General features: G+C 50.5%; 57 protein-coding genes, 2 tRNA genes and 4 pseudogenes (1 of these 63 cut by a window edge). 37 read left to right on the forward strand and 26 right to left on the reverse strand.

All coding sequences use genetic code 11. The features are described from left to right. Positions 1 to 108: 108 nt before the first annotated feature. Positions 109 to 196, forward strand: a tRNA-Ser gene (locus tag OGV75_RS13710). A 133-nt stretch (positions 197 to 329) separates the two neighbouring features. Here OGV75_RS13710 and OGV75_RS13715 read toward each other — a convergent pair. Continuing rightward, positions 330 to 791, reverse strand: a pseudogene (locus OGV75_RS13715) (DUF4942 domain-containing protein); the annotation flags it as partial. Here OGV75_RS13715 and OGV75_RS13720 point away from each other — a divergent pair. Both OGV75_RS13720 and OGV75_RS13725 read left to right on the forward strand, forming a co-directional pair. Next, positions 780 to 920 (forward strand): annotated as a pseudogene (locus OGV75_RS13720) (glycosyltransferase); the annotation flags it as partial. The pseudogenes OGV75_RS13715 and OGV75_RS13720 overlap by 12 nt on opposite strands. Further along, a pseudogene (locus OGV75_RS13725) lies at positions 919 to 1,926 on the forward strand (GIY-YIG nuclease family protein); the annotation flags it as partial. The pseudogenes OGV75_RS13720 and OGV75_RS13725, both read left to right, overlap by 2 nt. Before the next feature lie 81 nt (positions 1,927 to 2,007). Here the strand turns inward: OGV75_RS13725 and OGV75_RS13730 are convergent. The 4 genes and pseudogenes from OGV75_RS13730 to OGV75_RS13745 form a co-directional block, all read right to left on the reverse strand. Then, a pseudogene (locus OGV75_RS13730) lies at positions 2,008 to 2,443 on the reverse strand (tyrosine-type recombinase/integrase); the annotation flags it as partial. A 220-nt stretch (positions 2,444 to 2,663) separates the two neighbouring features. Then, positions 2,664 to 4,106 carry a glucosyltransferase domain-containing protein gene (locus tag OGV75_RS13735; RefSeq protein ID WP_080858575.1) on the reverse strand — a complete coding sequence of 481 codons (1,443 nt, stop codon included), beginning with the start codon at positions 4,104 to 4,106 and terminating at the stop codon, positions 2,664 to 2,666. Between the two features lies 1 nt (position 4,107). Then, positions 4,108 to 5,031 carry a glycosyltransferase family 2 protein gene (locus OGV75_RS13740; protein WP_046274452.1) on the reverse strand — a complete coding sequence of 308 codons (924 nt, stop codon included), beginning with the start codon at positions 5,029 to 5,031 and terminating at the stop codon, positions 4,108 to 4,110. Continuing rightward, positions 5,028 to 5,390, reverse strand: coding sequence for a GtrA family protein (locus tag OGV75_RS13745; protein ID WP_046274453.1), 363 nt, complete (start codon positions 5,388 to 5,390; stop codon positions 5,028 to 5,030). Before OGV75_RS13745 ends, OGV75_RS13740 begins: the two co-directional genes overlap by 4 nt. Positions 5,391 to 5,661: 271 nt before the next feature. On the opposite strand from OGV75_RS13745, the gene deoD reads away from it, so the two are divergent. The 3 genes from deoD (at position 5,662) to OGV75_RS13760 (ending at position 8,494) form a co-directional block, all read left to right on the forward strand. After that, the gene (gene deoD / locus OGV75_RS13750; protein ID WP_016156154.1) at positions 5,662 to 6,369 is read left to right on the forward strand and encodes a purine-nucleoside phosphorylase; all 708 of its coding nucleotides are present in this window, start codon (positions 5,662 to 5,664) and stop codon (positions 6,367 to 6,369) included. 38 nt (positions 6,370 to 6,407) lie between these two features. Then, on the forward strand, positions 6,408 to 7,562 hold the full coding sequence (gene tsgA, locus OGV75_RS13755; RefSeq protein ID WP_016156155.1) for an MFS transporter TsgA: 1,155 nt from the start codon (positions 6,408 to 6,410) through the stop codon (positions 7,560 to 7,562). 95 nt (positions 7,563 to 7,657) lie between these two features. Then, entirely contained in the window at positions 7,658 to 8,494 is an 837-nt protein-coding gene (locus OGV75_RS13760) for an outer membrane protein OmpK (protein ID WP_016152568.1), read from the forward strand. 47 nt (positions 8,495 to 8,541) lie between these two features. Here the strand turns inward: OGV75_RS13760 and OGV75_RS13765 are convergent, their stop codons facing one another. The 4 genes from OGV75_RS13765 to dsbA all read right to left on the reverse strand — a co-directional run bounded on the left by OGV75_RS13765 (position 8,542) and on the right by dsbA (position 11,393). Next, positions 8,542 to 9,228 carry a Crp/Fnr family transcriptional regulator gene (locus OGV75_RS13765; RefSeq protein ID WP_016152569.1) on the reverse strand — a complete coding sequence of 229 codons (687 nt, stop codon included), beginning with the start codon at positions 9,226 to 9,228 and terminating at the stop codon, positions 8,542 to 8,544. Between the two features lie 121 nt (positions 9,229 to 9,349). Continuing rightward, positions 9,350 to 9,643: a chaperone modulator CbpM gene (cbpM, locus tag OGV75_RS13770; protein WP_200048886.1), complete on the reverse strand. Its 294-nt coding sequence runs from the start codon at positions 9,641 to 9,643 to the stop codon at positions 9,350 to 9,352. Continuing rightward, complete coding sequence (gene cbpA, locus OGV75_RS13775; protein ID WP_016152571.1) at positions 9,643 to 10,563, reverse strand: curved DNA-binding protein; 921 nt, start codon at positions 10,561 to 10,563, stop codon at positions 9,643 to 9,645. Before cbpA ends, cbpM begins: the two co-directional genes overlap by 1 nt. A gap of 206 nt (positions 10,564 to 10,769) precedes the next feature. Then, positions 10,770 to 11,393, reverse strand: coding sequence for a thiol:disulfide interchange protein DsbA (dsbA, locus tag OGV75_RS13780; RefSeq protein ID WP_016156157.1), 624 nt, complete (start codon positions 11,391 to 11,393; stop codon positions 10,770 to 10,772). A 397-nt stretch (positions 11,394 to 11,790) separates the two neighbouring features. Here dsbA and OGV75_RS13785 point away from each other — a divergent pair, with 397 nt between their 5' ends. The 8 genes from OGV75_RS13785 to agp all read left to right on the forward strand — a co-directional run bounded on the left by OGV75_RS13785 (position 11,791) and on the right by agp (position 18,669). Further along, positions 11,791 to 12,195, forward strand: coding sequence for a VOC family protein (locus OGV75_RS13785; protein WP_016156158.1), 405 nt, complete (start codon positions 11,791 to 11,793; stop codon positions 12,193 to 12,195). Positions 12,196 to 12,265: 70 nt separating this feature from the next. Next, positions 12,266 to 12,628 carry a hypothetical protein gene (locus tag OGV75_RS13790; protein ID WP_016152574.1) on the forward strand — a complete coding sequence of 121 codons (363 nt, stop codon included), beginning with the start codon at positions 12,266 to 12,268 and terminating at the stop codon, positions 12,626 to 12,628. A 48-nt stretch (positions 12,629 to 12,676) separates the two neighbouring features. Next, positions 12,677 to 14,557, forward strand: a complete 1,881-nt coding sequence (locus tag OGV75_RS13795) for a protein-disulfide reductase DsbD family protein (RefSeq protein WP_286480805.1) — start codon at positions 12,677 to 12,679, stop codon at positions 14,555 to 14,557. Then, the gene (locus tag OGV75_RS13800) at positions 14,554 to 15,177 is read left to right on the forward strand and encodes a DsbA family protein (protein ID WP_104652247.1); all 624 of its coding nucleotides are present in this window, start codon (positions 14,554 to 14,556) and stop codon (positions 15,175 to 15,177) included. Before OGV75_RS13795 ends, OGV75_RS13800 begins: the two co-directional genes overlap by 4 nt. Continuing rightward, the gene (locus OGV75_RS13805) at positions 15,167 to 15,673 is read left to right on the forward strand and encodes a protein disulfide oxidoreductase (RefSeq protein WP_094169062.1); all 507 of its coding nucleotides are present in this window, start codon (positions 15,167 to 15,169) and stop codon (positions 15,671 to 15,673) included. Before OGV75_RS13800 ends, OGV75_RS13805 begins: the two co-directional genes overlap by 11 nt. Before the next feature lie 134 nt (positions 15,674 to 15,807). Then, positions 15,808 to 16,563: a sulfite exporter TauE/SafE family protein gene (locus tag OGV75_RS13810; protein ID WP_016156161.1), complete on the forward strand. Its 756-nt coding sequence runs from the start codon at positions 15,808 to 15,810 to the stop codon at positions 16,561 to 16,563. 69 nt (positions 16,564 to 16,632) lie between these two features. Beyond that, positions 16,633 to 17,340, forward strand: a complete 708-nt coding sequence (locus tag OGV75_RS13815) for an ArsR/SmtB family transcription factor (RefSeq protein WP_016152579.1) — start codon at positions 16,633 to 16,635, stop codon at positions 17,338 to 17,340. Between the two features lie 87 nt (positions 17,341 to 17,427). Next, entirely contained in the window at positions 17,428 to 18,669 is a 1,242-nt protein-coding gene (agp, locus tag OGV75_RS13820; protein WP_016156163.1) for a bifunctional glucose-1-phosphatase/inositol phosphatase, read from the forward strand. Positions 18,670 to 18,707: 38 nt separating this feature from the next. On the opposite strand, the gene OGV75_RS13825 is transcribed toward agp, so the two are convergent. Continuing rightward, positions 18,708 to 18,935, reverse strand: a complete 228-nt coding sequence (locus OGV75_RS13825; RefSeq protein WP_016152581.1) for a YccJ family protein — start codon at positions 18,933 to 18,935, stop codon at positions 18,708 to 18,710. 20 nt (positions 18,936 to 18,955) lie between these two features. Next, positions 18,956 to 19,552 carry an NAD(P)H:quinone oxidoreductase gene (wrbA, locus tag OGV75_RS13830; protein WP_003832057.1) on the reverse strand — a complete coding sequence of 199 codons (597 nt, stop codon included), beginning with the start codon at positions 19,550 to 19,552 and terminating at the stop codon, positions 18,956 to 18,958. A 386-nt stretch (positions 19,553 to 19,938) separates the two neighbouring features. Here wrbA and OGV75_RS13835 point away from each other — a divergent pair, with 386 nt between their 5' ends. The 3 genes from OGV75_RS13835 to rutR all read left to right on the forward strand — a co-directional run bounded on the left by OGV75_RS13835 (position 19,939) and on the right by rutR (position 21,889). After that, positions 19,939 to 20,112: a con-10 family general stress protein gene (locus OGV75_RS13835; protein WP_003036022.1), complete on the forward strand. Its 174-nt coding sequence runs from the start codon at positions 19,939 to 19,941 to the stop codon at positions 20,110 to 20,112. Positions 20,113 to 20,277: 165 nt separating this feature from the next. Continuing rightward, positions 20,278 to 21,192: a DMT family transporter gene (locus OGV75_RS13840; protein WP_046274460.1), complete on the forward strand. Its 915-nt coding sequence runs from the start codon at positions 20,278 to 20,280 to the stop codon at positions 21,190 to 21,192. 58 nt (positions 21,193 to 21,250) lie between these two features. Further along, positions 21,251 to 21,889 (forward strand): HTH-type transcriptional regulator RutR, encoded by a 639-nt coding sequence (gene rutR, locus OGV75_RS13845; RefSeq protein WP_016156165.1) that lies wholly within the window; start codon positions 21,251 to 21,253, stop codon positions 21,887 to 21,889. Here rutR and OGV75_RS13850 read toward each other — a convergent pair. Together OGV75_RS13850 and putA are read right to left on the reverse strand one after the other, a co-directional pair. Continuing rightward, the gene (locus OGV75_RS13850; RefSeq protein WP_016152584.1) at positions 21,886 to 22,281 is read right to left on the reverse strand and encodes a lysozyme inhibitor LprI family protein; all 396 of its coding nucleotides are present in this window, start codon (positions 22,279 to 22,281) and stop codon (positions 21,886 to 21,888) included. The genes rutR and OGV75_RS13850 overlap by 4 nt on opposite strands. Positions 22,282 to 22,340: 59 nt before the next feature. Then, positions 22,341 to 26,303: a trifunctional transcriptional regulator/proline dehydrogenase/L-glutamate gamma-semialdehyde dehydrogenase gene (gene putA, locus OGV75_RS13855; RefSeq protein WP_286480807.1), complete on the reverse strand. Its 3,963-nt coding sequence runs from the start codon at positions 26,301 to 26,303 to the stop codon at positions 22,341 to 22,343. A 422-nt stretch (positions 26,304 to 26,725) separates the two neighbouring features. Between putA and putP the strand changes: the two genes are divergently transcribed. The 6 genes from putP to phoH all read left to right on the forward strand — a co-directional run bounded on the left by putP (position 26,726) and on the right by phoH (position 33,067). Next, the gene (gene putP / locus OGV75_RS13860; RefSeq protein ID WP_016152586.1) at positions 26,726 to 28,234 is read left to right on the forward strand and encodes a sodium/proline symporter PutP; all 1,509 of its coding nucleotides are present in this window, start codon (positions 26,726 to 26,728) and stop codon (positions 28,232 to 28,234) included. Between the two features lie 214 nt (positions 28,235 to 28,448). Next, complete coding sequence (gene efeU, locus OGV75_RS13865) at positions 28,449 to 29,282, forward strand: iron uptake transporter permease EfeU (protein ID WP_019076441.1); 834 nt, start codon at positions 28,449 to 28,451, stop codon at positions 29,280 to 29,282. A 58-nt stretch (positions 29,283 to 29,340) separates the two neighbouring features. Further along, entirely contained in the window at positions 29,341 to 30,468 is a 1,128-nt protein-coding gene (efeO, locus tag OGV75_RS13870; protein WP_016152589.1) for an iron uptake system protein EfeO, read from the forward strand. A 5-nt stretch (positions 30,469 to 30,473) separates the two neighbouring features. Continuing rightward, positions 30,474 to 31,757 carry an iron uptake transporter deferrochelatase/peroxidase subunit gene (efeB, locus tag OGV75_RS13875; RefSeq protein WP_286480808.1) on the forward strand — a complete coding sequence of 428 codons (1,284 nt, stop codon included), beginning with the start codon at positions 30,474 to 30,476 and terminating at the stop codon, positions 31,755 to 31,757. A gap of 246 nt (positions 31,758 to 32,003) precedes the next feature. Next, positions 32,004 to 32,300, forward strand: coding sequence for a hypothetical protein (locus tag OGV75_RS13880; RefSeq protein WP_016152591.1), 297 nt, complete (start codon positions 32,004 to 32,006; stop codon positions 32,298 to 32,300). After that, positions 32,279 to 33,067, forward strand: coding sequence for a phosphate starvation-inducible protein PhoH (gene phoH, locus OGV75_RS13885; RefSeq protein ID WP_016152592.1), 789 nt, complete (start codon positions 32,279 to 32,281; stop codon positions 33,065 to 33,067). Before OGV75_RS13880 ends, phoH begins: the two co-directional genes overlap by 22 nt. A 57-nt stretch (positions 33,068 to 33,124) precedes the next feature. On the opposite strand, the gene OGV75_RS13890 is transcribed toward phoH, so the two are convergent. After that, positions 33,125 to 33,493 carry a hypothetical protein gene (locus tag OGV75_RS13890; RefSeq protein WP_016152593.1) on the reverse strand — a complete coding sequence of 123 codons (369 nt, stop codon included), beginning with the start codon at positions 33,491 to 33,493 and terminating at the stop codon, positions 33,125 to 33,127. 441 nt (positions 33,494 to 33,934) lie between these two features. Further along, positions 33,935 to 34,022 (reverse strand) — tRNA-Ser (locus OGV75_RS13895). 235 nt (positions 34,023 to 34,257) lie between these two features. On the opposite strand from OGV75_RS13895, the gene ghrA reads away from it, so the two are divergent. The 4 genes from ghrA to OGV75_RS13915 all read left to right on the forward strand — a co-directional run bounded on the left by ghrA (position 34,258) and on the right by OGV75_RS13915 (position 37,182). Beyond that, entirely contained in the window at positions 34,258 to 35,196 is a 939-nt protein-coding gene (gene ghrA, locus OGV75_RS13900) for a glyoxylate/hydroxypyruvate reductase GhrA (protein WP_286480809.1), read from the forward strand. A gap of 86 nt (positions 35,197 to 35,282) precedes the next feature. Continuing rightward, positions 35,283 to 36,020: a phosphatase gene (locus tag OGV75_RS13905; protein ID WP_016156173.1), complete on the forward strand. Its 738-nt coding sequence runs from the start codon at positions 35,283 to 35,285 to the stop codon at positions 36,018 to 36,020. A gap of 23 nt (positions 36,021 to 36,043) precedes the next feature. Further along, complete coding sequence (locus tag OGV75_RS13910) at positions 36,044 to 36,598, forward strand: TorD/DmsD family molecular chaperone (RefSeq protein ID WP_016152596.1); 555 nt, start codon at positions 36,044 to 36,046, stop codon at positions 36,596 to 36,598. Positions 36,599 to 36,699: 101 nt separating this feature from the next. After that, a complete protein-coding gene (locus OGV75_RS13915; protein WP_080858585.1) occupies positions 36,700 to 37,182 on the forward strand; it encodes a DUF1097 domain-containing protein in 483 nt (160 codons plus the stop codon). 47 nt (positions 37,183 to 37,229) lie between these two features. Here OGV75_RS13915 and csgG read toward each other — a convergent pair whose 3' ends face one another. From csgG to csgD, 4 genes are read right to left on the reverse strand one after another with little or no spacing between them, the layout of a single operon-like run. Then, positions 37,230 to 38,063: a curli production assembly/transport protein CsgG gene (gene csgG / locus OGV75_RS13920; RefSeq protein ID WP_016152598.1), complete on the reverse strand. Its 834-nt coding sequence runs from the start codon at positions 38,061 to 38,063 to the stop codon at positions 37,230 to 37,232. Positions 38,064 to 38,088: 25 nt separating this feature from the next. Beyond that, on the reverse strand, positions 38,089 to 38,502 hold the full coding sequence (csgF, locus tag OGV75_RS13925) for a curli production assembly/transport protein CsgF (protein WP_016152599.1): 414 nt from the start codon (positions 38,500 to 38,502) through the stop codon (positions 38,089 to 38,091). Positions 38,503 to 38,527: 25 nt separating this feature from the next. Continuing rightward, entirely contained in the window at positions 38,528 to 38,920 is a 393-nt protein-coding gene (gene csgE, locus OGV75_RS13930; RefSeq protein ID WP_016152600.1) for a curli production assembly/transport protein CsgE, read from the reverse strand. 4 nt (positions 38,921 to 38,924) lie between these two features. Further along, on the reverse strand, positions 38,925 to 39,575 hold the full coding sequence (csgD, locus tag OGV75_RS13935; protein WP_003036091.1) for a biofilm master transcriptional regulator CsgD: 651 nt from the start codon (positions 39,573 to 39,575) through the stop codon (positions 38,925 to 38,927). 759 nt (positions 39,576 to 40,334) lie between these two features. Between csgD and csgB the strand changes: the two genes are divergently transcribed. From csgB to OGV75_RS13965, 6 genes are all read left to right on the forward strand, one after another. Next, positions 40,335 to 40,790 (forward strand): curli minor subunit CsgB, encoded by a 456-nt coding sequence (csgB, locus tag OGV75_RS13940; protein WP_019076446.1) that lies wholly within the window; start codon positions 40,335 to 40,337, stop codon positions 40,788 to 40,790. A gap of 40 nt (positions 40,791 to 40,830) precedes the next feature. Beyond that, on the forward strand, positions 40,831 to 41,280 hold the full coding sequence (gene csgA / locus OGV75_RS13945) for a curli major subunit CsgA (protein ID WP_006685125.1): 450 nt from the start codon (positions 40,831 to 40,833) through the stop codon (positions 41,278 to 41,280). A gap of 61 nt (positions 41,281 to 41,341) precedes the next feature. Then, complete coding sequence (gene csgC / locus OGV75_RS13950; RefSeq protein ID WP_046274771.1) at positions 41,342 to 41,674, forward strand: curli assembly chaperone CsgC; 333 nt, start codon at positions 41,342 to 41,344, stop codon at positions 41,672 to 41,674. A gap of 151 nt (positions 41,675 to 41,825) precedes the next feature. Next, positions 41,826 to 42,146, forward strand: a complete 321-nt coding sequence (locus OGV75_RS13955; RefSeq protein WP_016152603.1) for a YmdA family protein — start codon at positions 41,826 to 41,828, stop codon at positions 42,144 to 42,146. A 100-nt stretch (positions 42,147 to 42,246) separates the two neighbouring features. After that, positions 42,247 to 42,789, forward strand: a complete 543-nt coding sequence (gene ymdB / locus OGV75_RS13960) for an O-acetyl-ADP-ribose deacetylase (RefSeq protein WP_016156177.1) — start codon at positions 42,247 to 42,249, stop codon at positions 42,787 to 42,789. After that, the gene (locus OGV75_RS13965; RefSeq protein ID WP_152903216.1) at positions 42,773 to 44,212 is read left to right on the forward strand and encodes a phospholipase D family protein; all 1,440 of its coding nucleotides are present in this window, start codon (positions 42,773 to 42,775) and stop codon (positions 44,210 to 44,212) included. Before ymdB ends, OGV75_RS13965 begins: the two co-directional genes overlap by 17 nt. Positions 44,213 to 44,236: 24 nt before the next feature. Here OGV75_RS13965 and mdoC read toward each other — a convergent pair whose 3' ends face one another. Further along, positions 44,237 to 45,397, reverse strand: coding sequence for a glucans biosynthesis protein MdoC (gene mdoC, locus OGV75_RS13970; RefSeq protein ID WP_220221514.1), 1,161 nt, complete (start codon positions 45,395 to 45,397; stop codon positions 44,237 to 44,239). Positions 45,398 to 45,668: 271 nt separating this feature from the next. Between mdoC and mdoG the strand changes: the two genes are divergently transcribed. From mdoG to OGV75_RS13985, 3 genes are all read left to right on the forward strand, one after another. After that, positions 45,669 to 47,204 (forward strand): glucans biosynthesis protein MdoG, encoded by a 1,536-nt coding sequence (gene mdoG, locus OGV75_RS13975; protein WP_085951042.1) that lies wholly within the window; start codon positions 45,669 to 45,671, stop codon positions 47,202 to 47,204. Beyond that, a complete protein-coding gene (gene mdoH, locus OGV75_RS13980; protein ID WP_019076449.1) occupies positions 47,197 to 49,725 on the forward strand; it encodes a glucans biosynthesis glucosyltransferase MdoH in 2,529 nt (842 codons plus the stop codon). The genes mdoG and mdoH overlap by 8 nt, the downstream gene beginning before the upstream one ends. Positions 49,726 to 49,800: 75 nt before the next feature. Next, complete coding sequence (locus OGV75_RS13985; RefSeq protein WP_016152609.1) at positions 49,801 to 50,028, forward strand: YceK/YidQ family lipoprotein; 228 nt, start codon at positions 49,801 to 49,803, stop codon at positions 50,026 to 50,028. Position 50,029: 1 nt separating this feature from the next. Here OGV75_RS13985 and OGV75_RS13990 read toward each other — a convergent pair whose 3' ends face one another. From OGV75_RS13990 to OGV75_RS14000, 3 genes are all read right to left on the reverse strand, one after another. After that, on the reverse strand, positions 50,030 to 50,407 hold the full coding sequence (locus tag OGV75_RS13990) for a MysB family protein (RefSeq protein ID WP_016152610.1): 378 nt from the start codon (positions 50,405 to 50,407) through the stop codon (positions 50,030 to 50,032). Between the two features lie 81 nt (positions 50,408 to 50,488). Next, positions 50,489 to 51,709: a multidrug efflux MFS transporter MdtG gene (gene mdtG, locus OGV75_RS13995; RefSeq protein WP_286480811.1), complete on the reverse strand. Its 1,221-nt coding sequence runs from the start codon at positions 51,707 to 51,709 to the stop codon at positions 50,489 to 50,491. Positions 51,710 to 51,864: 155 nt separating this feature from the next. Continuing rightward, on the reverse strand, positions 51,865 to 52,785 hold the full coding sequence (locus tag OGV75_RS14000; protein WP_286480812.1) for a Kdo(2)-lipid IV(A) acyltransferase: 921 nt from the start codon (positions 52,783 to 52,785) through the stop codon (positions 51,865 to 51,867). Between the two features lie 219 nt (positions 52,786 to 53,004). Between OGV75_RS14000 and trhO the strand changes: the two genes are divergently transcribed. After that, entirely contained in the window at positions 53,005 to 54,057 is a 1,053-nt protein-coding gene (gene trhO, locus OGV75_RS14005; protein WP_016152613.1) for an oxygen-dependent tRNA uridine(34) hydroxylase TrhO, read from the forward strand. A gap of 46 nt (positions 54,058 to 54,103) precedes the next feature. Here trhO and OGV75_RS14010 read toward each other — a convergent pair whose 3' ends face one another. The 3 genes from OGV75_RS14010 to OGV75_RS14020 form a co-directional block, all read right to left on the reverse strand. Beyond that, on the reverse strand, positions 54,104 to 54,679 hold the full coding sequence (locus OGV75_RS14010; protein ID WP_047359340.1) for a YceI family protein: 576 nt from the start codon (positions 54,677 to 54,679) through the stop codon (positions 54,104 to 54,106). Position 54,680: 1 nt separating this feature from the next. After that, the gene (locus tag OGV75_RS14015; protein ID WP_286480813.1) at positions 54,681 to 55,247 is read right to left on the reverse strand and encodes a cytochrome b; all 567 of its coding nucleotides are present in this window, start codon (positions 55,245 to 55,247) and stop codon (positions 54,681 to 54,683) included. Positions 55,248 to 55,509: 262 nt separating this feature from the next. Further along, positions 55,510 to 55,572: the 3' portion of a YceO family protein gene (locus OGV75_RS14020; protein WP_003036148.1), read on the reverse strand. The gene runs 51 nt beyond the window's last position; 63 of the gene's 114 nt are visible here — the last part of the coding sequence; its start codon lies off the right edge, out of view; the stop codon is at positions 55,510 to 55,512.

Genomic DNA, 55,572 nt, shown 5'->3' on the forward strand with positions numbered 1-55,572 from the left:
CAATCTGTTGTTATTTCAGTCGATTAACAATATTTTGGCTGTTTTTCAGGCAAACGAACGCATTGATGCTTTACAGGTCCGTTCGGGATGTTTATAGTGCGCCTCATTGGAAGCGTGGCCGAGCGGTTGAAGGCACCGGTCTTGAAAACCGGCGACCCGAAAGGGTTCTAGAGTTCGAATCTCTACGCTTCCGCCAAATACGAAACCCAAGTCGTTATGCGACTTGGGTTTTTTCTTTTCTGCCAGTTTCCAGTATGCCATCCAGTATGCCATTACCGTCTGGCTTGCGCTGGCTCAGTTGAGCAGGCATTGGACAGGTCACACCCCTTTCATCTTGCCGCCAGAGCTCCCGGATAGTGCCGGGCGATAATGTCGTTCAGCTTATCAACCAGTTCTGCTCGTCTGAACGTAATATGAGCCGTCCCCTTCTGAAAGTATTTGATTGAAAACATCTCGTCTTCGTAACGGTTGCTGTGCTGGTTTTCATGGATATGGTCGCTCAGCCGACGGGTAACGTCAGCGCGATTGTCGGGGACAGGCTGACCATCCATAAGCATCAGCATCCGCTCAAGATCAGCTAACCGAGCGCACTGCCGGCCCCAGTTAAGCCCAAATCCTCACCGGTCAAATTTGACCAGCCCCGTCACGATGATCTTCTTCCCAAATTTACATGGGCTATTGGTCTTAAAATCCCACGATAAGCCTTTGAACACATTTATCACACCGCGCTCAAACACCTCGCCTTTATTCAGATGTAGTTGCTCAAACGTGCTCAGGATATTCTCAGCGCTATCACCGATGAGCGACTGGTCCTTATCCATCAGGAAAATCAGGGGTTGTATGCCGCGCGTAACGCCGCACTGGCGATTCACAGTGGCGAATGGGTGGTGTTCCTGGATGCCGATGATCGGATAGCCGAAACAGGCCGCGTCGGACCTGGCCCAGAAAGAGAAAGCCTTTGACGAAACCGTCAGTACTGAAGTGGCTCGCGGCCTGTATCAGGAAAAGAAACAGCTTTCCGGTCAGTGGGATGACTTTCACAATGCCAGAAATAAAGCCTCCCGGGCACTGCAGCGTATTGTGGACTCCGCGTATAAATTCAAAGTCAAAACACTGCTTTCCGGCACTACGGTGAATAACTGGCAAAGCAAGTACGACCAGCTCAGAAAAGAGAGAGACGCTTATGCTGCTATAAGCGAGAAAATCACCTTTCTGGAACTTGAAGATAATGCCGGCTGGGAAAGCGTAAAACAGCAGTTTCTGGATAAGGTGGCCCTGCTGGAAAAAGCGCAGGAAGAAAAAGAATATCAGGCAGATCTCAAGCGTCAGATGCGGGAAGAAAAACAGCGTCAGGACGAACTGGAGAAGCAGCAGCGCGAAGCGGAAGAGGAGGAGCAACGCCTTGCTGAGCAGCAGCGCTTACTGGGGGAGGCTCTGCTCGCTGCTGAAGGTGCTCACCGGGAAGAGCTGGAACGACAGCGTCTGGAGCTGGAGCAAAAAATCCAGGACGTGCATCAGCAGTATGAGCGCGCCAAATCCATGGCCCAGCTCACGAAGCAGGGCCATGTGTATGTGATTTCTAATATCGGCTCCTTCGGTGAAAACGTTTTTAAAATTGGTATGACCCGACGGCTGGAGCCTATGGAGCGCGTGAAAGAGTTAAGTGGCGCAGCCGTGCCGTTTGATTTTGACGTCCACGCCATGATTTCCTGCGATGACGCTCCTACGCTTGAAAAGACACTGCATGACCATCTGGAAAGCTACCGGATTAACCGCATCAACCTGCGTAAGGAGTTCTTCCGGGTCGAGCTCAGCAGAATTATCGATGAGGTGGAGCGTCACCACGGGCTGGTTGAATATATTGCTGACCCTGTGGCGCTACAGTATCTGCAGAGTCTCGAATATGCAGAAAGCGAAGCCGCATAAACAATGACTTTCAATAGCTCCTTATACGTCAAATGGACAACGGGTCATGAATGACATCTCCCCACGGTAAAATAAAAAACGGTATCCGTGCTCACTGCACCAATCACGAAAACTCGAACAAATCCATGTGCTGTTGCAACCCGGCCAGGAACATCGCTTTTAGCTTTGACTCTGCGAAGAAAAGCTGTCAGTACCATATCTGATAAAACGATCTGTTTACGTGGAGAAGGGAAAACGAGCTCTTTATGCAGGCCCCACATATTTTCAATTATCGCCATTGCCTGTTTTGACAGTGGTACACGGTGCATCTGACTGGCTTTCATTTTTTCTGCAGAATAGTCCAGACAGCATTTTTAAAGTTAACTTCAGACCATTTCATGGCTAGAGCTTCCCCTGAACGACAAGCCGTGAGTATGACAATACTCAGCAACGCTTTGCTGACATTGTAAGGTTCACCATGCTGGATGTGGGTTGCCAGAAAAAGAGGGTTACTCTTCCATGGCATAGCTGGCTGATGGACCCATTTTTGCTTATAAGGAAAATTTGAAACCTGTTGCTGTGAGAGTTAGTGCTGTTACGTTGCCTGAAATTGGCAAAGGAATGGAATTACCGGGCAACTATCAGACTCACCACTTCAGCCCTAGCGAGCTCTGGGTAACTTCTTTTTCGCTGGATATGATTGGTGCTGACTCTTCGAAAATAAAGCCCTCAGCATTAAGTGCGAGGGCTGGAAATAATTAATTGCTATATTTCCCTAAAAACACGATGGCGTTATTGTCCGAAATGAATAATGTATAATATTCATTTGACGAGACCGGTTTAATACCTTTTTTTATGATATCAGATAGTTTGTTTTTATTTTCTTGCTCATCCCCATAACCATGAAGGGTTTGCGTGAACCCTTTGTTGACCAATTGATATGACGCTAAAAACTCAGTAGCTGGAAAAACGAAATGGCCTATAAGTGGTTTGTTATCTATTAATAACCTTGCTCTTTCATTTTTATTCAATTGGCCTACAGTACCAATGGATACGATGTCTTTATGAGTGGCAATGTCTTGCGCAATCATGCTAAAAACAAAATCTTCATATTCTTGTTGTGACTTCATAGCGTTGCTTAGTTGAGCACTAAAAGCAAGCGAAGCAATGACTGGGATCAGTGCAGCGTATTTAAAACGAGGAGCGAAACGCATAATCGGGATAGCAATTATAACCAATATAACTGAAAATGAGACTAAAGTACGGGGAAGTACTGGTGCGTCCTGAAGTAATAATGTTGGCCCCATAAGTGAAATAATGAATATTAAAAAGGATACAGCTCCGTACAAAATAAATGATGCTATTTGCTTTATATTATTACGGTAAGCAATGAGCATAAACACGCAACTTATAAGTATTGGGATTGCGAAGTAAATGTAAACCGGGTGATATAGATAAGAAAGAACCATTTCTTTTAAGGCAATTAATGTTTTGGCCAGATGCTCTAATCCCTCTTGGTCTAGATGTATTAATTCTGCTCGAGAGTTATTTTTAGGCGAGAAGAAAAGCATATAGATAAGAAAAAATGATACGAATAAAATTGTTTTTTTGAATAAGAAAATTATTGATTCCTTGACCTTTACATCTTTTTTTGTTGCGATGATGATTACATCAATTGCAAGCAAACCAATAAAAATATTGGCACATGGTTGATATAAAGTTAAAGATAATACGCCAGCGATTAATTTTGTCGCAACCTCTATCGTCAGATTTTTATTTTTATAAGTATATGCAACCACCGTAAGGAAAAAGGCAATCGACATTCCGAGACTATCATATCTGTACGCAATATTTTGCAAAATGAATGGGTTGAATATTAAAAGTGCGGCAACCATGTTTGCGTTCGGAATATCTGATTTAATCAGGTGTTTACTGAGCGCAAGCGCAGATGCGCCTAAGAAAATACATGATGCGAGCATGGTATAAGGAAATAGGTCCAGGTTATAGTGCCCACTGGCAGAAAAAAATCTGGTTAAAATATCTGCAAAAGGTCGACCTAAACCACGCCAGCCGTAATATCCAGTTATAGACCTGTCTAAATCATCTCTGTAATATATGCCTGCCTGGATTAACGGGTAAATAAACAACAGGGCTAATCCTGAGTAAATAAACAATGCTTTTTTATCGTATCTGGAGAACATTTTAAATCCCGTCTTGTTTTTTAACTATATAACGTGGCCGTTGTTTGGTTTCGATGTAGATTCTACCTATGTACTCACCAAGCACACCGATACCAATTAACTGAATCCCACCAAGGAAAAGGATTGAAACAATAATAGATGGATATCCCGCGACCGGATTTCCCCAAAAAATCTTGTCTATAATCATCCATGCACCGAACAAAAAGGATACAGCGGCTACAAAAAAACCAATGTAGGTCCATATTCGCAATGGGAACGTTGAAAAACTGGTAATACCCTCCAGAGCAAGATTCCATAATTTCCAGCCATTAAATTTTGATTTACCAGCAATGCGTCCCGCGCGTGTGTACTCAACAACATCAGTATTGCCACCTACCCAGCTAAGCACACCTTTCATAAAGAGATTACGTTCCGGCATGAGTTTGATGTTATCAACTACATCGCGGGACATAAGTCTAAAGTCACCAACATTTTCTTCGATCTTTGGATCGCTTATTTTATTGTGTAATTTATAGAACCATTCAGCGGTTTTGCGCTTCAGTTTTCCATCCGTGGAGCGGTCTGCGCGCTTTGCCAGCACAATATCTGCACCCGCAAGCCACTTATCGACCATCAATGGAATTATTTCGATTGGATCCTGTAGGTCAACATCGATCGGAATAACTGCTTCACCAGAGGAACGCTCAAGGCCGGCAAAGATTGCTGGTTCTTTTCCAAAGTTGCGCGTAAATGATATGGGGACGACGAGCTTATCAGATACGGCGAGAGCATTAATGATTGATTCTGTAGCGTCTTTGCTACCGTCGTTGATAAACACAATTTCAACATCATATTTTTTTAGTTCTTCATGTCCACGCACCGTGTTGTAGAAAATAGGTATTGTATCTTCTTCATTGAACACCGGCACAATCAGAGAAATTTTCATTTCGGATCCCTAAAAACAATGAACCTGGAGTATAAGAAGCCGCATACCAAGCTGATGGAGGAGAACTCTATCAACGTTATGAGAGGGGAAATGTTGTAGTGATCAGATACCTGACCAGAGATAAAGCTTAGTAGCCCCATAAATCCAACAAATAGCACATACCCTCGGCCGGTGGCTTTTGCGCTAAATGTAAATTTTGCGTTTGCAAAAAATGAAAATGTCACAGCTATCAAAAACGCCACCACGTTGCTCACGGCCTGGTCATTTTTCATGATGTATACCATGATGCCGAACACCGCCCAATGTAATGCCGTGTTTACAATCCCTACGGAAATGTAGCGTGAAAGTAGCTTTATCATAATTAAGAAAGGTTTAATAGAAAGTGTGCGAGTTTAACATTGATACAAAACGAGATCGACACTTCGACTTTTACCTTTCGCAGAGACTTGTTTTGCGATACATCCGAGCGACTCTGCCGGGAGCGCAGTTTTCCGCTGGGCCACAAGCCCGCAACACTAACTCTCAGAAATGAGAGGCCGATCCTCTGAGCAGGACTTTTGTCCTCAATCCTCTGCAATCCGCTGGTTACAATCCCTGCATATCTTCAATACCCATAATTCAGGAATTGTTATGACTGCACATATTAATGCCAAAGCGGGTGATTTTGCGCCAACCGTTATTATGCCGGGCGATCCGCTTCGCGCTAAGTTTATTGCCGAAAATTATCTAATGGATTACCGCGAAGTCACCAATGTACGCAATATGCTGGGCTATACCGGTCTTTATTTTGGGCAACCTGTTTCGGTGATGGGACATGGCATGGGTATTCCGTCAATGACGCTTTATGCTCATGAACTGGTACATGACTTCGGTGTACAGCGAATTATTCGTGTCGGCAGTCTGGGGGCAACACAACATCATGTCAAAATGCGAGATATTATTCTTGCCATCGCCGCCGGAACGGATTCCGTCACAAATTTAAAACGTAGCGCGGGCTACACGATGGCGACATCTGCCCATTTCCCATTATTGCAGCAGGCGTGGGCATTGGCGCAGAAGGCCGGTATTGACGTTAAAGTCGGCAATGTCTTCAGTGGCGATCTTTATTACGATCCTGACGAAAATTTAATACCTGCACTGGAAAAGTTTGGTGTGCTGGGTGTGGATATGGAAGTGGCAGGGTTATACGCTTTAGCGCATCAGTTTAATATTGAAGCGTTGGCTATATTAACCGTATCCGATCATTGCCTGACAGGAGAAGAAACAACGGCGGAAGAACGGCAGTTAACCTTTAAAAATATGATAGAGCTGGCGCTAAATACAGCTGTTACGGCTTAGCATCAGCATTTAAATGAACCAATCAGAGATGGCATTATATGAAGAATAAAATAGCACTTACGCTGATTAGTTTTCTGGCAAATTTTATTATGGCAGGATTTGCCAGTCAGTTTGGTATGCTGATTGAACCGATTGCAGTACGCTACAGTGCCGATGTGAATACCGTCGCCTCGATATTTTCGTTGCTTAACGGTGGGGCGTTAGCCGGGACCATCGCCGCCTTTTTCCTGATTGAGAAAATCGGCGTTAAGCGTATGACGCTCATTATCTATTCGATAGTGTTCCTCTGCGCTCTGGCAATGCACTTAAGCCCTGGCTTATGGCCGGTGATGGTCGCCATGACCCTGGTGGGTTTCTGCGGCGGGATTGGTCTGTGCGTGGCGGGAACGATCGTGGTTTCGGTTTGGCAGGATCGCATTCAAAGTACGATGCTGGTGGTGCAGGACGCCACCTTTAACGTCGCGGGCGTAGTTTTCCCGCTGATTACCACCTTCGCCCTGACGCACAATATGTCGTGGAGTTACAGCTATCTGAGCGTAGGCATAGTGGCCTTACTCACGTTGGGCGTTGTGGCTCTCACCCGCTTTACCGCCTGTGAAACGGCTCCTGCAGCGGATAGCGCAGACCCGGTGAAATCCGAGTGGAATCCAGGGATTATCAGCGGAGGCATTGGCCTGTTCTTAGGTATGTTGGCGCTGTATACCTTCCTGACCTGGGCACCATTATTTGTGAAGAACAAATTTGGTATTCCCTTCGAAGAAGCAGGTAATATTATTACGCAATACTGGGGTGCTGCGCTGGTCGGCGCGTTAGTCTCAACCGTTATTGTTTCCCGCGTAAAGATACATTATTTCTTGCTTAGCATTATTTTGTTAGCTTGCGTTATTACCACCATCATTGTCACGAAGGAAAATATCTCCGGGCTTGATTATCTGGCCTATAGTTACGGGTTTGTCTGTGCAGCGCTGTATAACTCCTTTATTGCCTACGGGGTTTCTTTCGTGAAGCGCGCGAGTAGCCAGAACGTTTCTTATATTTTAATTAGCGGTAGTGCTGGCGCCATGTTTAGTCCGGCGATCAGTGCGCTAATGGAAAAAACTATGGGGTTGCAGAAAATTATGTACGCAATACCGGTGTTGTATTTAATTATCTTTATTATGTTGATGGGTACATTAAAACTCAAACGTAATTAAACACAGCAATAACGCTTACCTCTTTAATTAGATAGCCCGCCGTCACGCCATTTATCTGGTGGGGCGACACTCAACCTTGCTCAAAGGAATTGAAAATGCTGAAGAAAAATAAATCAATGATGAAAAAAACAGTTCTGGGTGCGGTAATTGCGATGTGCTGTACGCAAGCGCTTGCGGCTGATTATGCTGATGGCAACATCCGCAAAAATGATTTTAACTGGATGCAGATGAACTTAATGCAAAGTGTGGATGCGAAAGTGCCTTATGGTATTCGTAATGACACCTATCTTGAGCTGGAGTTTGGCGCACGATCCGGGATTATCGATCTGTATGGTTATGTGGATTTCTTTGATATTTTGGATCGCGAGCAGGACGATCGTCACGGGGGGGATAACTTCTTTGCCAAGATATCTCCACGTTTTTCCCTGGACGCCATTTTTAATAAAGATTTATCCGTTGGGCCATTTAACGAATTCTATATTGCAACGGTAAATAACATTGGTGACCGGGAATTATTTGAGCATTACGTTGGTCTTGGCACGGATGTTAAAGTGCCGTGGTTTGGTCTGGTGGGAATGAACATTTATGCGCACTATGTACGTGAAAATTACGGTGCAGATAACGAAGGCAAGTGGGATGGTTACATGTTCTCGACCAACTGGTCGACGCCGTTCTATACATTCGCCAACGGCAGTTATTTGAACTATCAGGGGTACTTTGACTACCAGTTCGCCGCGAACAAGATTGCTAACCAGCCGTTATATAGCAATAACGCGATTGAATGGTATAACGGCATCTACTGGCATTCAGAGCATTATGCAGTAGGTTATGGCTTAAAGTATTTCCGCAACATGGCATTGATGGAAAACCACGGTGGAGCGGGGCGTACCACCGGGCTGGGTCACTATTTCAACCTCACCTATAAGTTCTGATTGCGCTGAAATGACACACCAATGCTCCGTTTGCCAGGGTTGGTGTGTCAGTCAATGATGTCATTGCCGAGAAATTTACGCAGCCCATCCAGATCCTTAATCTCCAGTCCTTGCTTCGTGCGCGTTACCAGCCCGGCATCCGTCAGCGCTTTCACCGCCCGCCGGTAGACCCTGTCGGTGGTGCCGAATCGCTCAGCTTCCTGGTATTTTTTATGAAAACCATCCATTGGCTGCTTGTCCTGATGCTGGCGATACAGGTCATACGCCACGTTATGTACGATAGGGTAGAGCATCCGGTGCAGGAAGATTTCCAGCATATCCTGATAATCAACGGCCATTGCGCTGGCGAAAAATATCGCCAGTCTGGGGTGCTGGTTCAGCGCTTCCTCCAGACGGTCACAGTTGCATACCGCCACGGTCAGCGGCTCTTCGGCTACGATATCAAGCTGGCAACGATACCCGGTAAAAAACTCCATTTCGCCAAACAGTTGCTCATCACATTCCATTGCTCCCAGTTGAAAACGGCGACCATTCTCCGCGCTATAACGCAGAGAAATTCTCCCTGACTGCACCATGATTAGTCGATCGACTACCTGTCCCTGGCGGTAAAGATAGTCATCTTCCTGGATAATCTGTGTTTCAGAGAGCAACTCCTGGAATATCTTCTCAATTAAGGCATCATCTTGCTGCCAGATATTGTGAAAACGACCTTTTGTGAGGGGCTTAAGCTGCATGGCTCAACGTCTTATTGTTTGAGATAATTCTTATCGCTGACTGTATGCCATCTGCTGCGCAATGTCATTAAGAGCGGGTTGCGGATAATAAAAGGGCCAGCACCATGCTGGCCTTGACACATTAAGGATGGCTGATAAAGCGAGATAATCGCTGGCGCAGCAGGCGGTTTTCCTGCCGCAGTTGAGCGTTCTCTTCCAGCAATGTCAGCGCAACGGCAATTCCCGGCCAGTCAAGTTCCAGCTCCTGACGCAGGCGTATCGCGCGACGCATGACGGTCAGCGCATGATCGTCAAATGTTTCGTCTTCATGAGGTTCTATCACCCCTAAGCCGACAATCTCCTGTAGCTCTTCTTCTGACACACCGGTGTACAGACAAAACTCGGTAATGGTAAAGGTGACGGTGACGTTAGCCATTATGCTTTCCCCCACTCTTTGCGCGGATCAAAGGTCTTTTGTGCATCCGCCAACTGCTGCCACAGGGCGGCGCTGGCGTCGTCAGGTTTCGGCGGCATGACGATTTTGATCACCGCATACAAATCGCCGGTATGTTTTTTACTTACCAGACCTTTGCCCTTAATGCGTAACCGCTGCCCGGCCTGGCTGCCCGCAGGAATGGTCAGCAGGATGCTCTCTTTTAACGTCGGAACGGTTACTTTCGCGCCCAGCGCGGCTTCCCACGGCGCCAGGGGAACGACCACTTCCAGATCCTGATTAACGATATCGAACAGCGGATGTGGCGCGATATGAATCACCAGCCACAAATCACCGTTTGGCCCGCCGTTTTCACCGGGGGTGCCCTGGCCTTTCAGACGAATACGCTGACCGTTACCGACGCCAGCCGGAATTTTCACATTCAACGTTTTAGGAATTTCACGTTCGACCATGCCGAACGCATTGTAAACCGGCAGGGTGTAACTGATCGTGCGGCTATGCTCAGTAAGCGTTTCCTCGAGGAATACGGCGACTTCAATTTCAATATCGTGCCCGCGGCTGGCATGACGCTGGCGAGACTGTTGCGCATGCTGACCAAAAATGGAGGAGAAGATATCGTCGAAATCTTCGGCGTTATAGCGTTGATTCTCTCCTTGTTGGAATTGACGGTTGAACTGTGGGTCGTTGCGGTGCTGCCACAACTGGTCGTACTCGGCGCGTCGCTGTTCATCACTCAGGACTTCCCAGGCTTCAGCAACCTCTTTAAACCGGGCCTCCGCGTCAGTCTCTTTGCTGACATCAGGATGATATTTACGGGCGAGTCGACGATAGGCGGTCTTGATTGTCTTGAGATCGTCTGTCGGTTTCACGCCCATAATGGCGTAATAATCCTTTAATTCCATAGCGTTCTCTCGTGTAAATCAACACTTGCAGAAGGTGAACCCTGACAACAGGTATCACCGCTAAGTTTAGGGTAATCCTGATAACGGAGAATGCCAACCGGGAAGGGAGGATATTGCTATAAACGATGCGGGCGTTGCACCACCAACAGCGCTTTTTAACGTTATGGCGACTGTTGTGTGGTGCGAATAGAGAGATTAGCTAAACATCAGGATTTAGTGATCAGGAAGCGGACCGTATCAGCATAGTTTTGTACGAACGCGTTAAGGTCATCAGATTTCAGTCCTTTCGGATTGATCATATATTTACCGTTGATAAAAATGGCGGGCACCCCGGTTAAATCTACGGCTTTAGCCATTTCTTGCTGTTTGGCGGTTAGTGATTTCACGGCAAAACTATTCCATGCGGCATCATAATCACTGGCACTGACGCCCGCGCTGATAAATACGTTACGAATATCGTCCGCCGATTTAATGGTTTGTTTTTTCTGCACGGCATCAAAAAGCAACGGTTTAACTTTATCTTGCACGTTCAACAGCATGGCGACGGACCAGGCGTGCGTCATGTCTTGCCCCAGAGGGCCTAAAAAGTCGACGTGGTATTCGGTGAGTTTGACGTCAGCAGGCAAAACTTTTTTCACGTTATCAGTGATTTCAAAAACTTCATCGTACTGATAGCAGGAAGGACAATAGAATGAGAAAAACTTCAGCGCTGCCGGGGCTGAAGCGACGGGTTTTTCCAGTGAGATAAACTCTTTGCCGTCGGTAAATGGTGCTGCCTGAGCGCTAACGGTAAAAAGTAACCCAATCAGGGGTAATAAATATTTTTTCATTTCCATATACTCTAAATAACATTCAATAAACAAATTTTCTGCGAATGAATACGCTCTTCATTGCGTCGGGCTATAATACGATAATCACCTAAAAATGCGCTGACCCTTACTTTCATTTACGCATCAATACGTAGCGGGACAGTATTTATGTACTGTTCTGCGAATATCCTTTGGTACTCTTCGTAAATAGTGAATGATCACTTCCGTGATATTTTCGTAATTATTTTGGCAATGTTATATTGTAATAAATAAAAACGAAAATATGATTAATTATCATTTAATTTATAAAACGTGAGCAGCAACGCGTTGCGCTATGTTCTGTCAACGCAGCCGTAAGATTTTCTTTTTCTTGTAGCGTTTGAATGAATAGGGTAAGTGTCAGTGATGAGCAACCAAAATGGATATCGCTATGATTGACCACCTGGATCATCTGGTATTGACCTCGAATAATGAAGAAGCATGCGTTCGTTTTTATGTCGAACTTTTAGGGATGAGGCTGGAAACCTTCGCGCAAGGGCGGAAAGCCTTCGTCTTTGGCAATCAGAAAATTAACCTCCACATTCGGGGAAAAGAGTTTGAACCCAAAGCTTATGCGCCAACGCCGGGGGCGCTGGATTTGTGTTTTATCACCACACGTGCGCTGGAAGAGGTGATAGCCACGTTTCAAACGCACGGGGTCGATATTGTTGAGGGGCCGGTTGCACGAACCGGTGCGATGGGACCGATTCGCTCGGTTTATGTCAGAGATCCCGATCTCAATCTGATTGAAATCGCGGTATATCCTGCTGATGACAGGACATAACTTTACAGCGCAAAGGTTGCCAAAACCTGGTGAGTGGTTAAGATAACTCGCATCAATCAGTGAGGGTATAATGGCGAAACGTCAACGGATGGGATGGTGGTTCCTCTGTCTGGCATGTGTTGTGGTGATGGTTTGCACCGCACAACGCATGGCGGGCCTGCACGCGTTGCAGATGGACACCGTTGCCACAAGCGTGGTCGTAAGCGCACAAGCGCAGACCGATGAGGCCTCGTCCGTTACCCCTTGTGAACTGAGCGCGAAGTCATTACTGGCGGCGCCCCCGGTACTGTTCGAAGGCGCTATTCTGGTGCTGTGTCTGCTACTGTCGCTGCTGGCGCCAGTGCGGGCGTTTCGTCTGCCTTTTTTCCCACCGCGAGCCATCTCGCCGCCCACGCTAAGGGTACATCTGCGATTTTGCGTCTTCCGTGAATGACAGAACAGCCGTTGCTGACTGTTAGATAATTATTCACGGAGAAAATATATGATGACTGTTTTCAGGCAGGCGCTGCTCTGTCTGTTATTGCTATGGCTGCCCGTATCCTGGGCGGCTGAACCCGGCTGGCTGCGTTCACCCGATAACGATCACGCCAGCGTGCGGTTACGCGCTGATACGTCCTCAGGCGGCGAAACTCGTCTGTTGCTGGATGTTAAACTGGAGGACGGCTGGAAAACCTACTGGCGTTCGCCGGGCGAGGGAGGCGTCGCGCCATCTATCGCCTGGCAAGGGGAAATGCCTGCGGTCGACTGGTTCTGGCCAACCCCTGCACGCTTTGAGGTCGCTAATATCACGACCCAGGGCTATCACGATAATGTGACGTTCCCGATGGTTGTGCGCGGCAGATCGCCCGCCACGCTTAGCGGTGTTTTGACGCTATCCACCTGTAGCAACGTTTGCCTGTTGACGGATTTTCCCTTTTCCGTGACCTCCACGACCCAGGACCCGACTTTTGCGCATGACTATGCGCAGGCAATGGGGCAGATTCCGCTTGCCAGCGGCCTGACCGATACTTTGCGCGCTGGCGCACGGGCCGGCGAGCTGGTCGTCGAGGCTCACCGCGCGGGAGGCTGGACTGCGCCTGGGCTGTATCTGGACGCCGTTGATGATGCTGATTTTGGCATGCCGCAAATTCACGTCGCAGGTGAGACGTTACGCGCCACGGTACCCGTTCATGACGGTTGGGGGGAAGGCGCGCCGGATTTACGCGGTAAGTCGGTCACGCTGGTGCTGGCAGATAACGGTGTTGCCCAGGAAAGTCGTCTTGCGATTGGCGAAGCCCCGGTTATTGAGAACGCCTCACTCCCATTGTGGCAGGTGGTGCTAATGGCGCTGCTGGGCGGTTTGATCCTCAACCTGATGCCCTGTGTGTTACCGGTTCTCGGCATGAAACTGGGCTCTATTTTGCTGGTTGAGGAAAAAAGCCGTCGCCAGATCCGCCGTCAGTTCCTCGCATCGGTAGCCGGGATCCTGGTCTCCTTTATGGCCCTGGCGCTATTGATGACGGTGCTACGTTTAACCAATCAGGCGCTGGGCTGGGGGATCCAGTTTCAGAACCCGTGGTTCATTGGAGTCATGGTCGTGGTGATGCTGACGTTCAGCGCCAGCCTGTTCGGGTGGTTTGAATTCCGCCTGCCTTCGGCGATGACCACCACGCTGGCGACTCACGGTGGCAACGGCTTGTCGGGACATTTCTGGCAAGGCGCATTTGCGACCCTGCTCGCCACGCCGTGCAGCGCCCCGTTTCTGGGAACAGCGGTAGCGGTGGCATTGACCGCTTCGTTACCAACGTTGTGGGGACTGTTTATCGCACTTGGCCTGGGGATGAGCTTGCCGTGGCTGCTGGTGGCTCTGCGTCCCGGTCTGGCGCTGCGTTTGCCGCGTCTGGGACGCTGGATGAATATTTTGCGGCGTCTTCTCGGTGTCATGATGCTGGGGTCGGCTATCTGGCTTGCGACGTTGCTGCTCCCACATTTAGGGCTGGCCGGACACGCTAGCGCTAAAGAAAGCGTGAACTGGCAACCGCTTAGCGAGCAGGCGATTGAGGATGCGCTGGCGCAAAATAAGCGAGTGTTCATTGACGTCACTGCCGACTGGTGCATCACTTGTAAGGTCAACAAATACAACGTATTGCATAAAGATGACGTACAGGCCGCTTTGCAACAGCCGGATGTAGTGGCGCTGCGCGGCGACTGGACGCTCCCTTCTGAAGCCATCACCGAATTTCTGAAAAAACGCGGCCAGGTTGCTGTGCCGTATAACCAAATTTATGGCCCCGGTCTGCCGGAAGGCCAGGCGTTACCAACGTTGTTGACCCGCGATGCGGTATTGCAAACGTTGACCGACGCCAAAGGAGTAACCCCATGAAAATAATGATTGTTCTGCTGTTAACCCTGTTTTCTGCCGTCAGCGTAGCGAAAGAGCCTGCACCGTTTACACCGGAACAGGAAAAGCAAATTGAAGCGTTAATCCAGGATGCCCTGTTTAACGATCCCAACAGCCCGCGGATTGGCGCTAAGCAGGCGAAACTGACCCTGATAAACTTCACCGATTACAACTGCCCGTACTGCAAGCAACTGGATCCCATGCTGGAAAAAATTGTGCAGAAATATCCTGACGTGGCGGTAGTGATTAAACCGCTGCCGTTTAAAGGGGAAAGTTCGGAACTGGCGGCGCGGACCGTGCTGACTACCTGGCTTGAGCATCCGCAGCAGTTTCTGGCGCTACATGAAAAACTGATGCAGAAAAAGGGTTACCATACCGATGTCAGTATCAAACAGGCGCAGGAAAAATCGGGAGCCAGTCCGGTGACGTTGGATGCCCAAAGTGCTGAAACGCTAAGCACTAACCTGCAATTGGCGCGACTGGTGGGCGTGCAGGGCACCCCCGCAACGATTATTGGTGATGAGCTTATTCCCGGTGCGGTGCCGTGGGAAACCCTTGAGGAAGTGGTCAAAGAAAAGCTGGCGGCGGCCAATGCTCAGTAAACTGCGCCGCTGGCTGCGCGAAGGGCTGATCTTACTGGCGCTGTTGGCAGGGGCGATGCTGCTGATGGATGCCTGGCGCGCGCCGCAGCTCCCTGGCTCTTTTGACAGCACGCCTTTGCAAACGCTGGATGGTGAAACCGTCACGCTGGCGGCGCTCAGCAAAGACGAGCCGGTGCTGCTTTATTTCTGGGCGAGCTGGTGCGGCGTTTGCCGCTTCACGACGCCGGAAGTCGCCAGGCTGCGTTCGGAAGGGGAAAACGTGATGACCATTGCGTTACGCTCCGGCAGTGAAGCTGAGGTGTCTCGTTGGCTGTCGCGTAAAGGCGTGGACTTTCCGGTCATCAATGATGCGAACGGGGCAATTTCCCGCAGTTGGGCGATTAGCGTCACGCCCACGCTGGTGGTAGTGTCACAAGGTCGGGTGGTGTCAACAACCAGCGGCTGGACCAGCTACTGGGGCATGAAGCTTCGGCTGTGGTGGGCCAAAACGTTCTGATAATGTGCCGGGGAAACCCGGCATTTTTTATATTATTACCCGTAAGCGGGAAGACATATTTCGTTGCCTGGCGAAGCGAGCACCGCGATTAACGTCCAGAATGGGTCATCTTCTCTTTTTCAGGAAAGTGCAACATGACGAGTTCGTTAGCGTTTGGGCCCGCTCTGGTGATGATGATTGCCGCCACGTTTGTCCTCGCCGGGATGGTAAAAGGCGTCACTGGTATGGGATTGCCCACCGTGGCTATGGGGATCCTCGGATCGCTTATTTCGCCGGTTGCGGCGGCGGCCATGCTGCTGTTGCCTTCGCTGATTAGCAATCTGTTTCAGTTTGGCGGTGGCGGAAATACGCGTCAATTAGTCAAACGACTGTGGCCGATGTTATTGACGGTGGTGGTGGCGACATTGCTTGCCAGCGCCTGGATTACCGGCGGCGACACCACCCGTACCCAGTTTGCGCTCGGCGTGGCGCTGGTGGCTTACGCTATCTGGACGCTGGCCGGAAAGAAAATCGCAGTGGCTCCGCAGCATGAAAAACCGTACTCCCTCGTCATAGGATTTGTTACTGGCTTATTGACTGGCGGAACCGGTGTATTTGTGATGCCCGCCGTGCCCTGGATCCAGTCATTGGGTTTTGAGAAAGATGAACTGGTTCAGGCGCTCGGGATCTCTTTTACGTTTTCGACATTGGCTTTGGCGCTTGGTCTGTGGTGGCACAACGCGCTGCCCGTACAGTCGTTGAGCTTATCGGCTTTGGCCATTGTTCCTGCGCTGATTGGTCAGTGGTTAGGAACCCGTGTACGACGGGTTATTTCTCCGCTCGTGTTTAAACGTTGTTTTCTGTTTTGTTTGGTCGGGTTGGGTATCGAGATGATGCTGCGTGCGGTATGACCTGTGCGGTGACTTTAGAACGCATTCATGGCATCGTTAATTCAGACATTCAGGGTCAAAGAGGTCGCTATGGCATCAGTGATGTTAAGTGAGGAAGAGGGCGCTCTGGAGTCGCGAATGGCGCTCACCGCGGCGGCGATGGCCGATAAATCGCGCTCGCGAATGTTGTGCGCCCTGATGGATGGCCGCGCCTGGACCGCGACCGAGCTCAGCGCAGTGGCGGATGTGTCAGCGTCGACCGCCAGTGCGCATCTGGCGCGTCTGTGCGAACAACGTTTTGTTGTGGCGCTCGCGCAGGGCAGGCATCGTTATTTTCGCCTTGCAGGCTCTGATATCGCTGAACTGCTGGAGCGCCTGATGGGCGTGGCGTGGGCTACATCTACGCCACGAAAAATCACGACGCCGCCAGGCTTACGACATGCCCGAACCTGCTACGATCATCTCGCTGGCGAGGTGGCGGTGAGGCTGTTCGATACGCTGGTTTCCCGTCAGTGGTTAACGCCGGATGGTGAAACGCTGACGTCTCTTGGGCAGGAAAAACTGGCACAAATGGGGATTGTCCTGGCTGCGAGCGCATCGCGGCGGAAATTAACCTGCGGTTGTCTGGACTGGAGTGAACGACGTTACCATCCCGGCGGCGTGCTTGGCGCATCGCTGCTACGCTGGCTGATTGAAAAACGATGGATAAAAACGGAGCTGAGTGGTCGCCGCGTCACCTTCACCCCGCTTGGCATTCGCAAATTAGAAACCGAGTTCGGTATTAAAACGACACCATAGATGGTGCGTTTTGCGAAAGCGTTCCGGGAAATATGTCATATTTCTGTCACACTCTGTTGTGATTGATAACAACAAGAGGTCGTAGGGATGAATAAATCGTTAATCGCCGCAGCCGTGGCAGGGGCTGTATTAATGTCAACCGCCGCGCAGGCGCAGACCGCGCCGGAAGGCTATCAGCTTCAGCAAGTATTGATGATGAGTCGGCATAACTTACGCGCACCTTTAGCCAATAATGGCAGTGTTCTTGAGCAGTCCACCCCCAAACAATGGCCAGAATGGGATGTCCCCGGCGGACAACTGACCACCAAAGGCGGCGTGCTGGAAATCTATATGGGCCACTATATGCGAGAGTGGCTGGCAGAGCAGGGGATGGTGAAATCGGGCGAATGTCCGGCGCCGGGTACGGTCTATACCTATGCTAACAGCCTGCAGCGTACGGTCGCGACGGCGCAGTTCTTTGTCACCGGTGCTTTCCCGGGTTGCGACGTCCCGGTCCATCATCAGGAAAAAATGGGCACCATGGATCCCACCTTTAACCCGGTGATCACCGATGATTCCGCCGCCTTCAGCCAGCAGGCGGTTCAGGCAATGGAGAAAGAGCGTAGCCAAATGCAGCTCAACGACAGCTATCAGTTGCTTGAGCAAATGACCGACTACAAAGACTCTCCATCCTGCAAAGAAAAACAGCAGTGTTCCCTGACCGATGCCAAAGATACGTTTAGCGCGAAATATCAGCAGGAGCCTGGGGTTTCGGGGCCGCTGAAGGTCGGAAATTCGCTGGTTGATGCCTTCACGCTGCAATATTACGAAGGCTTCCCGATGGACAAGGTCGCCTGGGGCGAGATTAAATCCGATCAACAGTGGAAGGTTCTGTCGAAGCTGAAAAATGGCTATCAGGACAGCCTGTTCACCTCCCCGGAAGTGGCGCAGAACGTCGCCAAACCGCTGGTGAAGTATATTGATAATGCGCTGGTTACTGAACGCGTAAAAGCGCCAAAAATAACCGTGCTGGTGGGGCATGACTCAAACATCGCATCGCTGCTCACCGCGCTGGATTTCAAACCGTACCAGCTTCACGATCAGAACGAGCGTACGCCGATTGGCGGGAAGATTGTCTTCCAGCGCTGGCATGACAGCAACGCGAATCGTGATCTGATGAAAATCGAGTACGTGTATCAGAGCTCGCAGCAGTTGCGTAATGCTGACGTTCTGACCCTGAAATCCCCGGCGCAGCGCGTAACGCTGGAGCTGAAAGGGTGTCCGATAGATGCGGATGGTTTTTGCCCGATAGATAAGTTCGACAGCGTGTTGAATGAGGCGGCTAAGTAAAAGAAAAACTCCCCCGTGTTCGCGGGGGAGTCTGAGCGCTAGACGTTTTTGCGTTCGATAGTCTGTTCACCCCAAAAGAGCGAATCTTTGTCTGTTTTCTTAAAGGCTTTGATGAGCACCTCGTCGCTACCTTCTTCCCAAATTTTTTCCGCCAGTTTCTCGTCATAATGCGCGACTTCAAAAATGGCTTCGGCTATTTCCGGCGATGTATTGCGCAGACTTGCCCATTCGCCGACGCGATGGGCTTTCGCTTCTTGAGTTGGCATTCGAATCCTCCTGTTGAAGATTAGCCGTTGAGTTTTACTGCCAGACCTGCGACATATTCACCCTGATAGCGGGCGATAGATAATTCTTCCTGACTTGGCTGGCGTGAGCCGTCGCCTCCGGCGATGGTGGTTGCGCCGTAAGGGGTACCGCCGCGAACTTGAGAAACATCAAACAGCTCTTGCGCCGCGTAACCGATAGGCACAATCACCATCCCATGGTGAGCAAGCGTAGTCCAGGTTGATGTAATGGTTTGTTCCTGACCGCCGCCGGTTCCTGTCGAGCTGAATACGCTGGCGAGTTTGCCGTACAGGCCGCCTGAAGCCCACAGCCCGCCAGTCTGGTCGAGGAAGGTGCGCATCTGACCGGACATATTGCCAAAGCGTGTGGGGGTACCAAAAATAATGGCATCGTAATCTGCCAGTTCTTGCGGGGTTGCGACTGGTGCGTTTTGTGTTTTGCCACCAGCTTTGAGGAAAATCTCCGGCTGCATGGTCTCTGGTACACGCTTAATAATTACTTCCGCGCCATCTACCTTATTTGCGCCTTCTGCGACTGCATGGGCCATAGTTTCAATGTGTCCGTACATGGAATAATAAAGCACCAGAACTTTTGCCATTTTACACTACTCCTCGAGTTAACCGTGTCCGTAGCGACTCGCTACCTACCTTTAAAGATATGACGTACTGTCAGGAGTGCAAATTTCACAATCACTTCTTTGATTTATAACAATTTTTATAACAACTTCTCTTGTTGCAAAATGATACATATTTAACCGGGTGGAATTTGGTAGTCATAAGAAAGACTTATTGATTTCTCGCTGTGATTATTTCTCTATCACCACCAATCCTGTTGCAGGATATTACAGTTAGCGGCTGCTCAGGCCACGCTTCACTATGCTTAATCCCACGCAGTTATTTTCAGGGTATCGCCCGTAACGCTGCGTGAGGTATCACTCCTCAGTACCTATGCAATATGATGTCTAATCAATGACGGAGGTCAGTAATGGCAAACCATCGAGGCGGTTCCGGCAACTTTGCGGAAGATCGCGAAAGAGCATCAGAAGCAGGTCGAAAAGGTGGCCAGCACAGCGGGGGCAATTTTAAGAATGACCCGCAACGCGCTTCAGAGGCAGGCAAAAAAGGGGGCAAAAATAGCCACGGCAACAACAAATCGTAATTGCCGGGCTAGCTGTCAGATATGCCGTGACGGCTGAGGATCAGAGTCAGACGTTACGTAGCCACCCACCGCCGCCGGTTTCTTCCGGCGGTTTTTTTTGTCTGCAAGGTTGAACTGTAACAAAACGCAACGCAGACTAACGACATTCAGTTAATCGGGTGTCTCATGTCATTACTTTCTCGTTATTCCTTCTCTGTTAAACCTCAGGAAGCGATCCTCATTGTGATCACTATGTTCTGGGGTGGCACGTTTTTGGCAGTGCAATATGCCGTTACCCTGAGCGGACCTTTTTTCTTTGTCGGCGTGCGTTTTGCCACCGCTGCGCTGGCGGTCGCGCTTTTGTCACTATGCACATTGCATAAACTGACGTGGCTGGAAGTCAAAGCAGGCGTTGCGATCGGTATCGCAATTGCGTTGGGCTATAGTCTGCAAACCTGGGGGCTACAGTTTATTCCCAGCAGTAAATCGGCGTTTATTACCGCGATGTATGTGCCGTTGGTCCCGCTTTTACAATGGCTGTGTCTGGGGCGTATGCCCGGCCTGATGCCGTGTGTCGGCATTGTGCTGGCCTTTATCGGGTTGATTTTTCTCGCCGGACCGGGAGGCAATTTGCTGGCTTTAGGCGAAGGAGAGTGGATCACACTCGCCGGCGCGGTGGCGATTGCGGCAGAAATTATCCTGATTAGCGCGTGGGCGGGAAAAGTGGATGTGCGGCGGGTAACGGTGGTACAACTGGCAACCGCTTCGATAGTGGCGTTTATTGCGATGGGACCTGCCGGAGAGACCGTACCCCCGATGTCTACGGGATTGCTGGTGGTGGCGCTGGGGTTGGGGATTTTCAGTGCGATTATTCAGGTTACCATGAACTGGGCACAGCGCAGCGTTTCGCCGACGCGCGCGACGGTCATTTATACCGGTGAGCCGGTGTGGGCGGGGATCTTTGGTCGCCTGGCGGGGGAACGCTTACCGCTACTGGCTTTGCTCGGCGCAGCATTCATTATTGTTGGCGTGCTGGTCAGCGAACTGAAGTTCAAAAAGAAAAAAGGGGTAGTGCAAGAGGCACCGCCGGAGTCGCTTTAATTTAACCATTCACCGCGTGATTTGGTATGCTGACGCCCTCACAAGAAGGAGAGGGCGCATGGTCCAACGCGCAGAGAAAAAAACAGGTAAGCGCTCGCAGGCCGTCAGTGCAAAACGCCAGGCCATATTAACCGCGGCATTAAATATCTTCTCCCAATATGGGATCCACGGCACGCGTCTCGAACAGGTCGCTGAGCAGGCGGGTGTGTCAAAAACGAATCTGCTTTATTACTTCCCGTCAAAAGAGGTGCTCTATATTGCCGTTTTGCGGCAAATCCTCGACGTCTGGCTGGCTCCGTTGAAGGCTTTTCGCGAAGACTTTGCGCCGCTAGTGGCCATTAAAGAATACATTCGCCTTAAGCTGGAAGTGTCGCGCGATTACCCTCAGGCTTCACGACTGTTTTGTATGGAGATGCTGGCAGGTGCGCCTTTATTGATGGCTGAATTAACGGGCGATCTCAAAACGCTAATTGATGAGAAATCGGCGCTGATTGCCGGTTGGATCAAAAGTGGGAAACTGGCTCCGGTCGATCCGCATCATCTGATTTTTATGATTTGGGCTTCAACCCAGCACTACGCCGACTTTGCCCCACAGGTAGAGGCGGTAACGGGCGCAACGCTGCGTGATGAAGCCTTTTTTAACCAAACGGTGGAGAGCGTGCAGCGGATGATTATTGAAGGGATCCGCGTGCGTTAACTGGCTGGCGGTAACGGACAGCTTAAATCGCCCTCTTCGCACTGTAAGAGCGAGGCGAGAAACGCTTCACGCTCGTTGGTTTTATCCGTCAGACACTGGCTGGAAATCATCGCCTGGACGCTACCGCCTTCGGTGCCGGAACTGATTAACGCGCAGTCCGCATCGCGCAGGGTTATCCATGAGATTTGCGCTTTTTTCAGTAAATCGCGCTGGGTTGGGGCGGCGCGCTTAAGCGCATTCTGATAAGTGTCATTAAGTTTGGTGTCGGCCGCCTTAAACTGCTCTGCCGCACAGGTGTTCATCTCAATCTGAGTGTTCGCGTTGGCGCAGTCATCCGCCAGCGCCTGGCCGCTCAACAGCAGCGCTGCACATGTCAGTACGATTCGTTTCATGCTTCCCTCTGGATCCATAAAAAAAGGCCCCGTTACCGGAGCCTTAATTAACCACAACCTTAGCCGATTGTCATCAGGCTGGCGTTCCCCCCGGCAGCGGCGGTATTGACGCTCAGGGAGCGTTCAATGTACAGCCTCTCCAGCAGAATATTGCTTTCGCCACGGGCAAAGCCCTGGACTGATACAATCGCCCCTTCGCGGGCAGCTACCGCTTCGCACAGGGAACGCAGTTGATCGGAATCGCCGTGGAAAATAACGGCATCAAACGGCTGCGTAGTGATGTTGTCCGCTTTGGCAAACTGAATGCGCCCGGAGACGGCGGCTGGCAGACGTTTTGCCAGTTCACGATGGAACGCATCATCTGGCCACAGGATTAAGCTACCAACGGAAGCCACGGCGGCAACCTGTACCAGCGCGTCCTGTTCATCATCGGCGATACACAGTACGCGTTCACGCGGCAACAGCGTCCAGGTATTGCGCTCGCCAGTGGGTCCTGGCAGCAGACGCTGAGTACCGGCCTGCGCCAGTTCGCCAAACTGCTGGCAGAGCGCATGCAGTGAGGGCCGATCGGTTGCCCATTCGCTGAGCGCTTCCAGCGGCTGAACGAGAGCAGCTTTAAGCTGCGCATCGACCGGGTAGTCTGCATCCTGACGGGCCAGCGTAATGCCTAACGCATTTTCTGGGCGGTTAGCCAGCAGGCGATACAGATACAGCGGTCCACCTGCTTTTGGCCCGGTACCAGACAAGCCTTCGCCACCGAATGGCTGAACGCCGACAACGGCGCCGACCATATTGCGGTTAACGTACAGGTTCCCCACGTGTGCGGATCCTGTGACCTGGGCGATGGTTTCATCGATACGAGTGTGTACGCCCAGCGTCAGGCCGTAGCCGGAGGCATTAATTTGCTCAATCAGGTTGCCCAGATTGTTACGGGTGTAGCGCACGACGTGCAGTACCGGACCAAACACCTCTTTTTGTAATTCGTCGAAGCTTTCCAGCTCGATCAGCGTCGGAGCAATAAATGTACCGGTTTGCCATTCACGCGCATCGTCACTGTTGTCGCGCACGGCCTGAAACACCGGGCGTCCTTTAGCGCGCATGGCCTGAATATGGCGCTCAATATTGGTTTTGGCTTCTTCATCAATTACCGGCCCAATATCGGTGGTCAGGCGACCTGGATTACCCATGCGACATTCCGCCATCGCGCCGCGCAGCATTTTCAGCGTATGGTCGGCTACATCGTCCTGCAGACACAGGACGCGCAGCGCGGAGCAGCGCTGTCCGGCGCTGTCAAACGCTGAAGCCAGAACGTCGACCACGACCTGTTCCGTCAACGCGGAGGAGTCGACAATCATTGCGTTCATCCCACCGGTTTCGGCGATAAGCGGGATTGGACGTCCCTGAGCATCAAGGCGGGTGGCAATATTGCGTTGCAACAGCGTGGCGACTTCCGTTGAGCCGGTAAACATGACGCCGCGTACGCGCTCATCGGAAGTGAGCTGCGCCCCGACGGTTTCACCCTGACCAGGCAACAGTTGCACCACGCCCGGCGGTACACCCGCTTCGAGCAAAATAGCGATGCCCTGGGCGGCAATTAACGGGGTTTGTTCCGCCGGTTTCGCCAGCACGCTGTTACCCGCCGCCAGCGCGGCGGCAATCTGCCCGGTGAAAATGGCCAGCGGGAAGTTCCATGGGCTAATACAAACCACCGGTCCTAACGGTCGATGGGTTTCATTATCGAAATCATCGCGAACCTGACCGGCATAATAATGCAGGAAGTCTACCGCTTCGCGCACTTCCGCAATGGCGTTGCTGAAGGTTTTACCCGCTTCGCGTACCAGGATGCCAATCAGCTGCTGCATCTGACCTTCCATCAGAACGGCGGCACGATGCAAAATGGCGGCTCGCTCTTGTGGCGGTGTGGCGAACCAGATTGGCGCGTTATTCGCTGCGTTCTGTAACGCCTTTTCTACTTCAGCGTGAGTCGCCTCACGCACGTAACCGACAATGTCTTTCGGCTCGGCTGGGTTAACGACTGGCGTCATTTCGCCGTCAGCAACCGGGTGCTCGAGAATGGGTTTAGCGTGCCATTTTTGTAGCGCGCTGTTGAGCAGGGCAGAGGACAGCGAGGCCAGACGATGTTCGTTAGCTAAATCCAGCCCGCCTGAGTTTTCGCGGCCTTTACCGTACAGGTCACGCGGCAGGGCAATCTTCGGATGCGGCAGACCGGCCTGACCTTCTTGCTGCGCGAGTTTTTCAACAGCTTCGACCGGATCGGCAACCAGTTCATCCAGCGGCAGGGTCGTGTCGGCAATGCGGTTGACGAACGAGGTGTTGGCGCCGTTTTCCAGCAGACGACGCACCAGGTACGCCAGCAGCGTTTCGTGCGTGCCGACCGGCGCATAAATGCGGCATGGACGATTCAGTTTGCCATCCGCAACTTTGCCGGTGACCTGCTCATACAGCGGTTCGCCCATGCCGTGCAGGCACTGGAACTCGTACTGACCCGGATAGTAGTTTTGACCGGCTAACTGATAAATCGCCGCCAGCGTATGGGCGTTGTGGGTGGCGAACTGCGGGTAGATCAGATTCGGTACGGCAAGCAGTTTTTTCGCACAGGCCAGGTAAGAAACGTCGGTGTACACCTTACGGGTGTAGACCGGATAACCTTCCAGACCGTCCATCTGGGCACGTTTAATTTCGCTATCCCAGTAGGCGCCCTTAACCAGACGGATCATCAGGCGGCGACGGCTGCGCGTGGCGAGGTCAATCAGATAGTCGATAACATACGGGCAGCGCTTCTGGTAGGCCTGGATAACAAAACCGATCCCGTTCCAGCCTGCCAGTTCGGGTTCAAAGCACAGTTTTTCCAGCAGATCGAGGGAGATCTCCAGTCGGTCAGCCTCTTCGGCGTCGATATTAATGCCGATGTCGTACTGACGTGCCAGCAGAGTAAGCGATTTCAGACGAGGATAGAGTTCATCCATTACGCGATCATACTGCGCACGGCTGTAACGCGGATGCAGTGCCGACAGCTTGATAGAAATGCCAGGCCCTTCGTAGATACCGCGCCCGTTAGAGGCTTTACCAATGGCGTGGATCGCCTGCTGGTATGAAACCATATAAGCCTGTGCATCGGCGGCGGTCAGGGCCGCTTCGCCCAGCATGTCATAGGAGTAACGGAAGCCTTTTTCTTCCAGTTTACGCGCGTTAGCCAGCGCTTCAGCGATGGTCTCCCCGGTGACAAACTGCTCGCCCATCAAGCGCATGGCCATGTCGACGCCTTTACGCACCAGCGGCTCACCGCTCTTGCCGATAATACGGTTGAGTGAGCGTGAGAGGCTGGCTTCGTTATGCGTTGAAACCAGACGACCGGTAAACAACAACCCCCAGGTCGCCGCGTTGACGAACAGAGACGGGCTGCGGCCAATGTGCGACTGCCAGTTACCGTTGCTGATCTTGTCGCGGATTAACGCATCGCGGGTCGCTTTATCTGGAATACGCAGCAAGGCTTCGGCCAGACACATCAGCGCGACGCCTTCCTGTGAAGAAAGGGAGAATTCCTGCAATAAACCTTGTACCATCCCGGCGCGGCCGCTGGCGGTCTTCTGGTTACGCAGTTTGTCTGCCAGATCGTATGCCAGCTTATGCGCCTGCTCGGCGATGGGCTGCGGCAGACGAGCCTGCTCCATCAGCATAGGTACGGCGTCAGTTTCGGCGCGGCGGTAAGCAGCGGTGATTGCCGCGCGGGAAACTGACTGCGGCAGGATCTGTTCAGCAAATTCCAGGAAAGGCTGATGCGCTTCATTTTGCAGCGTGGTCGACTCATCGCCCTCATTCGCAGCACCCGCCAGCAGGGCCGGTAGTTCAGGAAGCGCGTCGTCATTTTCCAGTCTTTCGAGATAATTAAAAATGGCTTGTTTGATCAGCCAATGTGGCGTGCGATCGATTCGTGATGCTGCTGTTTTAATACGCTCGCGAGTGGCGTCATCCAGCTTAACCCCCATCGTGGTGGTTCCCATGCCGTTTACTCCTGTTGTACTGAAATACGGGTCTGATAGTTACCGAGAAATATCCACTATGTTGCAACTTTGTGCAACCGTGTTAAATGTGACTTGGTTTGCAAGCTTGGAAATGAATGAAATGTTAATAAACGTGAGTGTTTTGACGGGGGCTATAAAAGTTGCCGAATCTTTTTCTCTGCGGTAGTTAACACTTTTAAAAGGTGCAACCGAAAAAAGTGTGAGAGAGTGCAACCTACAGAAAAATGCTATCTACTCTGGATTAAATTTGATGTAAATGGTGTGTTAAATCGATTGTGAATGACCATCGCTTCCGGCAGGATACGGTCGCCCTGGTAAACATAGATATCTTTGCCACGTTCCGGCAGGGTAATAAAACGGCAAGCCACGGCATTGCTGATACATAATTTTGGAGAGTTTTGATGGCTATTAGCACACCGATGTTAGTGACATTCTGTGTCTATATTTTCGGCATGATATTGATAGGGTTTATTGCATGGCGTTCAACCAAAAACTTTGACGATTACATTCTGGGTGGACGCAGTCTGGGTCCATTCGTGACCGCGTTATCTGCCGGGGCATCTGACATGAGCGGCTGGTTGCTGATGGGCCTGCCTGGCGCGATTTTCCTGTCGGGGATTTCAGAAAGCTGGATCGCTATTGGCCTTATTTTGGGCGCGTGGATCAACTGGAAACTGGTGGCCGGACGTTTACGCGTGCATACCGAATACAATAACAATGCGCTGACGTTACCGGATTACTTTACCGGTCGCTTTGAAGATAAAAGCCGAATTCTGCGTATTATCTCCGCGCTGGTTATTCTGCTGTTTTTCACCATCTACTGTGCTTCCGGTATTGTGGCAGGGGCGCGTCTGTTTGAAAGCACCTTTGGCATGAGTTACGAAACAGCGCTGTGGGCAGGGGCGGCCGCGACGATTATTTATACCTTTATCGGTGGTTTCCTGGCGGTAAGCTGGACCGATACCGTCCAGGCCAGCCTGATGATCTTCGCCCTGATCCTGACGCCGGTGATGGTAGTCATTGGCGTGGGTGGGTTTGACGATTCGCTGGAAGTGATTAAACAAAAGAGCATTGAGAACGTGGACATGTTCAAAGGGCTGAATTTTGTTGCCATTATTTCCCTGATGGGCTGGGGTCTGGGCTATTTCGGTCAGCCGCATATTCTGGCGCGCTTTATGGCGGCTGATTCTCACCATAGCATTGTTCATGCCCGCCGCATCAGTATGACCTGGATGATCTTGTGTCTGGCAGGTGCAGTTGCCGTTGGCTTCTTTGGTATCGCTTACTTTAACAACAACCCACAGCTTGCCGGTGCCGTTAACCAGAACGCCGAACGCGTGTTTATTGAACTGGCGCAAATCCTGTTCAACCCGTGGATTGCCGGTATTCTGCTGTCTGCGATCCTCGCTGCGGTAATGTCGACTCTGAGCTGCCAGCTGCTGGTGTGTTCCAGCGCAATCACCGAAGACTTGTATAAAGCGTTCCTGCGTAAAAATGCCAGCCAGAAAGAGCTGGTATGGATTGGTCGCATCATGGTGCTGGTTGTGGCGCTGGTGTCTATCGCGCTGGCGGCGAACCCGGAGAACCGTGTGCTTGGTCTGGTAAGCTACGCCTGGGCCGGCTTTGGCGCGGCGTTTGGTCCGGTGGTTCTGTTCTCCGTAATGTGGTCGCGTATGACGCGTAACGGCGCGCTGGCCGGGATGCTCATCGGTGCGGTGACGGTAATCGTCTGGAAGCAGTTTGCCTGGTTGGGTCTGTATGAAATCATCCCGGGCTTTATTTTCGGCAGCATCGGTATTGTGGTCTTCAGCCTGTTGGGTAAAGCGCCTTCAGCCGCTATGCAGCAACGTTTTGCCGAGGCTGATGCGCATTATCACACAGCTCCGCCATCACGTTTACAGGCAGAGTAATCCGCCTCGCTCCTTAAGCCCGCCGCGTGCGGGCTTTTTTATTTGTCCCCGCTGCAAAACCGCCCTAATCGTTACCCGCCTAACTGTTTACATTAAGTCATCATTCTCAAAACATTCTGCTTGAGTTTTTCTTTACTGTAATGATAATCACTATCACTGTAATTTACTTTTCTTTTCATCAATTGACTGAGAATAACGTTTAAGGGTTCTTCGCATGTTTGTTCCATTTCTTATTATGTTGCGCGAAGGGTTAGAGGCCGCGCTGATAGTCAGCCTGATTGCCAGCTACCTGAAACGGACTCAGCGTGGTCGATGGATTGGTGTGATGTGGATTGGTGTTCTGCTGGCGGCGGCGTTATGTCTGGCGTTAGGCGTTTTCATCAATGAAACCACCGGTGAATTTCCGCAAAAGGAACAGGAGCTGTTTGAAGGCATCGTGGCGGTCATTGCCGTGGTGATCCTCACCTGGATGGTGTTCTGGATGCGTAAAGTTTCGCGCAACGTCAAAGTCCAGCTTGAACAGGCTGTCGATAACGCGTTGCAACGCGGCAATCATCACGGCTGGGCGCTGGTGATGATGGTCTTTTTTGCCGTTGCCCGTGAAGGGCTGGAATCGGTGTTCTTCCTGCTGGCGGCATTCCAGCAGGATGTAGGCATTTGGCCACCGTTAGGTGCGATGCTGGGGCTGGCCACCGCGGTGGTACTGGGTTACCTGATTTACCTCGGCGGCATTCGCCTCAACCTCGGGGCATTCTTCAAATGGACCAGCCTGTTCATTTTGCTGGTGGCCGCTGGTCTTGCCGCTGGGGCCATCCGCGCGTTCCACGAAGCCGGGTTATGGAATCATTTTCAGGATGTGGCGTTTGACATGAGCAGCGTGCTTTCAACGCATTCGCTGTTTGGCACATTGATGGAAGGTATTTTCGGCTATCAGGAAGCGCCGAGCGTCAGTGAAGTCGCCATTTGGTTTATCTACCTGATTCCGGCATTGATTATGTTTGCACTGCCGCCGCGTTCAGGCACTACGGCATCGCGTACCGCACCCTGATAAAAACGCGATGCAGAATACTCCTTAGTTACAACATACTTATTTATAGGGATAGGTTATGACGTTTAATTTTCGCCGTAGTGCGCTGCAGTTGGGTATTGCCGCGCTGTTTGCCTCCGCTTTTTCTGCACAAGCCGCCGATATTCCGCAGGTGAAAGTCACGGTTAACGACAAACAGTGTGAGCCGATGACGATCACGGTTAACGCTGGGAAAACGCAGTTCATCATCCAGAACCACAGCCAGAAAGCGCTGGAGTGGGAGATCCTTAAAGGGGTTATGGTGGTTGAAGAACGTGAAAACATTGCGCCGGGCTTTAGCCAGAAAATGACAGCTAACCTGCAGCCAGGTGAATATGATATGACCTGCGGTCTGTTGACCAACCCGAAAGGCAAACTAATTGTAAAAGGTAGCGCAACGGCGGATGCCGCGCAGGGCGATGCTCTGCTGAGCCTAAGTGGCGCGATTACGGAATACAAAGCCTATGTGACAGCCGAAACTGCACAACTGGTTGCGGGCACCAAAGCATTCACCGATGCGATTAAAGCTGGCGATCTGGAAAAAGCGAAATCGCTGTATGCGCCAACCCGTCAGCATTATGAGCGTATTGAACCGATTGCTGAACTGTTCTCCGATCTCGACGGCAGCATCGATGCACGTGAAGATGATTATGAGCAAAAAGCCGCCGATCCTAAATTCACCGGCTTCCACCGTCTGGAGAAAGCGTTGTTCGGCGACAACACCACCAAAGGCATGGACAAGTATGCCGACCAATTAAACAGCGATGTTCTTGACCTGCAAACGCGTATTAGCGAACTGGCCTTCCCACCGTCAAAAGTGGTTGGCGGGGCAGCAGGACTGATTGAAGAAGTCGCTGCCAGCAAAATTAGCGGAGAAGAGGATCGCTACAGCCATACCGATCTGTGGGATTTCCAGGCCAATATCGATGGCGCGCAGAAAATCGTCGATCTCCTGCGCCCTCAGTTACAAAAATCCAATGCTGAGCTGTTGGCGAAGGTGGATGCGAACTTCAAAAAAGTCGATACCATTCTGAGTAAGTACCGTACCAAAGACGGTTTTGAAACCTATGACAAACTGACCGACGCCGATCGCAATGCGCTGAAAGGGCCAATCACGACGCTGGCGGAAGACTTGTCGCAATTACGCGGTGTTCTGGGTCTGGATTAAGCAAAATGCAGCAAGATAATGAAAACGGCGTGAGCGAACCTTCACGCCGACGTTTACTGAAAGGGATGGGCGCCCTGGGTGGGGCGCTGGCGCTGGCGGGTGGATGTCCGGTTGCCCACGCGCAAAAACCACAAAGCGCGCCGGGAACGTTGTCCCCCGATGCGCGTAGTGAAGTGCAGCCGTTTTATGGTCAGCATCAGGCAGGGATCCTGACGCCACAGCAGGCATCGATGATGCTGGTGGCGTTCGATGTTCTCGCCAGCGATAAGGCTGATCTGGAACGCTTGTTCCGCTTGCTGACCACCCGATTTGCGTTTCTGACCACGGGCGGGCCGGCGCCGGATACGCCGAACCCGCGTTTACCCCCTATGGATTCCGGTATCCTCGGCGCATACATTGCGCCAGACAACCTGACGATGACGTTGTCAGTCGGCGCCTCGCTATTTGATGAACGTTATGGCCTGAAATCGCAGATGCCGAAAAAGTTGCAAAAAATGACCCGCTTCCCGAATGATTCGCTGGATGCGGCGCTGTGCCATGGTGATTTGCTGCTGCAGATTTGTGCCAACACGCAGGACACCGTTATCCATGCGCTGCGCGATATCATTAAACATACGCCCGATCTCCTTAGCGTGCGCTGGAAACGTGAAGGGTTTATTTCCGACCATGCCGCGCGCAGCAAAGGCAAAGAGACCCCGGTCAACTTGCTTGGCTTTAAGGACGGCACTGCGAATCCGGACGCGACGGATACGAAGTTGATGCAGGATGTGGTGTGGGTTACGGACGGACAGGGCGAACCTGTCTGGGCGCAAGGTGGTAGTTATCAGGCCGTCAGGCTCATTCAGTTTCGCGTCGAGTTCTGGGATCGTACGCCGCTGAAAGAGCAGCAAACGATATTTGGTCGAGATAAACACACCGGCGCGCCGCTGGGTATGCAGCACGAGCACGATGTGCCTGACTATGCCAGCGATCCCGAGGGTGAGGTGATTGCGCTCGACAGTCATATCCGCCTGGCGAATCCGCGCATGAAAGAGACCGAGTCCAGCCTGATGATGCGCCGTGGCTACAGTTATTCGCTCGGTGTGACCCCATCCGGTCAACTGGATATGGGACTGTTGTTTGTCTGCTATCAACACGATTTGGAAAAAGGCTTTTTGACTGTGCAGAAACGCCTCAACGGTGAAGCGCTGGAAGAGTACGTCAAACCAATTGGTGGGGGCTACTTCTTTGCTTTGCCGGGTGTCAAAACCGCTGATCAATATCTGGGACAATCTCTACTCGAAGCCTGATGATCACGCCCCGTTGTACAGCGGGGCTTTTCCTGACATCTGTATGAATGAACAAATTATTTTTTATGATCGGTATGAGACTGAAATAATTCTGTCATCTCTCTGCAAGAGACTGTCTCTGGTGATTAGATAGAATTTAAGTTAACAGCAAGTAAAAATATTGTTGCATTAACGAAAGATTATGATGTAATTATAAGAAACAGCGGTAGTTCCCGGCGGTGATAGTCGTTCACTATGGAGATCGCGATGGAAAAGTCCTGTATTGGACACATTTTTCACAGTAGCTGCAGTACGTTACGCGGACGTTTCTCTTCCGGTAGCCACCTCGTCACCGCTAAATCTCTCTCCCTTTCACTTCTTATCTTCGTAACTGACACCTTGTACGGTGCGCGTAGCCGTGTGTGGCGTCTTATCCGAAAGCAAGCAATGGCTTACAAGGAAGCCAACCCTCAGATGTTCGTGCGCATAATCGTGCCGCCAACGGCGCGTGTGATGTATACCTACAACTCAAGGTGCTATCCATGGGAAGACAAAAAGCAGTGATCAAAGCTCGTCGTGAAGCAAAACGTGTGCTGAGGCGGGATTCGCGTAGCCATAAACAACGTGAAGATGAATCGGTCACCTCGCTTGTGCAGATGGGCGGCGTAGAAGCGATTGGTATGGCGCGTGATAGTCGTGACGCCACGCCAATCACGGCGCGGAATGAAGCTCAGGCCCAGTACCTGAATGCTATCGAGAGTAAACAGCTGATCTTCGCTACCGGTGAAGCCGGGTGTGGTAAAACCTGGATCAGCGCGGCAAAAGCAGCAGAGGCCCTGATCCACAAAGACGTGGACAGGATCATTGTAACCCGTCCAGTTCTGCAAGCTGATGAAGACCTCGGCTTCTTACCTGGAGATGTTTCCGAGAAGTTTGCGCCTTATTTTCGTCCAGTGTATGACGTGCTGGTGAAACGTCTGGGCGCCTCCTTCATGCAATATTGCCTGCGGCCTGAGATTGGTAAGGTGGAAATCGCGCCATTCGCCTATATGCGTGGACGCACATTTGAAAATGCAGTGGTCATTCTTGACGAGGCTCAGAATGTTACTGCAGCACAGATGAAGATGTTTTTGACTCGCCTCGGGGAGAATGTGACGGTGATTGTGAACGGGGATGTGACCCAGTGCGATCTACCCGCCCACGTTCGCTCAGGGCTAAGCGATGCGCTGGCCCGTTTCGAAGAAGATGATATGGTTGGGATTGTTCGTTTCAATAAAGACGATTGCGTCCGTTCGGCACTCTGTCAGCGGACGCTCAATGCTTACAACTGATAAGTACTCCGTCTTCAAGGCCCGGGAAACCGGGCTTTGTTATTTGACGTCAGCAGATTACTTTCTTTTGCTGCTCCAGTAGTTGGCGCAGGCCTGGTCAAACAGCTGGTTATTTTCGTCTATTTTCTTTAGCGCTTGTGCCAGAAAGGTCAGTAGGTCATCCTTATAAATCCCACCTTCCGTAGTTTCTTTTCGTAAGATCCCATTGCTGGTGTAGGTTTTTTTAATGGTGACGTTATGCCTGACGTTGCAAATAACCGTTCGCTGATACTCTTCGTAGAATCGGCTGTCAGGATCGAAAAACGTATTTATTTCATTCGGTGTACGTTTGAGGATTTTTCGCGAGAAAACCTTCAACGGAATAAATCCTGCTTCGTCTGCCTGCGACATGATCTCATCAAGCAAAGTTCCTTCTATGTTTAACATGCCGTTATTTTCCTGATTGCTTGAGAAAGCGGTTGTTACAGCATAAGAGTGGTTTGGATAATGTGCAACGGGGCGGGGGATGATGCTTGATAGCGCGATGCTTATCAGACCTACAGGTTAACGCTATTCAGGACGGGTCACATGCGAAAAAAAGCCCGTACTTGCGTACGAGTTCTTTCTCGAATATGGCAGTGAGGGGGGGATTGACTCGCTTCGCTCGCCCTTCGGGCAGCCTGTTCGCTGCGCTCTCAGTCTGTCCAACTGGCTGCGCTGCTACTCGGCCCATCCCTGGGCCTCGCCCCTACGGGGCCAGCGCATGCGCTGTTCAAAATTGCTCCCGGCAATTTTGTGTCGACCCCCGGTCGGGGCTTCTCATCCCCCCGCAGGCGTGCAACATGCGAAAAAAAAGCCCGTACTTGCGTACGAGCTCTTTCTCGAATATGGCGGTGAGGGGGGGATTCGAACCCCCGATACGTTGCCGTATACACACTTTCCAGGCGTGCTCCTTCAGCCACTCGGACACCTCACCATATTGTTGTTCCTGTGCTACCGGAACGGGCGCTAATTTAGGGAAATACCGCTCCGGCGTCAATCAACTTTTTGAAAAAAACGTGCATTTACACAAACTTCAATCAATATGCAGCTTAAATAAGCGGGAATTGTTTTTTTTGCCAGCACCCTAAAATTTGCTACTCTGATGTTCCCTCGAAAAATGATGATTATAAGTGCGAGTACGTTCCGCATAACAATGTTCAGGAGACGTTATGGATATAATTTTCTATCACCCAACATTCGATACGACCTGGTGGCTTAATGCGCTGACAAAGGCCATACCTGGCGCGCGGGTCCGTGAGTGGAAGGCAGGTGATAATGCGCATGCTGACTACGCGCTGGTCTGGCATCCTCCGGTTGAAATGCTCGCCGGACGAAAATTAAAAGCCGTATTTGCGCTGGGTGCGGGCGTCGATTCTATTCTCAGTAAACTAAACGCTCATCCGGAAATGTTGGATGCGTCGATCCCGCTTTTCCGTCTGGAAGATACGGGGATGGGCCTGCAAATGCAGGAATATGCGGTTAGTCAGGTATTGCACTGGTTCCGTCGCTTTGATGACTACCAGGCATTAAAAAACCAGGCGAAATGGCAACCGTTGCCAGAATATACTCGCGATGAGTTTAGCGTCGGGATCATGGGCGCTGGTGTTTTAGGCGCAAAAGTTGCAGAAAGTCTGCAAGCATGGGGGTTCCCGCTACGCTGCTGGAGTCGTACGCGTAAATCCTGGTCTGGTGTGGAAAGCTTCGCCGGTACCGAGGAACTGAGCGCGTTTTTGAGTCAAACTCGCGTGCTGATCAACCTCCTGCCTAATACGGCAGAAACCGTAGGCATTATTAACGCTGATTTACTCAGCCAATTGCAGGATGGCGCTTACGTGCTGAACCTGGCGCGCGGCGTTCATCTCAATGAAGACGATCTTCTGGCATCGCTGGACAGCGGCAAAGTAAAAGGTGCCATGCTGGATGTCTATAGCCGTGAACCGCTGCCGGAAACCAGCCCGCTATGGAAACATCCGCGTGTGGCAATGACGCCGCATATCGCCGCGGTAACACGCCCGGCAGAGGCGGTGGACTACATCTCCCGTACGATTTTGGGCCTGGAAAGTGGGAAATCCGTAACGGGTCAGGTCGATCGCGTTCGGGGATATTGATGGTAACCCGGCAAGTGCCGGGTTTCAGCTAATAAATGGCGACGATACCTGCTATCCTTGACGGAAAATGACTACAGGAGAGAGTTATGTATCCCGTTGACCTGCATATGCATACCGTCGCCAGTACCCACGCCTACAGCACCTTAAGTGATTACATCGCCGAAGCCCATCGCAAAGGCATCAAGCTGTTTGCCATAACCGATCATGGACCGGACATGGCGGATGCGCCTCATCACTGGCACTTTATTAATATGCGCATTTGGCCTCGTATCGTCGATGGCGTAGGGATCCTGCGCGGTATCGAGGCGAATATTAAGAATATTGAAGGCGAAATCGACTGTTCAGGTCCGATGTTTACTTCCCTGGATCTCATCATCGCGGGCTTCCATGAGCCAGTTTTTGCACCTCACGATAAAGACACCAATACCCAGGCAATGATAGCCACGATGGCCAGTGGTCACGTGCACATCATCAGCCATCCGGGGAATCCCAAATATCCCGTGGATATCACAGCGATTGCGCAGGCGGCGGCAAAATACCAGGTCGCGCTGGAAATCAATAACTCCTCGTTTTTGCATTCGCGTAAGGGGAGTGAGGACAATTGTCGCGCGGTCGCTGCGGCAGTGCGTGATGCCGGAGGCTGGGTGGCGTTAGGATCGGATTCACATACCGCTTTCACACTGGGTGAATTTGGTGAATGCCGTAAAATTCTGGATGATGTAAATTTCCCGGAAGACAGAATTTTAAACGTCACCCCTAAACGCCTGCTGGCGTTTCTGGAATCGCGAGGCATGGAGCCGATCGCGGAATTTGCTGAACTGTAATTGTTACTAACTGGAATATATCAATGAACGAGTTTTCTATCCTGTGTCGTGTACTGGGCTCGCTGTTTTACCGCCAACCGCAGGACCCTTTACTGGTTCCTCTGTTTACCCTGATTAGTGAAGGTAAACTGTCCGCCAACTGGCCGCTGGAACAGGACGAACTGCTCACTCGTCTGCAGAAAAGCTGCGATATGCCTCAGTTGGCTGCGGATTACAACGCGCTGTTTGTCGGCGACGAGTGTGCGGTGCCGCCTTATCGTAGCGCCTGGGTAGAAGGGGCGAAAGAATCCGATGTTCGTGCTTTTCTTTCTGCCCGCGGAATGCCGCTGGCAGATACGCCTGCAGATCATATTGGCACGCTGTTGCTGGCGGCTTCATGGCTTGAAGACCAGTCTGCGGAAGATGAAAGTGAAGCACTCGAAACCTTGTTTGTGGAATACCTGTTGCCCTGGTGCGGCACGTTCCTTGGCAAAGTTGAAGCACACGCAAACACACAGTTCTGGCGTACCATGGCACCGTTAACGCGTGATGCCATTGGTGCGATGTGGGACGAATTGCAGGAAGATACTGAAGAGTAAATGTGATTTATATCACATTAAACTGCAACTCAAATTACATCATTGCATGAATTGTGTGCACGATCTCATTCCCATGCCGTTTTTCTGCTAAGATACGCGGCATGAACATACTTCTCTCAATTGCAATCACAACGGGCATTCTCTCTGGGATTTGGGGATGGGTGGCCGTATCTCTTGGTTTACTCAGTTGGGCTGGCTTTCTGGGCTGCACGGCCTATTTTGCCTGTCCGCAGGGTGGGCTGAAAGGGTTGTGGATCTCGGCGTGTACGCTGCTAAGCGGTGTGGTGTGGGCGTTGGTGATTATTAACGGTAGCGCGCTTGCCCCGCATATGGACATTATTGGTTATGTCATGACGGGAATTGTCGCGTTTCTCATGTGTATTCAGGCAAAGCAATGGTTGCTTTCATTTGTGCCGGGCACCTTTATTGGCGCCTGCACAACGTTTGCAGGGCAGGGTGACTGGCAGTTGGTCGTGCCATCTCTGGCGCTGGGGCTGGTATTCGGCTATGCGATGAAAAACAGCGGATTGTGGCTGGCATCTCGTCGTGAGAATCGGCTATCGTCGACGTTGACCAGTAAATAAAAAAAGCGTGAGGGTTTTCCTCACGCTTTTTATGCTGTATCGACCACTCAGGATTCCGGAGGTACCGACAAATGGCGGTATTTAACCAGGATGTCATTATCAACTTGTTTCTTATCCTGCAAATCCCACAATCCGCGATCAATCCCGTCATTAATCAGGAAGATAACGCCGGTTTCAATTGCTGACATCAGACAAAGCATAACCGGTTCGTTAGAGGTGTAGCCAATTTCACCTTCCAGCAGTCGCTGGTAGTCAATGAAGCGGAATACCCCAGCCTGCACTTCATAAGACAAGATAGTTTTGCTGGTATTCACCGATGAGAGGATTTCACCAGTACTAACGTTAACCACACGCAGGTTGACCGCTATCTGGTCGAGCTGGTACTGCGTATCGGCGCCAATACCGAAATAGCGCGCACCAACGCCACCCGATTTAACGTTGCTTTCATAACCAATAATTGATCCTTCTACCATGATGTTTGCCGCGGTCAGAGACTGCAGAGGGATCCGGTTATTAATGGCAACTGTGCCGTTTTCCTGAGCTGCACGAATGATTTTTCGTTCGTTAAGCAAGTTCTGCAATCCCTGACGTTCCAGCGGAACGAACCAACGAGAATCCTTCAATGCGGTGACAAGCATCGCCGTGGCGCTTTGCGGGACGGCGGTTGAGAAGTTACTTGCCGGATAAGGTTTAAACTGGCCAGTCTCATCCTGAATATTGTATACCGAGACAAAAATCTTACCTGTAGGCATGGGCAGGTGCGTCAAGTCTTTATAGCTTTGGGCTCGGGGCATTAATGTCGGCTTAGCGGCTTCTTGCGGCGGGGCTGTTAAACATCCGCTGAGTAAAATTACTGCCACCATGATAAGTAAGCGCTGCATGATTTTTTCCTTTCGTGGCTATAATTTAGAAATCGGTCGACTGATTTTGTAAACCCGACACTTCAATAGTCGACGTTCTCCCCGTTTTCCTGTCCGTGACATTCAGTTGCAGTTGTCCATCCCGGTTGGCGATATCAACGATAAAATCGCTGGTTACCATCCTTCCCGGCTTACCGGTATTGATATTGGTAAGTAAGCCACCGAGTATTTGTGACTGGATCGCCTGGGTAAAGTTATCCAGCGCTGTTGGGGTTTCAATCCCGTAGTCGCCGGCACTCGGATCTTTATACGAGTTTTGCGCCTGGGCGCTGTTCAGTAAAAAAGAGCCGTTATTTGGGTTACCACCAAAGTTAGGGTTGCGGAACTGGAACGTCATATTTCCGGCCCAACTTAATGGTGAAATCAGCATGAGCAAAACCACTGCATGTTTGACACGCATGAAAGCCTCCGGACAAAATCATGTTTTAGAATTCATCGCGCGCTAAATCGCTCGTGCTTAATAGTGTTTGATCTATTTGCCGACGATTTAATGCTTCCTCTGTTTCTGCCAATGCAAAGACCACAATTTTGTCGAAGTCTCTTTTCGTCGGGAATAAAAAAGTCTGGAAGATAACGTCCTGATTGACCGTTATGGTGATCCAACTTCCCCAACGTGCACTGGGTCTTTCATTAATGGTTAAGTTTCCTGTGTACTTACTTTCCCACTTGTCACTAAAGGCCCGGTAAAAATCATGGCCAATGGAAGAGACAGTGTGGTCGGTTAACAGTCCGGGAACCTCCACCTCTACAGCCGCGTGTAGATTCCCGGCAGCAAGGAACAAATTTGCTGCCACAATCCAGGTCAAATAGCGTTTCATGGCTTTATCGCCTGAGGTTATCATTGGCCCACGAGACCGCCTGCGTACGATTTTTGACAGCTATCTTTTTGAAAAGATTATAAAGATGTGTTTTCACCGTATTTTCACTAATAAATAGTGAACGCGCGATTTCAATATTTGAGGCGCCGATACGCAGTTTATTAAGGATCTCTTTTTCACGGTGCGTAAGTAATGCCGACTCCGTGCTGTTATAGCGGTAGTTCCCGGAATGCGTGATCAGGTAGCTGGCAAGCTTTTGCGAAAAGTAGCATTCGCCCCGCAACACACCCTGCAAACCGCTGACTACACGCTGCTCATCTTCAGTTGCGTAAAATACGCCATTGATATGCGGCCAGTTTTCAATATCCCGGTAAGGATAATCATCTGGGGTATTCAACAATAAAGTTTTTATATTGTTGTTTTTTCTGCTCAAATTATCTTGCCAGTAATGGATCAGTTTTTTATCTGCCTCCATCATATCCAGTAAAACAATGCAGCTGGAGGATATATCATCCAGAGAACGTTGAATATTATGTAGTTTTCCGGTTAACGCCAGCGATTGCTTTAAATGCTGTAATAACGCAGTTGCCTGCAGGGATGGTTTAGTGATCAACAATAATGTATGACCATGAATACTATGGACTTCATTAAACATGATGAAACTCCACTTTTTTAGTCGCACACCTGACAGTTGCCTCTACTAAAATAGAGGCACCAGAAGTACTGACAGATGTTGCACTGCTGTGTAGAAATAAAACTTCGACCCAACGGGGTGAAAATATTAAAACAAATGGACTTCAACTGATTTCAATCTAGCTATTACAAATCTTAAAGCAAGTGTTAAACATGTTACATAATGTAAATTTATATATTAAAATATGATTTTTGCGTTTTTGTGGAGTTTAGATTTGATAGTAAAGTTGTACATTTTAGCGTTATTGCATAGATTTAAAAAATCATACAAATTATAATATCTTATTGAATTTTAAGAGATAAAATTATAGTTAGATGGTTTTAGATTTCTAATGAATTTTGATTTTTTTGTCTCACTTTAAGTTGAACAATTTTAGATAGAAAAAAATGACACTTGTCACGACTTGTACCGAGGACAATCCCACTACCGTCTGCAAGGCCCAGAAAACGCGGGAAACGCGTTTTTTTGTTACTGCATAGAAATTCACTCATCGGGTTACAAAAGAAATAAAATCCAGAGCTATAACGGTGTTAATTGCGGTTAATTAGTACTTTGGGGTGAATCTGGATATAAAAATACAACTGGTGGGTGAGTTATTTAAAATGTTTCAACGGACATACTCTTCATCGTAACGTGGCGTTAACAAATGTAAGTCACGTTAACAATAATTTGAGTGGTAAATAATTTAACCTTATGTACGACCAGGTCCAGGGTGACAACATGAAAAACAAGTTGTTATTTATGATGTTTACAATGCTGGGTGTGCCTGGGATTGCATCCGCTACAAGTTATGATTTAGCTAACTCAGAATATAACTTTGCGGTAAATGAATTAAGTAAGTCTTCATTTAATCAGGCAGCCATTATTGGTCAGGTTGGCACTGCGAACAGTGCAAATACTCGACAGGGGGGCTCGAAGTTATTGTCGGTTATTTCGCAAGAAGGTTCTGGTAACCGAGCGAAAACAGACCAGACGGGGTCATATAACTTTGCATATATTGATCAAACGGGTAGTTCCAATGACGCGAGTATTAAACAAGGTTCATACGGTAATACGGCGGTAATTATCCAGAAAGGTTCTGGTAATAAAGCCAATATTACTCAGTACGGTACACAAAAAACAGCAGTTGTGGTGCAGAGACAGTCGCAAATGGCAATTCGCGTTACTCAACGCTAATCCATTAACGACGATTAAATCAATCCGATGGGGGTTTACCATGAAACTTTTAAAAGTGGCAGCATTCGCAGCAATCGTAGTTTCTGGCAGTGCTCTGGCTGGTGTTGTTCCGCAATGGGGCGGCAATCATCATGGTGGCGGTAGTAATTATGGCCCAGACTCTTCACTGAGTATCTACCAATATGGGTCAAACAACGCTGCGAATGCTCTGCAAAGTGATGCGCGTAAATCAGATGTCACTATCACACAACATGGGCGTGGTAACGGGGCTGTAGTTGGTCAAGGCGCTGATGACAGTACCATTAGCCTGAAACAGACTGGCTTCCAGAACAATGCCACTATCGATCAGTGGAATGCTAAAAATGCTGATATTAGTGTAACCCAGTTCGGTGGCCGTAACGGTGCGTTGGTTAATCAGACCGCGTCTGACTCCAATGTGCTGATTCAGCAAGTTGGCTTTGGCAACAACGCTACAGCTAACCAACACTAATTCAGTTTTCTGACTGATAATAAACAGGGCGTGAGCCCTGTTTTTTTTTCGGGAGAATATGATGCATACGCTATTACTCATTGCCGCGCTGGCAAATCAAATAACATTCAATACTACTCAGCAAGGTGATATGTACACCATTATTCCTCAGGTGACGTTAACCCAACCGTGCGTATGTGAGGTACAAGTCCTTGCCATACGTCAAGGGCAGGGGGGACAAAGCCAGTCGCAGCAGAAAATAAGCCTTTCGGTCCCTGCTAATCGACCGATTGAATTAACCAAACTGAGCTTTAATATTTCATCTGAGGATTCGGTCAAAATTATCGTTACCGTTTCAGATGGGCAGTCTCTGCATCTGTCGCAACAATGGCCTGACTCAAACAGTCACCCATAATTTTTTGCTGTATTTGCATTAAGGGTGTGGCTGGGAATGCGCTGCTGTTCTATGAATATAGAAGCGTGTGAGCGTTTGTATTTGATCGTTAATCGTAGCGGTGAAGGATCATTTCGATCCCTCAAAGATGGCTAATCATTGAGGAACCCTTATGTGTACATTATTAAAGCGTATTTTAAGTACCAGTTTATGTGCTTTTTCTCTTTTAACCCTCCCTGCAATTGCGCAGCAAATCACAACCGGCGGGGTTATTCATTTTCGCGGAGCGATAGTTGAATCACCTTGCGACGTTAACAGACAGCAGCAGCAAATTGAATTGTCATGTATCCGCAACGGCACCAACCAGAATAGTCTTTACAACCCGCAACAGCTCGCGACAGCCCCTCAGAATGTGCAGGAAATTGCCACAGTCAAAATGCACTACCTCAATGAACAGAAAAACATGGCGATTCTTAATATTGAATATAAATGACTCGCTGTGGCGTAGATATGCACACTTACGGTTAAAAAGAGAGATTTAAGGGAAAACCCTGCTGTACACTTAACGAATGGTGTTTTGTCAGGGGGAACTTATGCAATCACGTGTTCATGTGTTACATGGCGATATTACGACTGTCGCTGTTGATGTGATTGTCAATGCGGCGAATTCATCGCTACTGGGAGGCGGTGGCGTCGATGGCGCAATCCATCGCGCTGCCGGACCAGCATTGCTGGAGGCCTGCAAACAGGTTATCCAGCAACAAGGAGAATGCCCGACAGGGCATGCGGTGATCACTCTGGCGGGGGCGCTTGCGGCAAAAGCGGTCATTCATACCGTAGGACCCGTCTGGCAAGGGGGAGGTCATCATGAGGCCGAACGCCTCGAAGAAGCTTACTTAAACACCCTGCAACTGGCCTTGGCCAATGGTTATCACTCCATTGCTTTTCCGGCGATTAGCACCGGGGCTTATGGCTATCCACGCGCCGCAGCGGCAGAAATAGCGGTGAAAACGGTGCTGAAATTTATTACCCGCCGCGCACTTCCTGATCAGATATACTTCGTGTGCTTTGATGATGAAAACGCTCAACTTTATAAGAGATTGCTAACACAACAAGGTGATGATCACACGGACTGATATGACGCGACTTGAGCGTGCCATCACGCCCCTTTGCGAAGACCACCCGGGAGAATGCGGCATTCTTGCGTTGGATGACAGCCTGGATGCGTTTGCTGCTCGCTATCGGTTAACGGAAATGGCGGAACGTACCCTGGATGTGCAGTATTACATCTGGGAAAACGACATGTCCGGGTTATTGCTATTTTCCGTACTGCTGGCTGCAGCGAAGCGAGGCGTACGGGTGCGTTTGCTGCTGGATGATAACAACACGCCGGGTTTGGACGACACGCTGCGTCTGCTGGATAAGCACCCCAATATAGAAGTTCGCCTCTTCAATCCGTTTTCCTTTCGCATCCTGCGCGCGCTGGGCTATTTAACCGATTTTGCCCGGCTTAATCGGCGCATGCACAATAAAAGTTATACCGCTGACGGCGTGGTGACTCTCGTTGGTGGGCGTAATATTGGCGATGCCTATTTTGGCGCGGGTGAGCAACCGCTATTTTCCGACCTGGACGTCATGGCTATCGGGCCGGTTGTCAAAGATGTGGCAGATGATTTTGAGCGTTACTGGCACTGTCGCTCGGTTTCAACGTTACAAAATGTGCTTGAGATGTCTGAGCCAGATTCTGTGCAGCGTATTGAGCTACCCGAATCCTGGTATAACGATGATATTACCCGCCGCTATCTGCATAAGCTGGAAACCAGCCAGTTTATGTCCAGTCTCGATCAAAGATCGCTGCCGCTGATTTGGGCCAAAACGCGTTTGCTGAGCGATGATCCTGCAAAAGGAGAAGGGAAAGCGCCGCGCCACTCGCTATTACCGCAGCGTTTGTTTGACGTAATGGGCTCGCCGACCGAACGTATTGATATTATTTCTGCCTACTTTGTGCCGACGCGTGCCGGTGTGGCGCAGCTCCTGAGACTGGTAAGAAAAGGCGTCAAGATTGCCATTTTAACCAATTCACTGGCGGCGAATGATGTGGCGATCGTCCATGCGGGCTATGCGCGCTGGCGAAAAAAACTGCTGCGCTACGGTGTAGAATTATACGAACTTAAACCGACCCGCGATCGCGTCTCGGTCGTTCACGATCGTGGATTAACCGGGAATTCAGGGTCCAGCCTGCATGCGAAAACGTTCAGTATTGATGATCGCAAAGTGTTTATCGGCTCGCTTAATTTTGATCCTCGTTCGACGCTGCTCAATACGGAAATGGGATTTGTGATTGAGAGTGAAGTGCTGGCCGAATTGATTCATAAACGGTTTATGCAAAGCCAGCGTGATATGGCCTGGCAGCTACGCCTTGACCGTTGGGGAAGAATTAATTGGGTCGACCGACTTTCTGGCAGTGAACAGGTCCTGAAAAAAGAACCCGCCACAGGATTCTGGAAGCGGGTTCTGGTAAAGCTGGCGTCCGTGTTACCCATTGAATGGCTGCTTTGAACCACACAATGATTGAGGGAAAAACTAGCCGGCTACGGCCTTGTTTTTATCCTGCTTAACGGGCGGTTTACCCGAAAAGAGAAACTTCAGCACCGGTATGCGTAAATGGATTTCGTACAGTATTACCGCAATCCCAACCACAAACAGCAGACCGCAGAGAAAACCCAGCAGATTCGACGTGATATGCGGTGTGATGTAAGCGCCAAAAAACAGCGTTAACGGGTGGTGCACCAGATAGATAAACAGCGACGCGTTGACAAAATAGGTCACGCGGGCAGACTGGAAATTAAGCAAACGGTGACCCAACGAAAAGACGACGTTCACCATCCACAGTCCCATGACCATGGTAATGACATATTCGGTTTCATACATCCAGGCATCGCCGTTGCCATAACGCTGATTGAGCAGGTATGCCACAAATGCGAATGCAGCACCGAGCGTGCAACCGCGTGACGGTGTGGTAAACAGCGCTTTCAGATTCGGGTTGATAAACGCCAGTGCGCCGAGGATAAAGAACGGCGCATAGAACAGCGTTTGCATAACGATAAAATTGAACATGCCATCGCTGAGAATCGAAGGGTAGAGGATGAAAATTGTCCTTCTGACGGCAGCGTAACCGACACCTAACAAGATGAAGATCAGCGATAATTTAGTCATCGACACCGCCGGGGTGCTGGCGGCGTCACTACGCGTCAGTCTGTTTTTCATCTGGGTGAACACCCACATGCTCACGGTCGTTAATACGACCAGAACCAGTAAAAACCACAGATGGGAAATCAGCTCCCAGGCCAGCGCATTGTATTTATCGTAGCCGCTGAGAGTATGCCAACTGTCTGCTTTTCCCTTTACGTATTGCAGCATGATAAATTGCGGCAGCGTAAGTAATGGAATCGCGGTCAGCATCGGGATCCCCACGCGTTCTACACGCACCTTCCACCAGCGCTTTAGCGGATAGCGCAAAAATAGCATGTAGGAAAAATAACCCGAAATGACAAAGAAGACTTGCATGCGAAAAGCATGGATAAAGTCGTTAAACAGGGTCAACCACCACGACGGTTCCGCGCTGTTCACGTGCCAGGTGTGGGTCGAGTAAATCAATGAAATATGGAATGGGATCCCTAACAACATTAGCCAGGCACGGATGGAGTCAAGAAAATATTCGCGTGGTGGTGATACAGAGCTCATAGACAGTTATGTATTCTCAGACTTTTCGTCTTATCCCTAAGACGAATAATGGTTACATTCGAGGGCAACCCTACACGAAGTCCAACAACCTGTCTCCAGGATAAGCACGCAAAGTGAAAACAGGTAGTTGAACCTGATTAAACCATGAGCCAGCGCGCGAACAATACAGGGATTCAGTTGTCGGAATACCCGATTATCCATTAAAATGGATCGGATCAATATAAGCACACAAAGGGGGAAGTGCTTACTAATTATGAAACATAAACTACAAATGATGAAAATGCGTTGGTTGGGTGCAGCAGTTATGTTAACGCTGTACACATCATCGAGCTGGGCGTTCAGCATCGATGATGTTGCAAAACAAGCTCAATCCTTAGCCGGTAAAGGCTATGAGGCGCCAAAAAGTAACTTGCCCTCCGTTTTCCGCGACATGAAATATGCGGATTATCAGCAGATCCAGTTTAACCGCGATAAAGCCTACTGGAGCAATCTCAAGACCCCATTTAAGCTCGAGTTCTACCACCAGGGTATGTACTTCGACACGCCGGTCAAAATCAACGAAGTTACCGCTACAGCGGTGAAAAGAATCAAATACAGCCCGGATTATTTTAATTTTGGCGATGTTCAGCATGATAAAGACACGGTAAAAGATCTCGGTTTCGCCGGGTTCAAAGTGCTGTATCCGATCAACAGCAAAGATAAAAACGACGAAATCGTCAGCATGCTCGGTGCCAGCTATTTCCGTGTTCTGGGGGCAGGGCAGGTCTACGGTCTGTCTGCGCGCGGTCTCGCGATTGATACCGCTCTGCCTTCTGGCGAAGAATTTCCCCGCTTCCGTGAGTTTTGGATCGAGCGTCCGAAACCGACTGACAAACGTTTGACCATTTATGCCTTGCTGGATTCTCCGCGCGCAACCGGAGCGTATCGCTTTGTCATCATTCCGGGTCGTGACACGGTAGTCGATGTTCAGTCCAAAGTTTATCTGCGCGACAAAGTGGGCAAGCTGGGCGTGGCACCGTTAACCAGTATGTTCCTGTACGGACCAAACCAGCCTTCTCCGGCGACCAACTATCGTCCGGAACTGCATGACTCTAACGGTTTGTCGATCCACGCTGGCAACGGCGAGTGGATTTGGCGTCCGCTGAATAACCCGAAACATCTGGCGGTGAGCAGCTTTGCGATGGAAAATCCGCAAGGTTTCGGCCTGCTGCAGCGTGGCCGTCAGTTCTCGCGTTTTGAAGATATCGACGATCGTTACGATCTGCGCCCAAGCGCCTGGATCACGCCAAAAGGTGATTGGGGTAAAGGTAAGATTGAGTTAGTTGAAATCCCAACTAACGATGAAACGAACGATAACATCGTTGCGTACTGGACGCCGGATCAACTGCCTGAAGCTGGTAAAGAGATGAACTTCAAGTACACCCTGACGTTCACGCGTGACGAAGACAAGCTTCATGCCCCTGATAGCGCCTGGGTCCAGCAGACTCGTCGTTCTACCGGTGATGTAAAACAGTCTAACCTCATTCGTCAGCCTGATGGCACCATCGCGTTTGTGGTGGACTTTACCGGCACGGATATGAAAAAGCTGCCGCAGGATACCCCGGTTACCGCACAAACCAGTATTGGCGACAACGGCGAGATCGTTGAAAGTACTGTGCGCTACAACCCGGTAACTAAAGGTTGGCGTTTGGTATTGCGCGTGAAAGTGAAAGATGTGAAGAAAACCACTGAAATGCGTGCTGCCTTGGTCAATGCCGATCAGACGCTGAGTGAAACCTGGAGCTACCAGTTACCTGCCAATGAATAAGACAACTGAGTATATTGACGCAATGCCGCTTTCGGATATCGAAAAAGCGGCACTGCCGAAAACTGACATCCGCGCCGTTCATCAGGCGCTGGATGCCGAGCATCGTACGTACTCGCGCGAAGATGATTCACCGCAGGGTTCGGTGAAAGCTCGCCTGGAGCAGGCGTGGCCTGATTCTCTGGCCAAAGAGCAGTTGGTTAAGGACGATGAGGGGCGCGATCAGCTGCAGGCGATGCCAAAAGCAACGCGTACCTCTATGTTCCCCGATCCCTGGCGTACCAACCCGGTTGGCCGCTTTTGGGATCGCCTGCGCGGGCGCGATGTGACTCCGCGTTATCTTTCGCGTTTGACGAAAGAAGAACAGGAGAGCGAGCAAAAATGGCGTACGGTTGGCACCATCCGCCGCTATACGTTGTTGATCTTAACGCTGGCGCAAACGGTCGTCGCAACCTGGTATATGAAGACGATCCTTCCGTATCAGGGTTGGGCATTCATTAATCCTGTTGACATGATGGGGCAGGATTTATGGGTTTCCTTTATGCAACTGCTGCCCTACATGCTCCAGACCGGCATTCTCATTTTGTTTGCCGTGCTTTTCTGTTGGGTTTCAGCAGGATTCTGGACCGCGCTGATGGGCTTCCTGCAACTGTTGATTGGGCGAGATAAGTACAGTATCTCCGCCTCAACGGTTGGGGACGAACCGTTAAATCCCGAACACCGGACCGCGTTGATTATGCCGATCTGTAACGAGGACGTTGACCGCGTATTCGCGGGACTTCGCGCCACGTGGGAGTCGGTCAAAGCGACGGGCAACGCCGAGCATTTTGATGTTTACATCCTGAGCGACAGCTACAACCCCGATATCTGCGTAGCAGAACAAAAAGCGTGGATGGAGCTGATTGCCGAAGTGCAAGGCGAAGGGCAGATTTTCTACCGTCGTCGTCGTCGTCGCGTGAAGCGTAAAAGCGGCAACATTGATGACTTCTGCCGTCGCTGGGGAAATCAGTACAGCTACATGGTGGTGCTGGACGCTGACTCCGTGATGAGCGGTGACTGTCTGAGCGGACTGGTGCGCCTGATGGAAGCGAATCCAAATGCCGGGATTATCCAGTCTTCACCGAAGGCTTCCGGTATGGATACGCTGTATGCGCGCTGTCAGCAGTTTGCGACCCGTGTTTATGGTCCGTTGTTTACCGCTGGACTTCACTTCTGGCAATTGGGGGAATCGCACTACTGGGGCCATAACGCGATTATTCGCGTGAAGCCGTTTATCGAACACTGTGCGCTTGCGCCGTTACCGGGCGAAGGCTCGTTTGCGGGTTCGATTCTCTCCCATGACTTCGTCGAAGCGGCGTTGATGCGTCGTGCCGGCTGGGGCGTGTGGATTGCTTACGATCTGCCGGGCTCTTATGAAGAGCTACCGCCGAACCTGCTGGATGAACTCAAGCGTGACCGTCGCTGGTGTCATGGCAACCTGATGAACTTCCGTCTGTTCCTGGTGAAGGGGATGCACCCGGTTCACCGTGCGGTGTTCCTGACCGGCGTTATGTCCTATCTGTCCGCGCCGCTGTGGTTTATGTTCCTCGCGTTATCGACCGCATTGCAGGTGGTGCATGCGTTGACGGAACCACAATACTTCCTGCAACCGCGCCAGCTGTTCCCGGTATGGCCGCAGTGGCGTCCTGAACTGGCGATCGCGCTGTTTGCTTCTACGATGGTGCTGCTGTTCCTGCCGAAGCTGCTGAGTATTTTGCTCATCTGGTGTAAAGGGACGAAAGAGTACGGCGGGTTTATCCGCGTCACGCTGTCGCTGCTGCTGGAGGTTCTGTTCTCCGTGCTGCTGGCGCCGGTGCGTATGCTGTTCCATACCGTCTTTGTCGTGAGCGCCTTCCTCGGTTGGGAAGTGGTGTGGAATTCACCGCAGCGTGATGACGATTCCACCCCGTGGGGTGAAGCATTTATGCGTCACGGTTCTCAGTTACTGCTGGGGCTGGTGTGGGCGGTAGGTATGGCCTGGCTGGATCTGCGTTTCCTGTTCTGGCTGGCGCCGATTGTCTTCTCGCTGATCCTGTCGCCGTTTGTTTCCGTGATTTCCAGCCGTTCCACGGTTGGGTTACGTACCAAGCGCTGGAAGCTGTTCCTGATCCCGGAAGAGTATTCTCCGCCGCAGGTGCTGGTGGATACGGATACCTATCTGGTGATGAACCGCAATCGTACGCTGGACGACGGCTTTATGCATGCGGTGTTTAACCCGTCATTTAACGCACTGGCAACGGCAATGGCGACTGCACGTCACCGCGCGAGTAACGTGCTTGAGATTGCCCGTGACCGCCATGTGGAGCAGGCGCTGAACGAAACGCCGGAGAAACTAAACCGTGACCGCCGTCTGGTGCTGTTGAGCGATCCGGTGACGATGGCGCGTTTGCACTATCGCGTCTGGAATTCACCTGATAAGTATTCTTCGTGGGTGAATTACTACCAGGGACTGACCCTGAATCCGCTGGCGCTCAGGAAAAAGTAAGCGTTATGTAACGTGAAAATACCGGCCTGGTGCCGGTATTTTTTTATACTAAATAAAAGAGCCGTGAGGTATCAGGTGCGAATATTGGCAGTGGCAATCATGGTGTGCTTGCTGAGCGGATGCGGCAGTATTATTAGCCGAACTATCCCAGGGCAAGGGCACGGAAACCAATACTATCCTGGCGTGCAATGGGATGTCCGGGACTCCGCGTGGCGCTACGTCACCATCCTCGACCTGCCATTTTCGCTGGTGTTTGATACCTTGCTGCTCCCGCTCGACATTCACCACGGACCTTACGAGTAAGCTATCGCTCATCCCATTCATCGGCCGCGGTCTGACCCTCTTCGGTATCCAGGGGAGGTTCCAACTGGAATTCACCTTCATCCCATTCGTGAAGCGTGTTTTCTTCCTGCCACTCCTGACGGATCTCAATTTCATCATAGTCGCCATCAAAAACGCTTTGGGCCGCTTCACCACTCAGCATTGGCAGGCATTCACCCTCGCCCTCATCCTCATCAGCAAAGAATTCCGCCTGCCACATAATGTCACCATCCTGTAGCACGTATTTTTGTACGCTTAGCTGTTGAACGCTGGCTTCGTCGGGCTCAAGGTCAGGGTTATCAGCCAGAAATTCTTCACGAGCGGCATCAATGGCTTCTTCCAGCGTGGCATACATGGTCATCAGAGTCTCCCTTTGATTTAATGAAGTATTCAGGGAAATAATAGTTGATTCTCCGATATTGCAAGTATGAATGCACAAAAATCATCCCGTAGCCTCAGTGCTCCGGCGACGGCGCAGACTATTCCACGAGTAGAAAGCGTTAAACAGTACGACGCCCGCGGTCACGCAGAAGACGGCGCGAAAACCGTAGTTGGCGGAAATTGCCGCCCCCATTAACGGTCCCGTTACGTTACCGATATCGCGAAATGACTGGTTATAACTGAAAATACGCCCGGCGATCTGATTGGTTGAGTTATAGACCAGCAGCGTTTGTACTGCCGGGAGCAGAGCCCCATCAGCGGCCCCCAATAAAAAGCGCAGAACGGCAAGTTGCCAGGGCGATTGTACAAACGACATTGGAATAAGCAGCAGCACGGAGATGACCAGAGCAACAATCAGGATCTTCTCCGGGCCAATTCGGTCACCTAATTTGCCAAGTCGCGGGGCGCTAATTAACGCAGCCACGCCCGGTACGGAAGCAATCATCCCGCTGATAAAGGCGATGTTACTGACGTTGCCAGCCAACTCTCTAACGTACAGCGTCAGAATTGGCGCGATGGACCCGGTTGCCACCTGGATTATCAGCGTTGTGACAAACAGGCTCAGCACCAGTTTGGGATTTTTTAACGAGGCCACGACTTCGCGAATGTGCAGCATCTCTTTCTTGCTCACCGGTTGGAAACGTTCGCGAATAAAAAATAGCGTCAGGATAAAACAGAGCAGCAGTACGCTGGCGGTGATGAAAAATACCGGGCGTAGTCCGTACTGATCCGCGAGCAGCCCGCCTGCCAACGGTCCGAGCAGTGCGCCGCTGACGCCGCCGGTGGAAAGCGTTCCCAGCGCCCAGCCGCTTTTATTGCGCGGAACCTGGGTGGCGATCAGCGCATAGGCGTTGGGAATGAAACCGCCGAGCAGACCCAACAGGGCGCGCAGGACCAGGAACTGCCAGATATTTTGCGCCAGCCCCATCAGCAGCATCACAATCGCCATACCCAATGCGGAACGCAGCAGCATGATTTTTCGCCCTTTGCGATCGGCAAGGCCACCCCAGAAAGGAGAGGCGATGGCGGAAAAGAGAAAAGTGATGCTGAAGACCAGACCTGACCACATATTCAGGGCGCTATGACCCGTGACGCCGAGGCTCTCGACATAGAGGGGCAAAAAGGGCATAACCAGGCTAAATGCTGCACCGGTTAAAAAACAACCCAACCAGGCAACGGTGAGGTTACGTTTCCAGTTTATGGGAGCATCTGAGGGTGACATAGCGTTCCGCAGTGTGGCGCGCTGTTTGCGCTATCGATTGAATATAAGAAAGCAGGCTAATTATGCGCCTGGTTGATAGTTGCTGCAATGCGGATAGCAGTTAAACCTAAAGCGGGCAGGGAAGGTGTTGCAGTCCACAGGACTGCAACCGTGCTTTAGTACAGGGAAGGTGAACCTTCAGGACGCGTCTTGAAACGACGGTGTAGCCACATGTACTGCTCTGGGGCCATCATGATGCATTGCTCAACAACCTTATTCATCCACGCTGCCGTAGTCTCCGCGTTGTCTAACGGCGGTGAACACTCCGGAGGCAGCATAATCAATTGATAACCTTTACCGTCAGGTTTGCGGCGGGGAACAAACGGTACCAGGCAGGCATTCGACATGCGTGAAAGCATCCAGGTCCCGGAGGTTGTTGCGGCCTGTTCAACAGCAAAAAGCGGGACAAATACGCTGGCGCGGGGGCCGTAGTCATGATCCGGCGCGTACCAGACCACTTCGCCTTTTTTCAACGCTTTAATCATTCCTTTCAGGTCTTTACGATCGAGCATGGATTTATTAGAGCGCATACGGCCCCAGGTTTGTAGCCAGTCGAGCAGTGGGTTGTCGTTAGGGCGATATACGCCTATCCCCGGCTCCTGCAAACCAAACTGACGCGCCCCCAGTTCAAGGGTCAGAAAGTGCAGACCCACTAACAAAATTCCCCGCTTTTGCGCCTGAACGTCGCGGATATGTTCCATCCCGATAACTTCCGTCCAGCGTGAAATGCGCTTGTCAGACCAAAACCAGGCCATTCCGGTTTCCATCACGCCCATGCCCACGGACTCGAAGTTCTTGATGACCATCTGCTGGCGTTCCTGCTCGCTCATTTGCGGGAAGCACAGTTCCAGATTACGGGAAACAATTTTTGCCCGACGTTTCATCAAACGTAATGCCAGACGACCTAATGTGCAGCCCAACTTGTAAAGAACCGGGTAGGGTAACTGCACGATTAACCAAAGGATGCCAATGCCCAGCCAGGTTAACCAATAACGTGGATGCAGTAACGCAGCCGAAAACTTGGGTAAATTCGTCATGTCTATCCTGTCTTCAAACGACCAATTGCCTGTATTGTCGCATTTTTTCGCGCATATCAAAAATTTGTGACGGGAGAACGGTGATTAAACCAGCAATTGTTGTTGCACTTTTATATTGGAGTAAGAAATGTAGCGTAAAATGTGTGGATGTAAATTGGCGGTGTTTGCTTTATTATGCCGCCGATTTTCATTTTTCCCTATTTGCAGGATACGTACACCATGCCAGTGTTACACAACCGCATTTCGAACGATGCGCTCAAAGCCAAAATGTTGGCTGAGACCGAGCCGCGCACGACGATCTCATTCTATAAATATTTCACCATCGCCAATCCTCAGCACACGCGTGATGCGCTGTACCAGATGTTCACTGCATTGAACGTCTTCGGGCGCGTTTATCTTGCCCATGAAGGAATCAATGCGCAAATCAGCGTACCGCAAAGCAACGTCGAGGCATTCCGCCAGCAGCTTTATGCGTTTGATCCCGCATTCGCCGGGTTACGTCTGAATATCGCGCTGGATGATGATGGTAAATCGTTCTGGGTGCTGCGTATGAAAGTGCGTGAACGCATCGTGGCGGATGGTATTGACGATCCGCAATTTGACGCCAGCAACGTAGGTGATTACCTGAAGGCGGCGGAAGTAAACGCCATGCTGGACGATCCTGACGCGGTATTCATTGATATGCGCAACCACTATGAATATGAAGTGGGCCATTTCGAGAATGCGCTAGAAATCCCGGCAGACACGTTCCGCGACCAGTTACCGAAAGCCGTTGAAATGATGCAGGCGCATAAAGATAAAAAAATCGTTATGTATTGCACCGGCGGGATCCGTTGTGAGAAAGCCAGCGCCTGGATGAAACACAACGGATTTAGCAAAGTCTGGCACATTGAGGGCGGTATTATTGAATATGCCCGCAAGGCACGTGAACAGGGGCTTCCTGTGCGTTTTGTCGGTAAAAACTTCGTTTTTGATGAGCGTATGGGCGAAAGGATTTCTGAAGATGTTATTGCGCATTGTCATCAGTGCGGAACGGCGTGCGACAGCCATACTAATTGCAAAAATGATGGCTGCCATCTGTTGTTTATCCAGTGTCCGGCCTGCGCGCAGAAGTATAACGGCTGCTGTAGCGAATTGTGTAGCGAAGAGAGTAAGTTGCCGGAAGAAGAGCAACGTCGTCTTCGCGCCGGACGTGAAAATGGCAACAAAATCTTTAATAAGTCACGCGGTCGCCTGAATACCAAACTGGGTATTCCGGACCCTGCGCAATAGTCATTATGCCGGATGGCGGCTTTAGCCCCATCCGGCAACTCATACGTTACTTCTGTTGGACGCCTTCCACTGAGATGATCAGATCGACTTCCTGAGACGCCGGGCCGAGATCGGTGGTGATGTTGAAGTCCTTCAGCTTAATTTTACCTTCTGCTTCAAAACCCGCACGCGTGCCACCCCACGGATCGCCGCCCTGACCGATCAGCTTCGCATCCAGCGTAACCGGTTTGGTGACGCCGTTCAGGGTGAGATTACCGGTGATATCCAGGTCGTTCCCCTCTTTCTTCACGCTGGTAGAGCTAAAGGTCGCCTGCGGGAATTTGGCCACGTTAAGGAAATCTGCGCTGCGCAGGTGCTTGTCGCGTTCGGCGTGATTGGTGTCAACGCTGTTGGTTTTGATGGTGACGTTAACCTTATCGGCTGCGGGATTTTTCTCATCAAAGGTAAAAGTCCCGTCGAAATCTTTAAATGTGCCGTACAGCCAGCTGTAACCCAGGTGCTGAATACGGAAATTAACAAAGGCATGCTGTCCTTCTTTGTCAATTTTGTAATCTGCCGCCACGGCTGACCCGGTGGTGAATAACAGAGAGGCGAGTGTAAGTCCCAGCAGGTTTTTTTTCATTTTAAGCTCCATAGTCAGATGACGATTTTCCCAACATGCGATTCAGGGTATCGTCGTTATCGATAAAGTGATGTTTCAGGGCCATCAGTCCGTGCAGAAGCGATAAAACCACCACAGTCCACGCAAGCCACAGGTGCAGACTACCGGCGAGGTCGGCCTGAGCGCCCGCATTGGCAAGGGTGGCAGGAATGTCGAACCAACCAAATACGCTTATCGCTTTGCCATCAGCGGTGGAAATCAAATACCCGCTGATGACAATAGAAAAGAGCAATGTGTATAGCGCGAGGTGACCCAGTGCCGCCGCGATGCGGGTGAAACGGGAATAACTTGCCAGCGCAGGAGGAGGAGGGGAGATCAACCGCCAGACGACGCGGATAACCAGCCCCATCATAAGCACAACGCCGATGCTTTTATGCAGTTCAGGGGCCTGGTGATACCAGTCGTCGTAATAGCTGAGCGTGACCATCCACAATCCCAGCGCAAACATGCCATATACAGCAATCGCAATCAGCCAGTGCAAAGCGGCAGACACCACGCCATAGCGTTGTGGAGTATTATTGAATTGCATAAGTGCACCGTTAGATATTTCATAAGTGAATGAAAATGGCGCGTAAAAGACATTAATGCAACTAATAAATAACAATAATGGTGATATTTGTTTTTGATTCAATAAAATTGATTGAATTGTGAAGTAATCATCAAGGAATTAGTAGGGGTGGATGACATTAAGGCTTGGTTTCTGGGTGTTTAAGGTATTTTTCTTGTTCAGTTAATTGCAATGAAAATTAAGTTAATATCAGTTTATGTCAATTAGTGTCAGCGTTGCGGGTTCAGAAAAACATAATATATATCACATCCATAATTGCCAGCAGCGACCATAAAATAATGTAGAG

The organism is Citrobacter sp. Cb028, assembly GCF_030336705.1.
GTDB classification, from domain to species: Bacteria; Pseudomonadota; Gammaproteobacteria; order Enterobacterales; family Enterobacteriaceae; genus Citrobacter; species Citrobacter braakii.

Coding starts and splice junctions, on each gene's coding strand:
- OGV75_RS13735 (WP_080858575.1), bottom strand. CDS start 4,106: ATGTTCTCCAGATACGATAAAAAAGCATTGTTTATTTACTCAGGATTA.
- OGV75_RS13740 (WP_046274452.1), bottom strand. CDS start 5,031: ATGAAAATTTCTCTGATTGTGCCGGTGTTCAATGAAGAAGATACAATA.
- OGV75_RS13745 (WP_046274453.1), bottom strand. CDS start 5,390: ATGATAAAGCTACTTTCACGCTACATTTCCGTAGGGATTGTAAACACG.
- deoD (WP_016156154.1), top strand. CDS start 5,662: ATGACTGCACATATTAATGCCAAAGCGGGTGATTTTGCGCCAACCGTT.
- tsgA (WP_016156155.1), top strand. CDS start 6,408: ATGAAGAATAAAATAGCACTTACGCTGATTAGTTTTCTGGCAAATTTT.
- OGV75_RS13760 (WP_016152568.1), top strand. CDS start 7,658: ATGCTGAAGAAAAATAAATCAATGATGAAAAAAACAGTTCTGGGTGCG.
- OGV75_RS13765 (WP_016152569.1), bottom strand. CDS start 9,228: ATGCAGCTTAAGCCCCTCACAAAAGGTCGTTTTCACAATATCTGGCAG.
- cbpM (WP_200048886.1), bottom strand. CDS start 9,643: ATGGCTAACGTCACCGTCACCTTTACCATTACCGAGTTTTGTCTGTAC.
- cbpA (WP_016152571.1), bottom strand. CDS start 10,563: ATGGAATTAAAGGATTATTACGCCATTATGGGCGTGAAACCGACAGAC.
- dsbA (WP_016156157.1), bottom strand. CDS start 11,393: ATGAAAAAATATTTATTACCCCTGATTGGGTTACTTTTTACCGTTAGC.
- OGV75_RS13785 (WP_016156158.1), top strand. CDS start 11,791: ATGGATATCGCTATGATTGACCACCTGGATCATCTGGTATTGACCTCG.
- OGV75_RS13790 (WP_016152574.1), top strand. CDS start 12,266: ATGGCGAAACGTCAACGGATGGGATGGTGGTTCCTCTGTCTGGCATGT.
- OGV75_RS13795 (WP_286480805.1), top strand. CDS start 12,677: ATGATGACTGTTTTCAGGCAGGCGCTGCTCTGTCTGTTATTGCTATGG.
- OGV75_RS13800 (WP_104652247.1), top strand. CDS start 14,554: ATGAAAATAATGATTGTTCTGCTGTTAACCCTGTTTTCTGCCGTCAGC.
- OGV75_RS13805 (WP_094169062.1), top strand. CDS start 15,167: ATGCTCAGTAAACTGCGCCGCTGGCTGCGCGAAGGGCTGATCTTACTG.
- OGV75_RS13810 (WP_016156161.1), top strand. CDS start 15,808: ATGACGAGTTCGTTAGCGTTTGGGCCCGCTCTGGTGATGATGATTGCC.
- OGV75_RS13815 (WP_016152579.1), top strand. CDS start 16,633: ATGGCATCAGTGATGTTAAGTGAGGAAGAGGGCGCTCTGGAGTCGCGA.
- agp (WP_016156163.1), top strand. CDS start 17,428: ATGAATAAATCGTTAATCGCCGCAGCCGTGGCAGGGGCTGTATTAATG.
- OGV75_RS13825 (WP_016152581.1), bottom strand. CDS start 18,935: ATGCCAACTCAAGAAGCGAAAGCCCATCGCGTCGGCGAATGGGCAAGT.
- wrbA (WP_003832057.1), bottom strand. CDS start 19,552: ATGGCAAAAGTTCTGGTGCTTTATTATTCCATGTACGGACACATTGAA.
- OGV75_RS13835 (WP_003036022.1), top strand. CDS start 19,939: ATGGCAAACCATCGAGGCGGTTCCGGCAACTTTGCGGAAGATCGCGAA.
- OGV75_RS13840 (WP_046274460.1), top strand. CDS start 20,278: ATGTCATTACTTTCTCGTTATTCCTTCTCTGTTAAACCTCAGGAAGCG.
- rutR (WP_016156165.1), top strand. CDS start 21,251: ATGGTCCAACGCGCAGAGAAAAAAACAGGTAAGCGCTCGCAGGCCGTC.
- OGV75_RS13850 (WP_016152584.1), bottom strand. CDS start 22,281: ATGAAACGAATCGTACTGACATGTGCAGCGCTGCTGTTGAGCGGCCAG.
- putA (WP_286480807.1), bottom strand. CDS start 26,303: ATGGGAACCACCACGATGGGGGTTAAGCTGGATGACGCCACTCGCGAG.
- putP (WP_016152586.1), top strand. CDS start 26,726: ATGGCTATTAGCACACCGATGTTAGTGACATTCTGTGTCTATATTTTC.
- efeU (WP_019076441.1), top strand. CDS start 28,449: ATGTTTGTTCCATTTCTTATTATGTTGCGCGAAGGGTTAGAGGCCGCG.
- efeO (WP_016152589.1), top strand. CDS start 29,341: ATGACGTTTAATTTTCGCCGTAGTGCGCTGCAGTTGGGTATTGCCGCG.
- efeB (WP_286480808.1), top strand. CDS start 30,474: ATGCAGCAAGATAATGAAAACGGCGTGAGCGAACCTTCACGCCGACGT.
- OGV75_RS13880 (WP_016152591.1), top strand. CDS start 32,004: ATGGAAAAGTCCTGTATTGGACACATTTTTCACAGTAGCTGCAGTACG.
- phoH (WP_016152592.1), top strand. CDS start 32,279: ATGGGAAGACAAAAAGCAGTGATCAAAGCTCGTCGTGAAGCAAAACGT.
- OGV75_RS13890 (WP_016152593.1), bottom strand. CDS start 33,493: ATGTTAAACATAGAAGGAACTTTGCTTGATGAGATCATGTCGCAGGCA.
- ghrA (WP_286480809.1), top strand. CDS start 34,258: ATGGATATAATTTTCTATCACCCAACATTCGATACGACCTGGTGGCTT.
- OGV75_RS13905 (WP_016156173.1), top strand. CDS start 35,283: ATGTATCCCGTTGACCTGCATATGCATACCGTCGCCAGTACCCACGCC.
- OGV75_RS13910 (WP_016152596.1), top strand. CDS start 36,044: ATGAACGAGTTTTCTATCCTGTGTCGTGTACTGGGCTCGCTGTTTTAC.
- OGV75_RS13915 (WP_080858585.1), top strand. CDS start 36,700: ATGAACATACTTCTCTCAATTGCAATCACAACGGGCATTCTCTCTGGG.
- csgG (WP_016152598.1), bottom strand. CDS start 38,063: ATGCAGCGCTTACTTATCATGGTGGCAGTAATTTTACTCAGCGGATGT.
- csgF (WP_016152599.1), bottom strand. CDS start 38,502: ATGCGTGTCAAACATGCAGTGGTTTTGCTCATGCTGATTTCACCATTA.
- csgE (WP_016152600.1), bottom strand. CDS start 38,920: ATGAAACGCTATTTGACCTGGATTGTGGCAGCAAATTTGTTCCTTGCT.
- csgD (WP_003036091.1), bottom strand. CDS start 39,575: ATGTTTAATGAAGTCCATAGTATTCATGGTCATACATTATTGTTGATC.
- csgB (WP_019076446.1), top strand. CDS start 40,335: ATGAAAAACAAGTTGTTATTTATGATGTTTACAATGCTGGGTGTGCCT.
- csgA (WP_006685125.1), top strand. CDS start 40,831: ATGAAACTTTTAAAAGTGGCAGCATTCGCAGCAATCGTAGTTTCTGGC.
- csgC (WP_046274771.1), top strand. CDS start 41,342: ATGCATACGCTATTACTCATTGCCGCGCTGGCAAATCAAATAACATTC.
- OGV75_RS13955 (WP_016152603.1), top strand. CDS start 41,826: ATGTGTACATTATTAAAGCGTATTTTAAGTACCAGTTTATGTGCTTTT.
- ymdB (WP_016156177.1), top strand. CDS start 42,247: ATGCAATCACGTGTTCATGTGTTACATGGCGATATTACGACTGTCGCT.
- OGV75_RS13965 (WP_152903216.1), top strand. CDS start 42,773: ATGATCACACGGACTGATATGACGCGACTTGAGCGTGCCATCACGCCC.
- mdoC (WP_220221514.1), bottom strand. CDS start 45,397: ATGAGCTCTGTATCACCACCACGCGAATATTTTCTTGACTCCATCCGT.
- mdoG (WP_085951042.1), top strand. CDS start 45,669: ATGATGAAAATGCGTTGGTTGGGTGCAGCAGTTATGTTAACGCTGTAC.
- mdoH (WP_019076449.1), top strand. CDS start 47,197: ATGAATAAGACAACTGAGTATATTGACGCAATGCCGCTTTCGGATATC.
- OGV75_RS13990 (WP_016152610.1), bottom strand. CDS start 50,407: ATGACCATGTATGCCACGCTGGAAGAAGCCATTGATGCCGCTCGTGAA.
- mdtG (WP_286480811.1), bottom strand. CDS start 51,709: ATGTCACCCTCAGATGCTCCCATAAACTGGAAACGTAACCTCACCGTT.
- OGV75_RS14000 (WP_286480812.1), bottom strand. CDS start 52,785: ATGACGAATTTACCCAAGTTTTCGGCTGCGTTACTGCATCCACGTTAT.
- trhO (WP_016152613.1), top strand. CDS start 53,005: ATGCCAGTGTTACACAACCGCATTTCGAACGATGCGCTCAAAGCCAAA.
- OGV75_RS14010 (WP_047359340.1), bottom strand. CDS start 54,679: ATGAAAAAAAACCTGCTGGGACTTACACTCGCCTCTCTGTTATTCACC.
- OGV75_RS14015 (WP_286480813.1), bottom strand. CDS start 55,247: ATGCAATTCAATAATACTCCACAACGCTATGGCGTGGTGTCTGCCGCT.